Genomic DNA, 57,671 nt, shown 5'->3' on the forward strand with positions numbered 1-57,671 from the left:
ACTCTCGTTAAGGAACTCGGCAAAATGACCCCGTAACTTCGGGAGAAGGGGTGCCCCGGTAGAGTGAATAGCTCGAGGGGGCCGCAGTGAAAAGGCCCAAGCGACTGTTTAGCAAAAACACAGGTCTGTGCGAAGCCGCAAGGCGAAGTATACGGGCTGACGCCTGCCCGGTGCTGGAAGGTTAAGGGGAGCGGTTAGGAGGTAACTCCGAAGCTGTGAACCGAAGCCCCAGTAAACGGCGGCCGTAACTATAACGGTCCTAAGGTAGCGAAATTCCTTGTCAGGTAAATTCTGACCCGCACGAATGGCGTAACGACTTGGGCGCTGTCTCAACGAGAGATCCGGTGAAATTTTAATACCTGTGAAGATGCAGGTTACCCGCGACAAGACGGAAAGACCCCATGGAGCTTTACTGCAGCTTGATATTGGACTTTGATACGATTTGTACAGGATAGGTGGGAGCCTAGGAAGCCGGAGCGCCAGCTTCGGTGGAGGCGCCGTTGGGATACCACCCTGATCGTATCGGAGTTCTAACCTGGTACCGTAAGCCGGTGCGGGGACAGTGTCAGGCGGGCAGTTTGACTGGGGCGGTCGCCTCCTAAAGAGTAACGGAGGCGCCCCAAGGTTCCCTCAGAATGGTTGGAAATCATTCGCAGAGTGCAAAGGCAAAAGGGAGCTTGACTGCGAGACTGACAAGTCGAGCAGGGACGAAAGTCGGGCTTAGTGATCCGGTGGTACCGCATGGAAGGGCCATCGCTCAACGGATAAAAGCTACCCTGGGGATAACAGGCTTATCTCCCCCAAGAGTCCACATCGACGGGGAGGTTTGGCACCTCGATGTCGGCTCATCGCATCCTGGGGCTGAAGTAGGTCCCAAGGGTTGGGCTGTTCGCCCATTAAAGCGGTACGCGAGCTGGGTTCAGAACGTCGTGAGACAGTTCGGTCCCTATCTGTCGTGGGCGTAGGAAATTTGAGAGGAGCTGTCCTTAGTACGAGAGGACCGGGATGGACGCACCGCTGGTGCACCAGTTGTTCCGCCAGGAGCACAGCTGGGTAGCTAAGTGCGGACGGGATAAGCGCTGAAAGCATCTAAGCGTGAAGCCCCCCTCAAGATGAGATTTCCCAATTAGTAAGACCCCTTGAAGACGACGAGGTTGATAGGCCTGAGGTGGAAGTGCAGCAATGTATGGAGCTGACAGGTACTAATCGGTCGAGGGCTTATCCAAAAACAACTCCAAAAAGTGGCGTCAGGCTGAATAAGCCGATCCGAGCACTTGCGGAGACTAAAACGCAAATGAAGTTTCGTATCCAGTTTTCAAGGATTAAACCTTGAACCGTTTGGTGGCGATGGCGGAGGGGTTCCACGCGTTCCCATCCCGAACACGACCGTTAAGCCCTCCAGCGCCGATGGTACTTGGACCGAAGGGTCCTGGGAGAGTAGGACGCCGCCAAGCAAAGGGAAAGAGCACTACCGTTGACCGGTGGTGCTCTTTTAGTTTTACAATAAGTGCGGAGCTGCAGTTATTTCCGGAGAAACCGCCGTTTTTGGGGGATTAGTTGCCTGTATGCAGTTATTTTTGGCGATTCAGGTGAATTACGGTCTTTTGAGCAAATTTAACTGCAGATGTGCAACTATTGAGCCTGATTTGCCGAAAAGGTGAGAATTAACTGCACAGGCACAACTATTTCAGTAACTAGCTCTACTTCGTCAAGGGATGACAACAAAGAGCACTACCGTTGATCCGGTGGTGCTCTTTTAGTTTTACAATAAGTGTGGAGCTGCAGTTATTTCCGGAGAATCCGCCGTTTATGGGAGAATAGTTGTCTGTATGCAGTTATTTTCGGCGATGGTCGTGGAATGTGGCTGTTTGAGCGAATTTAGATGCATTGGTGCAACTATTGAGCCTGATTTGCCGAAAAGGTCTGAGAATTAACTGCACAGGCACAACTATTTCAGTAACTAACTTCTACTTCGTCAAGGGATGACAACAAAGAGCACTACCGTTCATCCGGTGGTGCTCTTTTGTTTGAACAATAAGTGCGGAGCTGCAGTTATTTCCGGAGAAACCGTCGTTTTTGGGGGATTAGTTGTCTGTATGCAGTTATTTTCGGCGATGGTCGTGGAATGCGGCCGTTTGAGCGAATTTAGATGCATTGGTGCAACTATTGAGCCTGATTTGCCGAAAAGGTGAGAATTAACTGCACAGGCACAACTATTTCAGTAACTAACTTCTACTTCGTCAAGGGATGACAACAAAGAGCACTGCCGGCTCAACGGCAGTGCTCTTTGGGCTTGAGAAGCTTATGGATGATAAGCTCTAACGGTGTTTCCGATCGCTTGCAATAAGCTTTTGCTGGAATCGGTCGTATCTTGGCTTATTTCCCAAATCATGATGCCTCCCAGGTTTTCCAGGGCGTATTGCGTTTTCTTCTGAATGGTCGGAATCCCATTATAGTAAGCTTGCATGCCGTTAATCATCGAAATGTCGGTATTATACGCATTGGGGTTCGCTTGTAAAATCGCGGCGTAGGAAGCCCAGGAAGGTCTGCCGTAAAAAGGAACGCCAAGCACAACTTTATCGGCCGGCATCTTTCGCGTATCCTTCCAGTACTTCCCGCTAAGCACCGCAAAATCGTAGGTGGAATGCCGATCCCCATCGCCGCCGTCATAAGCCATGACGTTAAACCAGTCTACGGCGCGGATAACGTTGTCGGTCTGGGCCGCCGAGTCCCAATAAATGACGCCTTCCGGTGTTACGCCGCTCAGGACCGCAGCGGTCAATAGCATATTTTCCTTCTTCAGCTCCGTGCTCAAGTAGACCATCAGATCCTCATACTGCTGCTTGCTCGGGCCGTCGTTTCTCGGATGCTCCCAATCGATATCCACGCCGTCGAATCCGTATTGCTTGGCCATCGAGATGATCGCGTTGCCGAACTTCTTGATCTTATCCGGCGTATTCGTCGCTGCCATGAAGGTGCTCTCCAAAGGAATGTCATTAAAGGACCAACCGCCTACTGCGAGCAGCGCCTTCACGTTGTTTGCATGGGCCGTCCGAATAATCTGACTGGCGGCGTCCGGATTACTCAGGGGAAGCAGGGAGCCGTCGCTGGTCGGGATGGCAAACGCATAATTAATATGCGTCAGGTTCTGATACTGGATGGTGTTAATTTTGCCGGGTTCCCAGCTGGGATAATAACCGACCACTTTAAAACCGCCCGGAATGGGATTTGTCGGATCTGTCAGGTCCGTTGGTGTGGTTGGATCTGTTGGATCAGTTGGGTCTGTCGGATCCGGGTTGCCCGCCACCAGCTCCCATACGGACGCGGTTCCGGGGACCTCCCCTTGGGTCCACCATTTCGCCTTATACAGCTGACCATTGTAAGTGACAATGTCTCCTCCTATATAGGCTTTTTCGCTGTTCCAGACGGGATAGGTGCCGTCGGACGATGGAACGTGCTCCCAGACATCCGATGCGCCCGGTGTATCGCCTTGCGTCCACCATTTTGCTTTGTAGTCCTGGCCATTATACGAGACCATGTCTCCACCCAGATAGACTTTCGTGCTGTCCCATGCCGGATAGGCGCTGGATAACTGGATCGAATCGGCATCCATTTCCACTGCGGCGTTGCCGCTTGTCGTCGGGGACGCTTTGACATCAACCGAAAGCGGAGCAAATAAGGTAATCAATAAGGCAAATACGGCTAAAAAGGCAAATCTTTTTCGAAGAGCTTGCATTCAAATTCCTCCCTCTCTCCAATAGGATCGATCAATAGTACAACCTGTTTTACCATCCTACTCTTACGATGAGACCTTTCGGATCGCCCACCTCCAGATAGGCGGCTTGTCCGTTGACGTCGTCATAACAGAAGCCGTAAGCTAATCCATCGATGCTGTGATCATGCCAGAATTTCGCGTAATAGTTCGCGGGCGCGGCTTGATAGTATTTCTCGGGTTGATTCCAGCTCCCGGGATCCGAGTAAACGTGACGGTTCAGCGCGGCACATACTTCAGCATTGCTGGCGCCGCCAACTCCAAGCAGAATGTCCTGGGTAGAAATATTGGAGTATCCCGCAAAATAGTTCTCATAAGCCCCTCCCTGCTTAAACGGCCCTTTCATGGGGCTGAGGATGCGGTAAGGAGCTTGCAGGGTACCTAGTGACTTGAATTCCTTGGGCACTTCATTTTGATATTTGGCAAACAATCCGGAACGGGTTTCCGATTCCAGTTCGCCGACGGTGCGATCGTAATTCCCTGCCCGGTTAACCAGACGGTGCTGAATCGGAAAACCAAACTGATCGACCCTTGTCGTATTTCCGTGATATCCGCCATCGTCAACGGTGAATTCGACAAAGTCAAAAATGATGTTCAGGTTGGGATCGGTTGGATTGTTGAGATCCGGACCGGCAAAGCCATCGTCAAAGGTTTTCATGTACAAGGGGCTGCCCACGCTAAGGAACAACCGGCCGGAAGTGATTTGGGGGAGATTGACCCAAGCGGCGTCGCTAGCCTTGTGATAGATGTTGGCATAATGGGCACCGTTTTTGGTTAAGTGTCCGGGGGCGTTGTTTAAATCCGAAGAAATCGGAATAAGTTGTCCGGACAAATTCAAATAGCTTCATTTGCCGTTGGCCGGATTGATGCCAAGCACTCCCCAATAGATTTGATGATCCGCATAAGCTCCACCCGTACCGTTCATAACCTTGAGACTAACACCGCCATCGGAAGGGGTGGGAATGGAGGAGGCCGGAATCGAATAAATCGAGCCGGACGTCGGCACCGAGCCGGGCTGGCCTGTATAGGTGAACGTTGTCGTGTCATAGGCAGGCAAGCCGTTATTATAAGTAAAGGAATATTCAATCCTGGCTTGAGCTGCTGAATTGACCGTTTGCTCGTATCGGCCAGCACCCGCGTTGTAGGTCATCCGTAGATTTTGCTGAATACCGGAATCCACCTTATAGTGGACATCCACCCATGTCGTGTTGACGTTTGACTTGAACCATAAAGTGACGTTATTGCCGGATACGTCCGCTCCCTGAGTGAATTCCGCAGCCGAAGCCGAGACATTTACGGACAGGGACATGAGAAACGCGATAATGAACAAGCTAAAGCCCCGCACCCATTTCGTTGTCATAAATCTACTCCTTTCTTGCACAATCGTTAGCTTAAGAACTCTACGAACACTGCCCCCTTTCCGGGATATTGTATATTTACCTCAAAAGCTAGAATTATAGGTAAAATATACATAATCTACTTTACTCTATATGTTAGATATTGCCAGTGACTTTTGATATATTTTCCATCCCTTGCTAAACAATGGGTTGATTTCGTAAGGAATCTAGGTCTAGCTGAGCGAATAAAGGGAGTAGGAGGATAGAGATTAAATTACAGGAGGTCCCTCATGAGCGAAATCATAAATGAAAGAAACACATCCGCTGGAACCTTGGGCATGTGCTGCCGGATCAATACTTGTGGATTCAAGTGCTAACCAAGGAAGAACTTCCGCTGCCGGAATAGCTCCATTTGCTGCGGGAGCCTGACGACATCCTGGAGCGGAATCGGCATCGTTTGGAACAAGTGTTTCCGTCTACCGACTGGGCATGTATACCATCGAACAAGTGCTGGCCAGAACGTTCTTTCATGAAGGCCTGCAGCTGGGAGCCATTCAAGCCATCAAGCATCGGCTTCACGCTTAAATAATGACCAGTCCCCCATCGGCGTACGAATTCCGTCACGCATAGTTCCCTCTATTTCATGTACAATAAGAAATGAATTTTCTGCTAGGATTTGCATGAGGTTTTAAAAGAATGAGACAGATGGAGGTAGCGGAGCGGAATGAAGCCGATATTGGAAGTGGCTGCATCATTTGACATTGCCGAAGAAGATGTAGAGTTGTACGGACGGTATAAATGCAAATTGGATCCTGGGATGCGGGACAAGCTAAGTGACCGGCCTGATGGAAAATTGGTGCTGGTGACGGCGATGAATCCAACGCCGGCCGGCGAAGGGAAAACGTTAACCACGATTGGTCTGGCGCAAGCGCTGAACGCCGTCGGGGCGCCGACGATCGCGGCGCTGCGGGAGCCGTCGCTGGGCCCGTGCTTTGGCATGAAGGGCGGTGCAACGGGCAGCAATCAAGCACAGTTGCTCCCTTCGGAGGACATTAACCTGCATTTTACCGGAGATCTGCATGCGATTACGTCGGCGCATAACCTGCTTTCTGCGATGATAGACAATCATATTTTCCAAGGGAACGCCCTGCAGATCGATACGAACCGGATCTTGTGGAAACGGGCGATGGACATGAACGACCGAAGTCTGCGACAGATCGTCGTGGGTCTTGGCGAAGGAAACGGGAGCGTGCACGAATCCGGGTTTATGATCACGACCGCTTCGGAAGTGATGGCGGTGCTGTGCCTCAGCGAGGATGCACGCGATCTTAAGGAGCGCCTGGGCCGCATGGTCGTGGCCAGAAATATGGGCGGCGAGGCGGTCACCGCTGCACAAATCGGCGCCGTAGACGCGATGACCGTATTGTTGAAAGAGGCGATCAAGCCGAACCTGGTGCAAACGGCCGAGGGAACCCCGGCGATTGTGCACGGCGGGCCGTTTGCCAATATCGCCCACGGGTGCAGCAGCGTCATCGGCACGAAGACCGCGCTGAAGCTGGCCGAGATCGTCGTGACCGAAGCCGGCTTCGGGGCCGACCTGGGCGCGGAGAAGTTCTTCGACATCAAATGCCGGCAGTCCGGCCTGAAGCCGGATGCGGCCGTGCTGGTCGTCACGGTGAAGGCGTTGAAATATAACGGCGGAGCGGCCAAGACGGAGCTGGACCAGCCGAATCCGGAAGCGCTGCGGGCCGGGCTGCCCAATATGAAGCGGCATCTGGAGAACCTCCGGAAGTTCGGCGTACCGGTGATGGTCGCGCTGAACCATTTTGCCGGCGATACGGAAGAAGAAATCTTACTCGTAAAAGAGGAATGCGCCCGATTGGGAGTACAAGTTGAGCTATCCGATGTGTGGGCCAAAGGCAGCGAGGGCGGAAAAGAAATGGCGACAACCCTGCTGGGCATCTTGCAACAGGATACGGCCCGTTATGCGCCGCTATACTCCGACGAGCTGGGCATCAAGGCGAAAATCGAGACGGTTGTAAGAGAGATCTACCGCGGGGACGGCATCAAGCTGAACGCTAAAGCTGCGGCTCGAATCGAGGAGCTTGAACGCCAGGGGTTCGGAAGCTTGCCGGTTTGCATGGCGAAGACGCCGTATTCGTTCTCCGACCAGGCGAATCTGTTAGGTGCTCCCGAGGGATTTACCGTACAGGTTAAGGATGTGACGTTGTCCGCGGGAGCCGGCTTTGTCGTGGCGCATACCGGCAATATCGTGACGATGCCCGGGCTGCCTAAGGTTCCGGCCGCGGAGCGGATTCATCTCGATGAGCACGGGGAAGTCGCCGGTTTGCTGTAAGTTGCGGGGCGATTGACACGCCTGGTGTTTTCTGACAAACTCTACGTAGAAATTCCGCCATGATCGCGGAGCGCATTCTATGAAAAGAGGTGGGTTTATGGACATCAGACCGCTAAGAGCCGATGAGTATGACGCCAGCCAGAATTTGTCCGAATACGCGTTTCAATACAAGTTATCGCCGGAAGAGCGGGAGCGGCGCCGGACTTCGTTTATCCCCGAACGTTTCTGGGGGGCGTTCGAGGACGGCGAACTGCTCGCCAAGCTGACGCTGCTGCCGCTGGAATTATACGTGCAGGGGCGCCCCTTCCGGATGGGAGGCATCGCCAGTGTAGCCACATGGCCGGAGAAACGGCGCGGCGGACTGGTCAGGGAGCTGTTGGCCGCCGCGCTGAGCCGCATGAATGAACAGGGACAGACCTTGTCCTGCCTGCATCCGTTTTCCATTGCTTTTTACCGTAAATTCGGCTGGGAAGTGTACACCGACTATAAGAAATATACGATCAACGTTGACAATTTCCCGGCAAAAGTACAGGTCGGCGGCACCGTCAAACGGGACGTCAAGGACATTGTGCTGCTAAACGGCGTGTATCATGCGTTCGCCAAGCGGTATAACGGAACCCTCGTCCGCGACGAGGATTGGTGGAAGCGGATGGTGCTCGGCGACGATGACGACCATACCGCTGTCTATTATTCCGAATCGGGAGCGCCGGAGGGGTACTTACTCTACAACATCAAAAATAGGGAACTCCTGGTCGACGAGTTTGTCTTCCTCAACGAAACGGCGCGTCAGGGCCTGTGGACATACTTGGCCAACCACGATTCGATGGTGACGCAGGCGGTTGTCGACCATGTGCCGGCGGACGACCTGCTGCCGTTCCTGCTGCGCGATCCGCGCTGCAAGCAGGAGACCGTGCCGTATTTCATGGCCCGGATCGTCAATGCGGCGGCGTTTGTCCGCGAATATCCTTTTACGGCTCAGGCTTCCGCCGGTGCAGTTCGCCTCAACCTGAAAATTCATGACGGATTTGCGGCATGGAACGATGGCCGATGGCAGCTTGAGGTATCCCCGGAGGGAGCGGGGCAACTGCTCCCTGGCGATGCGGCAAGTCCCGTTCTGGCCTGCGACATTCAAACGCTGACAGCCATGCTGCTGGGCTATAAACGGCCGCGGGAGATGTACGCCTGCGGTAAGTTAACCGGCCCTGAAGCCGACGCCGAAACGCTTGAACGGCTAATTCCCGCAGGCCAAACCGCTCTTCTTGACTTTTTCTAAAGAGGCTATCGGGCGTATCGCTGCTTTACATTTTGGTTGCGGAGTATTATTCTTTAAGAAAGTACTATAATTTTAGTATTAACTTTATGAATATTAAGCGGAGCGGAAAATATGACGATCGTAATGGTGCTTGGCTTGCTTTTGAAATACGGCCCGATGTCCGGGTATGAAATTCAGCAAAAAATGCAGTCGGCGCAAACGGATAAATGGGCATATGTTCAACCGGCATCCATTTACCATGCTTTGAAGAAGTTGGACAAAGATGAATTGGTGACATTGCAGACTCTGGAGCAAACCGGCAATCGCACCAAAGCAATCTATTCCATCACGGCTAAAGGAAAAGAAGAATTCCATAGCATGCTCATTAATTCTTTTAAGAAAGCATCTGTTGTATTTCCTACTCCGTTATATACGGTCCTCACTTTTATGGATGAAGCCCCTGTTCAGGAAATCATCAGTGCGCTCACGGTACAACAACAGGCTATACAGAACATCTATGATGAGATGTTGGAGGGACAACGGAAGAAAGAGGAGCTTTCTGAAGTTCCGAAAAATGTTATGTATATTTTTAAGAATATCTATGATCAATGCGAATTGCAGATGAAGTTTCTCGAAGAACTGAAGGAAGAGTTATTAAATGGCCCGTAACCGATATTTCGGTTACGGTTTTTTATGTCCCCGGCTTTACATGTTAAAAAAAAACGTGTAGAATACGTTTAGATCGATACTAAAATTTTAGTAAGAAATATTAATTAATCAATATTTAGTTTTGGGGGTTCGCGGTATGAATTCAACACCCGCAGCGGCATCAAAGAGCAAGGTGCTGACCGTAGTTATTATTGCTATTTTCACGGATATGTTGATGTATGGGCTCGTCGTTCCGTTTCTGCCGATTTATGCCGAATCGCTGGGAGCATCCCAATCGGAGATCGGTTTGCTGTTTGCGAGTTATGCCATCGCTTTGTTTGCCGGAACTCCGATTTTTGGGGCGTTGGCCGATCGGGTAGGCCGAAAAAAGCTATTGGTTTGCGGATTGCTGGGGCTTGCATTAACCACTACGGTGTTTGCGTTCGCTGCAAACTTCTGGGTTCTGGTGACGGCGCGTTTTCTGCAGGGGATATCCGCATCTATTCCTTGGACGGCGGGGTTAGCGCTGCTGGCGGAAACCTTTCCGCAAGAAGAACGCGGCAAGGCGATGGGAACGGCCATGTCGGGCCAAGCGGGAGGCGTATTGCTGGGGCCGCTGATCGGGGGGTGGCTTTTTGAATGGGGCGGCTACAAATTGCCGTTTTTTACGGCAACCGGAGTAGCGGCGTTAGCTGCATTGCTCAGTGTTTTATTATTAAAAAATGTGCAAGACGCAAGATCGGAAAGCTTCATTTCTCCTTTTAAGATATTACGCAGCAAACGCATGTTGACGATCGCCGGGGTAGCCGTCATCGGTTCATCGGTATTTGCCAGTATAGAACCAACGCTCCCCATTCACTTCAGCAAGGATTTGAATTTGAGTCCGGGGGTGATTGGCACGATGTTTATTGTCGTAACTTTATCCTATGGGCTCATGGCTCCAATGATCGGGGCATTTTCGACAAAGTTTGGCCATATAAAAACCATTATGGCGGGCATCGTCTTAGCTGCAATCATTTTGCCGCTAAATGCCTTTCCGACGCAGTTGTGGGTACAGGTAGTTACATTAGCGTTATTAGGGATAAGTCTTGGTTGCGTCTTGACTCCTTCAATGCCTAAGCTTGTTGAGATTTCCCAAAGTTTGGGGAATGTGTCGCAAGGAGTTACATTCGCGATTTACAATACGGCGTACTCCTTAGGTATGATGCTTGGTCCGTTGATTGCCAGCAGTTTGGCCGGACACTTTGGATTGGAAATAGCCTATCTGACTCTGGGTGTGATTTTTTTGATCTACCTTATTCCGTTAAATAAATTGAGAACCTGATGTTGGTTGTCAAAAGAAGTGAAGCGAATTTCCTTCCCCTTTTAAACGGACTGTTCCTATTCGAACGGTCCGTTTTAGGCTGGTGTACCATGTTTGGCGTGACATAGATTAAATTTTTCTGATCGATTCAGAAAAATTCCAACCTGAAATCACAAAATTGCCTCCTCAAAAACCACCTCTGTTTTCGCTAGACTTAAGGTATAAATTCGGATGCAGGAAAGGATTCAACCGCAATGAAGAGAGGAAAATGGTTGGCTGTTCTGCCGATTGCCGCCATGCTGATTTCTTTGTTGGGCGCTTATGGCGTGATCAATGCGGCGAATAACGAGGAGCGCAACGTTTCGGGCATGACCGAAGGCAGTCCGGATTCCCCCGCCACGCTAACCTTTTGGGCGCTGGGAAATACTCAATACGTGCCCCTGGCTCAAGAGTATATGGCGAAACATCCAAATCTTAAGATCAACATCAGCATCCTGACCGATAAATTCGCACACCATGACCGCATGGAGTCCGCCTTGTCCTCCGGATCGGGCGCACCGGACATCTTCATGCTGGATCAGGAGTTTATGGAGCGCTTCATAGGCGCACAAGACCAGTTTTATAACCTATATGATCTGGGTGCGAAAGGCACCGAACTGAATTACCTGTATTGGGCCTGGAAACAGGCAACATCGGCGGATGGTTCTTTCCAATTGGGCCTACCGGCCGGGATCCATCCGACCGTCATCTACTACCGGGCGGATTTCATGGAACAGGCCGGACTTCCAACCGATCCCGAGGAATTTAGCGCCGCGATCAACAAATGGGACAAATTTGCCGCGGTGGCGAAGCGATTCACGGAAGTAACCGGAATTCCGTTTGCTGATTCGGCGGACTTGGTGTACAACGGCCTTCGCGATCAATCAACGGACCGGATTTATTTCAACAAAGTCGACGGCACTTTTATCGGCGATACCAATCCGCAGGTGAGAAGGGCGTATGACTTTACGGTAAGAGGCATTCAGGAAGGGTGGATCGGCGGCTGGACATTGGGGTCTCCGGAATGGGAAAAGGCGATCCGCGAGGGGGAGGTTGGCCTCATCCTCGCCCCGACCTGGATGGAAGACACGATCCGCGGCGCCGAGGATACCGCCGGGAAGTGGCGGATTGCCCAAATTCCCGAAGGCTCCGGCAGTTGGGGAGGGCCTTTCCTGACCCTGCCGAAGGAAGGTAACCATCCGAAGGAAGCTTACGAATTCATCACTTGGCTGACAAACAAAGACAATCAGTTGAAATCGTATAAAGCGAACGGACTGTTGCCCTCGATCCCGGCGGTGTATAACGAACCGGCATTTCAAGCCGATCGAGACGAGTTTTTTGGAGGCCAGGCGATTTCGGAAGCTTACGCCAGATCGGCTCAACGCGTAAGACCGGTTTACTATGGACCGCGATTTGAGGTAGTCGATACGCAGATCAAGAATGCGCTCCGGAACGTACTCGAGAACAAGGCGAATCCGCAAAAGGAATGGGATCATGCCATGAAAATAGCCGGAAACGCGGCTTGAGCCAAGTTGACGCAAGGATACGACGAACAAGAATTCGCAAGGGGGCTTGCCCTCTTGCGAATTTCGCTTTGCTTGAAGAAGCAAGGGAATTTGGCGCGCCATGAAGAATAATAGAGTAGGAGACGCATAGGAGGAACGAAATGAAGCTTCGTCGAAAAATCTTGCTGGCCATTATTCTTCTTGTCTTTATTCCCGTCATCCTGATGGGTTCCCTCTCGTATTTCAACTTCTCGCGGGCCATGGAGAACAAATCGAACAATTTCTACTGGGTCTCCTTGCTCGAAACCGACCGTAAGCTGAAGTTTGCGCTAAGCGAAGTGACGACCGTTTCCAACTCGGCGATCGCACAGCCGTTGATTCAGAAGCTGGTGAAGCAACCGAATTTTTCCGTGACCTACGAGCAGAAGCAAGACATCAACAATCTGATCAACCACCCGATGATCACTTCATTCGGCCTGTATTCCAAAGATAAGCTGCAATATCAATACAATGAGGCGATGTCCTTCAAGGACCTGCGGCAGCAAAGCTGGTACGGGGCCATGGAAGCGGCCGAGGGCCGTCCGGTTTGGGTGGGTCCGGGGGAGAACGGCTCCGCGGCCACGGGGACGCCGGTTCTGATTCAAGCCCGCTTGATCAAGGACTACTACTCGCTGGAGGATATCGGGGCTTTAGTCATTTATGTTAAGCCCGACATTCTGGACCAGGTGTTCTGGGACGCCGCGACCTTAAAACAGGGGGATATCCTGCTCGTCAACAAGCTGGGAAATATCGTATTCGACAAATCCGGTTCGCATATCGGGGAACGTACGGAATTTCCTTTCCTGGATCAGGCGGAGCCGGAAGGGAAGGGGTATTATACGGCCAAATATCAGGGCGAAAAATCGCTGATCACCTATTTGCCTTCGCACAACAAGGATTGGTATCTAGTGGCCATCACGCCCAGCAAGTTGATCGCCTCGGAATCGATTTCTATCCGCAACATCGCGATCGTACTGGTGCTGTTCTCGCTGATTTCGGCTTTCCTGTTCGACCGTTTCTTCGTCCGCCGGCTGGTGCGCAGCATTATCGGCGCGGTCAACGGGATGAAGCGGGTGCAACAGGGGATTTTCGTGCCGATTACGTCCGCGGTGCGCAGCGAAGACGAAACGGATTTGCTGGTCGATGGCTTCAACCGGATGAGCACGCAAATTTCCGAGCTGATTGAACAGGTACAGACCGAGCAAGCGCGAAAAAAGGAATTCGAGCTTCAGGCGCTGGTCGCTCAAATCAATCCGCATTTTATTTACAACTCGCTGGAGTCGATCAATTCGCTGGCCGTCTTGCAGGGGAACAAGGAGATCAGCAAAATGGTGGTCTCGCTGGGCAAGCTGCTGCGGATCAGCATTAGCGAGAATCAGCAGTTGATCACGCTTTCGATGGAAATGGAGCATGTGCGGCATTATCTGGACATTCAGAAGTTCCGTTTCGAGGACCAGTTTGACTACCGTATCGAGATCCCCGAGTCGCTTAAATATTATTTGACGCAGAAGCTGATCGTGCAGCCGATCGTGGAAAATGCGCTGTACCATGCGATCGAACCGATGCAGGAAAAAGGGCTGATCTCGATCATGGCGAAGGAGGACGAGCGGGACATTATGATTGACGTCACGGATAACGGACCGGGCTTCAGCTCGGACACGCTGATGAATCTGTGGAGTAAAGACGGGGGCAATCAGAATTATCGGGGGACCGGCGTCGGGCTCAAAAATGTGCATGAACGGCTGCGCATCCGGTTTGGCGGCCGTTACGGCATCCTGATCTGCTCTTCTCCCGGGCAGGGCTCCACCATCCGCATCCGCATTCCGAAGCTCCTCCGCGAATCGACGGGAACGAAACGGTAAATACGGGCAAAGAAGGGGGCGGACGGCAATGAAAAAATGGTTTTTGAACTGGGGCTGGATCGCGGTTTATGCTGCGGTGTTGGCTGTTTCCGTATGGATCATCGGTGCCGATGGGCACGAGCCGATCGAGGAGAAACAGACCGAGAAGGTGACCTTGACCTTCCGCCACTTCTGGATCAAGGAGCATGATCGGCAGATGCTGGGTATCGTCGAGGATGTCGTTGCCGAATTTCAAGAGACCCATCCCAACGTCAAGGTGAATTTCGAGGGCATGGACCAGACCGTCCACCGCGAACAAAAGCTGAAGAGCGAAATGGTGACCGGGACGCCGCCCGATATGTTCGTGTTGTTCGGAGGCGCTGAAATCGAGCCTTACGTCCGTTCCAACCGGCTGATGGATTTGACCGATTTTGTGGAGAAGAACGGGCTGAAGCAGGAGTTTCAGGACCTGCATTTATGGACCTTCGATCATCATATTTACGGTTTGCCGATCGAAGGGAACGCCGAACCGCTGTTTTATAACAAGGAAATTTTCGGTGAATTGGGTTTGGCGCCGCCCCAGACACTCGAGGATTTGAACCGTGCCGTGCGCGTCTTGACGGACAATAGCATCACGCCGTTTGCGCTGGGGAATGAAGAACGCTGGCCGGCGGCCATCTTTGCCCATTATTTGATGGACCGGTACGCCGGTCCCGGGCTGATCGACGAGCTGGTGAAAGGCGACGAATCGTTGAGCTTCCAAAACCCTTATTACTGGAAAGCGTTCAAGCAATTCAAAGCATGGATCGACGAGAATGCGTTCTATGAGCCGGCCAACGACCTGTCGACCGAAGAAGCTATCGAGCGGTTCACCAGCGGCGAGGCTGCGATGTACCTGAACGGAAGCTGGGATATCAACCTGTTCCACAACGAGAAGGCGCCGGCCGGGTTTCAGAATCAGGTTGGCGTGATCCCGTTCCCTTCGCTGACGAAAGGGGGCAGCCGATCGATCGCCGGCGGCTATACGATCGGAATCGGCCTGTCCTCCAATCTGGAGGAGGCCAAATGGGAAGCGGCGCAGGAGCTGCTGAAGGCTTTTTATACCGAGGAAGTGCAGCGGCGCATCGTATACGAGGCTTTGCGGATTCCTTCCATGAAGATTATGTACGATTCGGAGAAGACGGGACCGGTCTTTGCGCAAATCGTGGACATGATGGAGAGAAGCAGCCAAAGCTTCGTCCCTTATGATAACGTGCTTCCTCCCGAGGTGAACAAGACCTTCCTCAAGGTGTTGGAGGAAATGATCGGCAAGCGGGCGACGCCCGAGGAGGCGCTGGAACAGATTCAACAAACGTCGGAGCAGTATTGGCGGCTGCGGCGAAGCTCATTGCCGGGTGAAACGGCTGGAGGTGCGGAACGGTGACAAAGGCAGAGAAGTACCGGGTTATTTTGGTCGACGATGAACCGGTGATTTTGCGGAGCTTGAGAGTGGCCGTGCCCTGGGAGGCGCTGGATTTGGAAATCGTCGGAGAGGCGCGGAGCGGCGAAGCGGCGCTGCAGCTCGTCCACGAGCTGTCGCCGCATATGATCATCAGCGACATACGCATGCCGGGAATGGACGGGATCACGTTGATGAAGGAAGTGCTGACGGAGAACGCGAACCGGTTATTTATTTTTGTCAGCGGCTATGGAGAGTTTGAATACGCACGCGAGGCGCTGCGAGAAGGCGCATTCGACTACCTGCTGAAACCGATCGACCATGACGAGCTGATCGAGATGATCCGGCGCGCCAAGAAAACTTTGGAGAAACAGATGGAGAACGACAAGCTGCTGCATTCGGTGCAGGTGCTGTCCATGCTGGCGCGGGAGCGCATGTTTGCCGAATTTATCGAAGGCAACCAGAGCCAAAGTCATCTGCAGCATATGCGCTGGCTGGAGAACAGCGAGCTGATGCAGGACTATTTCATGGCGGTGATCCAACTCGATCATTTCGTAAAGCTGAATGAGCAGTGGTCGCCGGAGGAGCGGCGGCTGTGGCTGTTTGCGATCCGCAACATTTTGGGAGAGTGGTCGATGGCGAACGGGGCGCTGACGATGTTCCCTTTTCATGGCGGGGAGTGGGTATTGCTGTTTCCGAGCACGCTCACGGACCGGAAGGAGGAGTTGGGGAGCGATGTGATCCGGCAGCTTCAGCTCTACACCAAGCTGTCCTGCTCGATTGGGTTCAGCCAACCGGCGGCAGGGCTGGAGCGTTTGAGCGAGGCTTACCAAAGTGCCACCCGGGCATTGTATCAGCGGTTTTACAGCGATCGGGCGGGCGTGTTCATCGATCATCCGAGCCGGGAGACCGGGGCTGAACGGGAGGCCAAATATCCGAAGCATCTCGAAGCGGTGCTCCTGGACAGCATCCGGACGTTGAACCGGGAGCGGTTGCTGTCCGCCCTGGACGAAACGAAGCGATATATTGAAGAGCAGGCCTTCTCGAAGGAGGCCGCCGAGCGGATCCTCGTGGAGCTGACGGTGGTGATGTTCCGGCAATACGAACAGATGAACCTCCTGTCGGAGTGGTCGCTGGAGGGCTTGCTGCAGGAACTGCAGTCCCTCGGGACACTGCACGAAATGATCGGGCTGCTCAAAGCGAACTTTGGCCGGTGGATCAGCGAAAGCCGGGAAAACCAATTCAGGGACAACGCGCAGACGGTGATCGCCAAGACGCAAGAGTACATTTTAGGCAACTACCATAAGGACCTTAGCATCGAGGAGGTTGCGGAGCGGGCCGACCTGAGCATCAGCCACTTTTGCCTGTTGTTCAAGCAGGTGACCGGCTATACGTTCCTCGAGTATTTGACGGAATGCCGGATCGAGAAAGCCAAGTATATTCTGAAAAACAGCCACGTCAAAGTGTACCAAGTGGCCCCGATGGTCGGTTACCAGGACCCGCGTTACTTTACGCAAGTGTTCAAAAAGGTGACCGGCATGACGCCAACGGAATTCCGGGAGGTTGAGGCGTAAGGGCTAGGCTGGCGGACAAAAAACCTGCATCATGTGCAGGTTTTTTGGTCTTATAAGGCCCGGCTCGTCGATGAAACCCCAGGAACCCGCGTGCCGGCCAGTTCCGGCAGGGACTTGCGCTCCGGCTCCGCGCCGCAGAGGCCGGGGCATTCGCGGAAAGCGAAATGGCGGCAACCCCGGCATTTGTCGGCGTCGAGGAGAGCCAGCGCATGGGACAAAGCTTCGCCGGTGTTTTCGAAGAAGTTCGCTTCGCCGATCGTCCCGTAGCAGCCGGTTTTCTCCATCAGCTTGCGCGGCTGCGCGCGGAGGCCGGATACCAGGACGGCGACGCCGGCTTTTTGCAGATGCTTCACCAGAGCGGAGAAATTCGCTTCCCCGGTCGTATCCATGAACGGTACCTTCCCCATCCGAATCAACACGACTCGCAGCAGACCGCCTTCGATTTGCGAAACGAACCGGTCAAACGCCTGCGAGGCTCCGAAAAACAGCGGCCCGTCAACGGTAAAAATCGAGACCTGCGGGCAATCGTGATCTTTGGTCACCATGTGCGGCTGTACCTTCTCCTTGCCGGAAGCCGGATCGGGCAGCACCTTGTCGACGGTGAGGAGTTCGCCCATCCGCTTGACGAACAGCACGACGGCAAGCACCAAGCCGACCTCAACCGCGGTCGTCAAGGTGGTGAATACCGTCAGCAGGAACGTCACCAGCAGGACGAGCGTATCGCCGCTCCGCGTCTTCAGCATATGAGCGAACGCCTTGCGCTCGCTCATGTTCCAGGCGACGACCATCAGGATCGGCGCCATGCTGGCGAGCGGAATGTCGGAGGCATAGGGCGCGAGCAGCGCCACGATCAGCAGCACGACGACGCCATGGATGATGCCGGAAAAAGGGGAGACGGCCCCGTTCTTGATGTTCGTCGCCGTCCGGGCGATCGCCCCGGTCGCCGGGATGCCGCCGAACAGCGGGGCGGCCAGGTTGGCGAGGCCTTGCCCGATCAGCTCGCGGTTGCTGTTGTGGCGGGTGCCGGTCATCCCGTCCGCCACCACCGCCGAGAGCAGCGATTCGATGCTGCCGAGCAAGGCGATGATCAGCGCCGGCTGCAGCATCGGCACGACGTTGTCCCAGGACAACGTCAGCGGGTGGATGCTCGGCAAGCCGCCGGGGATTACCCCGTACGCGGAGCCGATCGTCGTCACCTTGCCCGGAAACAGCCAGGCCGCAGCCAGCGTGGATATGAAGATGCCGACCAGCGAACCGGGGATTTTCGGCAGGAACTTCGGCGTCAGCAGCAGCGCGGCCAAGCAAATGGCTGCCGTCAGGAGGCTGTAGAGGTTCAAACTGTGAACATGCAGGACGATCTCCTTCATATTTTCATGAAAAAACTCATGCCGCTTCATGCCGGTCAGACCGAGAAAACTGCCGATCTGCCCGCTGAAGATCGTCACCGCGATGCCGGCGGTAAACCCGATCGTAACCGGCCGCGGGATGAATTTGATCAGCGTTCCGAGCCGGAGTAGCCCCATCAGCACCAAAAAAATCCCGGCCAAGAAGCCGGCGATCAGCAGATTTTCATATCCGTATTGCAGCACGATGGCGAGCAGAATCGGGATAAACGCCCCTGTGGGACCGCCGATCTGGAACCTTGATCCCCCCAGCAGCGAAATCAGAATTCCGGCGACGATCGTCGTGTACAGTCCGTACTCCGGCTTAACGCCGGACGCGATCGCGAAAGCCATCCCCAGCGGGATCGCCACAATGCCGACGATGCACCCCGAAATCAAATCTTTGCGTAAAGCTGCCGCGCTATAATTACTGAACCTTCCTGTCCACTTCATCCGTTAAACCCTTCTTTTCTTTAGAAATCTGCAGTTTCTGCAGCATGCTCCATCCCGATAAACAAAAAGATCCCCCGCAGCCCGGCGGGGAAACTGGGGGTTCCTTATGGTTGTTTGCGGATCCCTTGCAGCAAGGAAATCGATTCGACCAAATGGTTATCGAAGATTTGCCGGGCTACCGCGAGCAAATCCTTCAGCAGCGGATCTCGCAGCGAATATACCACCGTTGTGCCTTCCTTGACCGTGTTGACGAGATTTTTGGCGCGAAGAACGGCCAATTGCTGGGAGACGGCCGACCCTTCCGATCCGAGGCTCGCTTGCAGCTCATTGACGTTCCGCTCGCCTTCGCTCAGCACCTCCAAAATACGAATTCGCATCGGATGGGCGAGCGCTTTGAAAAATTCCGCTTTAAACTGTTGCAGGTTCGCGTCCATCGACTAAACTCCTTAAAATCTGAAATTTCATATCTCTGAATTTTTGCATATTCAACACTATAGCATAGCCTATGGAAGTGTATAGGGATAAATGTCACAGATGGAGGGGCCGAGGCAGGGGACCTTTTAACTTTTCCAATTGAGCTTTCCCATCCAAACATGATATAATAATGATAATCATTATCAACTATATGGGCGAGTTCTCTGATCGTACGGAGGCTGCCATTTTTACTATAGAAGGTCCCGCCTCCTATGACGGGATGCAGAGAGAAGAGGAGAGGAGACACGATGGAACATCTGTTGAAAGTGAAAGATTTGGCCATCTCGTTCAAAACCCGGGAGGGGGAGGTGCAAGCGATCCGGGGTGTCGATTTTCACGTCGATAAGGGCGAGACGCTGGCCATCGTTGGCGAATCCGGATCGGGCAAAAGCGTTACCTCCCAGGCCGTCATGCAGTTGGTGCCTCGGCCGCAGGGCATTTACAAGCGCGGGGAGATCTGGTTCGACGGGCAGGAGCTGATCGGCGAGACCGAGAAGCAAATGCAGCGGATTCGCGGCAAAGAGATCGGGATGATTTTTCAGGACCCGATGACTTCGCTAAATCCGACAATGAAGGTGGGCAAACAGATCACCGAGGTGCTTCATACCCACGAGCGGATGTCCAAAGACGCCGCGTATCGGCGGGCCGTGGAACTGCTGGACTTGGTCGGGATTCCGTCCCCCGAGCGCCGGTTTCACCAATACCCGCACGAGTTTAGCGGCGGGATGCGGCAGCGGGTGGTGATCGCCATCGCGTTGGCGGCGAATCCGAAGCTGCTGATTGCCGACGAGCCGACCACAGCGCTGGACGTGACAATCCAGGCGCAGATTCTGGAATTGATGAAGGAACTGCAGCGGAAGATCGGCACCGCGATTATTTTCATTACGCATGATCTTGGGGTTGTGGCCAAAATGGCCGATCGCGTGGCGGTGATGTACGCCGGGCAAATCGTCGAGACGGGGACGGTGGAGGAAATCTTCTACGATCCGCGGCATCCGTACACCTGGGGGCTGCTTGCCTCGATGCCAAGCCTCGAGGGCCACGGCGGCGGGAAGCTGTCGGCCATCCCCGGCACGCCGCCGGATTTGATCCGCCCGCCGAAGGGGGACGCCTTCGCGTTGCGGAGCCGGTATGCGATGCAGATCGACTTCGAGCAGGAACCGCCGCTGTACCAAGTATCGGATACGCATGCGGTGAAATCGTGGCTGCTGCATCCGCTGGCGCCGGCGGTTCAGCCGCCGGAAGCGGTAAGCCGGAAACGCCGCCAGTTGCCGGGTGTCTACGAGGTTCCGTTGCTGGTGGAGGCGTAACGTAATAGGGGAAAGGGACTATTTATCCATGGGGGGAAATCGAATGTTTGTGATGACAAGGACGATGATCGTTGAGAAAGGCAACAGCGACAAGGTGCTCGCGCGTTTTAGCGCGGAGAGCCCGATCGACCAAATGGAAGGTCTGGTGGACATCAGCGTGATGGTCAACCGGAAAAGCCGGGAGCAGGAGGAGGTCGTCGTTGTCATCCGCTGGGAATCGCAGGAGGCTTGGAAGAACTGGGAGAAGAGCGACGCGCATATCCAGGGGCATAAGAACAGCCAGGAACAGCAGCCGTCTGCGTTCATTCTCAGCACGACGGTCAATATGTACGATGCGCAGGTCGTGAAGAAGGGAAAGGCTTTTTTGAACGGCGTGTAACGTGATACACTTAATTCGAAGGGTTGGACGGATGATAGATTGCTAGATTCCGGCGATTTGCGATTACTTTAAGGCAAGGAGATTTGAAATGAAGCTGGTTTCATGGAACGTGAACGGACTACGGGCTTGCGTGGGCAAGGGGTTTATGGACTATTTCAAGGAGGCGGATGCCGATATTTTTTGCCTCCAGGAGACGAAGCTGCAGGAAGGGCAGATTGAGCTGGACCTCGGCGGCGATTACGAGCAGTACTGGAACTATGCGGAGAAAAAAGGCTACTCCGGCACCGCCGTCTTCACGCGGATCAAGCCGTTGTCCGTGCGCTACGGTATGGAGGAGGATTCCGAGCCGGAGGGCCGGATCATCACGCTGGAATTCGAGGAGTTCTACCTCGTTACGGTATATACGCCCAACGCGAAGCGCGACCTTTCCCGTCTGAACTACCGGATGGAGTGGGAGGACCGGTTCCGCGCGTACCTTACGGGTCTGGATGCGGTCAAGCCGGTGATCGTCTGCGGCGACCTGAACGTCGCTCACATGCCGATCGACATCAAGAACGCGAAGTCGAACGAGGGCAACTCCGGCTACACCTTGGAAGAACGCGGCAAAATGACCGTCCTGCTGGCGGCGGGGTTCACCGATACGTATCGGTACTTTTATCCGGACCGCGAAGGCATGTACAGCTGGTGGTCGTATATGCCCAAGATCCGCGAACGCAACATCGGCTGGCGGATCGATTACTTCCTCGCGTCCTCCCGGCTGGAGCCGCAGCTGCAGGATGCGGGGATCGACTGCCACATCCTGGGCAGCGACCATTGTCCGGTGTCGTTGACGGTGGAATGGTGATTTTATCTTGAGCTGCCGAACTGGCAGCTCTTTTTTAGTTACACGATCTCGAAAAATTGGTAGAATAAGAGAGTGTGATCATTAAGATGAGGAGTTTTTATGATGAAAAATAAGTGGTTGAGGTTGATGCTTGTCTGTATGATCGCATTGGGGTTGCAGGGGACAGCGGTTAAGGCCGAGCTATTCTCCGACTCAAATTCACCCAAGCAAAATACTCCCCGGATCAAGATCAACGGCCAATCTGTACAAGTAAATCCGCAACATCCAGCGACATTTCGGCAAAACCTGATCTATGTACCGGTCGATTTTTTCGAACATCCGTCGCTCCAACTGAGTGTGTTTGCGTTTCAAGTGCAAGACGGCATTCATGCGGACCTACTCAACTCCAAAACAAAAATTACGTTAAACACGTCCCAGGCTTCGTACACTTACGGGAACTTTAAGACAAGCGACTCCTTTGGCATCGGCGAGACGAAGACAGCGAGTTGGGAGGGAGAGGGCCCATATACCGACGGCAATAAGCTAATGGTTCCGTTAAAAGAGATCTCGGAACGAATGGGGATAAGTGTTAAATGGGATAAACAAAGTAAAACGGCCCTACTCATCACAGATGCTGAATATCAGAGTCAGCTGGATTCCGTGGAGGAATGGGAGGGATGGTTAGGACAAAGTCCAGTTGACGAGGACGATCCCTATAGCCCAGCCGTTACAGAGAAGGAACTAATTGAGTATATTACGGATCAAGGACTACACGTGGTTGATTATGAGATCGTATCCAAATACAAAGCGATAGTGTTGGAAATAGGGGAATCGGAAGCTTCTCTGTATACCTTGGAGCGGTTACGTAACGGAGGGATCGCATCGCGAGATGTTGAAATGGCATCGGGTACCGATGATGAAGGGTTCACAGTACTGCACGCTTATGGGTATATTGGCGTTACTGCGCATGAAAGCACGAAAATACACGATATCGAATATTTCGTTGTGACAACAAGTGACGGTGGTGGTAATGAGGTAAAGGAGAAGCGACTTTTTGAAGGTAAGCAGGGAGTTTTGGTCAAGCTCCCAAATGGAGATGCCAGTGGCACAGTTGACTTTTACGGCCAAAATGGCTTTGTACATCATACATACTTTTGGTGACATCGACTGCCACATCCTAGGCAGCGACCACTGCCCGGTGTCGTTGACGGTGGATGGTGATATAATATGGAGTAGACGAAGAACGTCCTTTTTGCCGCACGGGTTGCGGGGGAAGGGCGTTTTTTTATTTTGTGGACGAGAGGTGGCTGGGCGTATGGATTTTGAGCAAGCGCATCGGGCTTTTGTGGAGAAGCATTTGGCGGGGAGAACGGGAGAGCGCAAAGGGAGGCTGCAGCGTGGGCATCAATATGCGGAGAAGCTGCTGCTGAAAAACGTATGGTGGCCGTTGTTCGGAACGTTGGAGCATTTGCACCCGGAATATGAAATTCTCGATTGGAATCGGAAATCGCAGTTTCTCGACTTCGCTTATCTTCCGCCGTTCGGCCGTTTCGGCATCGAATGCGACGGTTTTCAAAGCCATGTGAAGGACATGGATCGGGAAAAATTCAGCTACGCGCTGAATCGCGACACATTTTTGACCGGTATGGGGTGGAAAATGATCCATTTCTCCTTCGACGATATCCAGTACCGTCCGGAGGTTTGCCGGATGCTGCTGAACTTGGCGGTAGGCCCCTATTTGCTCAAAAAAACTCCTGGCCCGGAGAGCATGGCTACGCCTGTTGAGAAGGAAGTGCTGCGCATCGCTTGGTATCTGGGCAATTCGGTTCGCCCTAAAGACATATCGGAGCATTGCGCCGTCAACTTCCGCACGGCTCGCAAATGGCTGAACGGTCTGGTCGACAAGGGGCTGCTGCATCCCGTGAAATCCGGCACCTATATTTGCCGATATGAGCTGACGGACAGGTATGCGGAGGGATTGGCGTGAGTCGAGTGTAAGGTAAGGGGGAATACTAGATTAGTTTGAGCTATGTGCGAAATCTGTATGAGGCAAGTGTAGGATCAGGGCGAATCCAGGTGCGAAATCAGCATGAGTTTAGGATGAGTACAGTGCGAGATTAGCATGAGTAAAGTGCAATCCAGCGCGGAATAGGAGCATGCTTAGTAGAAAATGTGTTGGTGGGGAGGGGAACTAGGAGAACTCAGAGGGCGGCCGTCATCCCGAAAATGTTGTACTTTGTACAACATTTTCGGACACTTTGAGGGGATTTAATAATAATGTTGCATTTTGTACAACATTTTCTCGTAGATTTCCCTAGTATGGGTAAAAATATTGTACTTTTTACAACATTTCTCCCCATTACCGAGTCTTAGCGTAGAAATGTTGTACGTTTTACAACATTTCTGCCAAGCAGGGAGTACTTTAGCTCAAAATTGCCATGAGGAGAAACTGTTAGGCTTCCCCAAAGCCCGCCCTAGCCCCACTCAACTCAATCCCACCCACCCAACTAACTCAACTACCTCAACTAACTCAGCTCACCCAACTCACTCAACTCACTTAGCTCACCCTACTCCCATCCCAAGACACGCCTAAGCCGCGAAAGTTGCTTCAAGCCACCCTAAGCCTCAACAAACCTTCAACAAAGCCGCTCCGAACCGCATCAAATCAGCCAAAGTTGCCCCAAACCGCCCCAAGACCGCATCAAACCCGCGTCAATCCTGCATCAAATCGCCCTCTCAAAATGAGTGATTACTCACTTGACACCCCGACCTCAAAAGAGTATCTTAATTTCATCAGGAATAATGAGTAAGTACTCACTATTTTTGCATTCTCCCCACAGAGGAGTGAACCAGAAATGAACAACAAACCGGATATTTGCCTCCGTACTCAAGAGGTAACTCGAGCTTTTAACGGCAAGGAGGTGCTGCACGGCATAAGCCTGGAGGTTCGGCGTAGCGAGATCTTCGGGCTGCTGGGGCCATCGGGTTCGGGCAAGACGACGTTCGTAAAATTGATCGCCGGAATCGACGAAGCGACCCGCGGGGAGGTCGAGGTGCTGGGCACGCGGATGCCGAAGTTGGCCATGATGAACCGTATCGGCTACATGGCCCAATCCGACGCGATGTATGCTGAACTGACGGGCAAGGAAAACCTGGAGTTCTTCGGGGCGTTGTTTGGCCTGCGCGGCCAAAAAATGAAGCAGCGCATCGATGAGGTCATGGCGCTGGTGGATCTGACGGATCATCTCAAACAGCCCGTCGGCGCCTATTCCGGCGGGATGAAGCGCCGTCTGTCGCTGGCGATCGCCCTGATGCACGAACCTGAGGTGCTGATTCTCGACGAACCCACCGTCGGTATCGACCCCGTCCTGCGCAAGTCGATATGGGACGAATTCGAGAGCCTTAGCCGCCAGGGCACGACAATCCTGGTGACGACCCACGTCATGGACGAGGCCGACAAGTGCCATCGGCTTGGCATGGTGCGTGACGGCAGGCTAATTGCCGTGGGTACGCCGGAAGCGCTTAAACGGGAAACCGGGAGCGTTACGATCGAAGAAGCTTTCCTGTATTACGGAGGTGTCCGCGCATGAGAATCCGGGCTTTGATCGTTCGCATTATCCGTCAATTCATTCACGATAAACGGACAATGGCTTTGTTGATCGTTGCTCCGCTGCTGGTCTTATCCATGATGTATCTCGTATTTAACGGCGACGCCTATCAGCCGAAAATCGGGACGGTGCAAATCCCTACCGCTCTTTCCGACCAATTGAGCAGCGGCGATGCCGAAGTGATCGCCTTTGATACGGAGGCCATGGCCCAATCGGCTTTGGCCGACCAAGAGATCGACGCGCTGATCCGCCTCGATCAAGGCGTACCGCATATCGTGCTGGAAGGCAGCGATCCTTCCAAGAACCGGGCGGTTATGCTGCTGATCCAAAAAACGCTGCAAGGCCAAGGCGCCCCAGGCGCCCCAGTCGCTTCAAGCGAGACGCCCCCGGCCCCTGACCAGGGCGGAAACTCCGCGGTTGACCCTGGCAGCGCGGCAGCGACAAGTCCGAACAGCGCTTCGGCTGGTCTGGAAGGCGCGGCGCAGCAACTACCGAAGTCGCAGGCACCGGTGTTCGAATATTTGCACGGAGGGGCGGACATGTCTTCCTTCGACAGCTTAAGTCCCGTGCTGATTGGTTTGTTTGCCTTCTTCTTCGTATTCCTGATCGCCGGCGTTTCTTTTCTAAGGGAGAGAACAAGCGGCACGTTGGAGCGGCTGCTCGCTACGCCGCTGCGCCGATGGGAAATCGTCGTCGGCTACATGGCGGGCTTCGGCATCTTTACGAGCCTGCAGGCGGTGCTGATCGCCGGATTTACCGTGTATGCGCTCGGCAGCCTGATGGTCGGCTCCTTCGGGTACGTGCTGCTGATCATGCTGCTGCTTTCGCTCGCTGCCCTTAGCTTCGGCACGCTCCTATCGGCGTTTGCGAATTCGGAATTTCAGATGATTCAGTTCATCCCGCTCGTCATCGTGCCGCAGGTGTTCTTTTCCGGGTTGTTTGACCTGGAGAGCATTTCGCCGTGGCTGCGCTGGATTACCCACATCACGCCGCTGAAATACGGTGCGGACGCGCTGCGCGGCATTATGATCCGAGGCGAGGGCTGGAGCGGGATTGCGTTGGACGTCTACGTGTTGGCAGGGCTGTCCATCGCATTCATGCTCGCCAATGTCCTCGCGTTGCGCAAGCACCGCAAAATATAGTACGCTGGACAAAGAACCTTAAGATGCGAAGGGAAAGGGGAGAGGCCTCTATGTCGGACGGGAAAGAGCAGTGGCTGGAGGACCTGATCCGGTTGACGGAAGAAGAGGACACGGAGAAGAAAACGGAGAAGCAGATCAAAATTTTGGAGGCGGCGACGGAGATTTTTGCCGAGAAAGGGTATGCCGCTACTTCCACCAGCGAAATCGCGCAAAAGGCCGGAGTGGCCGAAGGAACGATCTTCCGTCACTATAAGACGAAGAAAGATCTGCTTCTGTCCATCGCCGGACCGATCGTCATCAAGCTGGCTGCGCCGTTCTTGCTGCGGGACTTCGCCAAGATGATCGAGTTGCCCTATGAGCGGGCGGAGGATTTTTTTCGCGCGTTGGCTAAGGATCGCCTCAAATTTGTCCGTGAGAATATGCGGATCATCAAAATTTTGATCCATGAGGTGCCGTTCCAGCCGGAGCTGTTGGAGCAGGTGAAAAATTTGGCATCCGAGATCGTTTTTCGGCGGATCGAGAAGGTCATTCTGCATTTTCAGGAAAAGGGTCAAATCGTAGATGCGCCGCCCTGGCGGATTGCGCGAACCGGAGCCAGCATCGTGATCGGCATGATTCTGGTGCATGTGTTAATCCTGCCGGATTTTCCTTTCGACGAAGAAGAGGAGATCGAGCGTACGGTGGATCTGCTCATGTACGGCATCGCCGGCCGCTCTCGATAACGATCAAGGGTAATAACCCGCCTGGGCATTGCGCCCGGGCGGGTTTTTGCCGTCATCAGGGCTAACGGCCGGAGTATGGGGAGACGGTCTAACCCCGGTCTGCCCCGAAGTGATCCTGCCGGCCGTTCGGACCGACCAGTCCATAGAAAAGCAGGCTGGTCAATTCTTTGATTAAACGCTGGTTTTTTTCTTTATCCATAGACAGATCGATTTTCGTTCTAGCCTCGTTAAGAAGATTCAGGTAGAGCAAGAAGGTTTCGGCCGACACGTCCTTGTTGATGTACCCCTCCCGTTGTCCTCCCTCAAAGAAATCCATCATCTGGGGGAGATACCGCTTATAGATCTCTTCCGTCATGGCTAAGATTTCCGGACTGCTGGACATCATCGTCCTTAAAAATTCGGGATCGACCTTATTTGCAAAATCCGCCGTCTCGAAGATCATCTTCTCGATTTTCTCCAAAAAAGGCAGATCGCTGCGAAGCATGCGAAGTCGTTCCTCCCAAGCCTCCTCCAGCATTTCGGTTACGACTTTGGCGAATAGCTCGTCTTTCGTGCCGAAATAATTGTAAATCGTTACGGGCGAAACGCCGGCTTGCTTCGCGATTTCAGCTAGGCTGACTTTGTCTAGACCGTAAGCCGTAAACAACTCTACGGCGGCGCGTTTGACTTTCTCTCTCTTCAACTCCGTGCGGCGTTGATATCCATTCATCGACGTAATTCACCTCTATGCCAAGAATACGTTAAGTTTTGTATATTTTCAACTCAATTCATTCAAAACATCTTGACTTCCTTCATCAACCAATGTACATTGTGAATGAAATGAATATATATTATTCAAAACATTAAATGAGAGGTGTCCTTCAAAATGAGCATTCGCACGGAAGGATTGACGAAGAGATTTTCCAACGGGAAAGGGATTTTCGATCTGACCTTTTCCGTTAAAAAAGGAGAGGTCCTGGGGTATTTAGGGCCAAACGGTGCCGGTAAATCGACGACCATCCGCCATTTGATGGGTTTCTACAAGCCGGACCGAGGAAAGGCCACGATCGACGGCTTGGATTGCATGCGGCAGAGCGCGGAAGTGATGAAGAAGGTGGGTTATCTCCCCGGGGAAATCTCCTTCCCGGACGGCATGAACGGACTGCAAGTGCTTGAATTGCTGGGAGGGATGCGCGGGATGAAGGGGACGGGCCGGCGCGATCAATTGATCAAGCGGTTTCAGTTCGATGTGAAGACCCCCATCCGCAAAATGTCCAAAGGGATGAAGCAAAAGGTAGGCATCGTCGCGGCTTTTATGCATGATCCGGCCATTCTCATCCTGGACGAACCGACCTCCGGCCTGGATCCCTTAATGCAGCAAGTGTTCGTTGATCTGGTGCTCGAAGAGAAGGAACGCGGCAAAACCGTGCTGATGTCCTCCCACATGTTTGAGGAGATCGAACGGACCTGCGACCGTGTCGGCATTATCAAAGACGGAAAGCTCATTGCCGTCGAGGGAATCGAAACAATGAAGGCGGCGCAACGCAAGATTATCGCGGTTACGTTCCAATCGCAGGAAGATGCGGACGCCGTGAAGCGCAGCGGGCTCGACTGCGTCAAAGAGGAAGGTCCAAGGCTGCATTTGGCCGTCCAGGGCAACTATGAGCAATTGATCGCGGCATTGGCCGGCCGGGGAATTTCCAATATGGATATGGAGTCGCAAAAGCTTGAGGATATTTTTATGCACTTTTACGGTGCGAAGGAGGCCGCGCGATGAACCGGGCATTATTCGTTTCGACTTACCGCCGGAATTTGAAGCTATTCGTGGTTTTTTTGGCGATTACGATCTTTTATTTTCTCGCGACGATGGGGATGTATACCGGCGGCGAATCCGATCTGTTCGCTGCAATGCCGGAAGCGATGCGTAACGCCTTCGGGATGCAGGAAGGGATGGAGACGTTGACCGGATTCATGGCGACGGGATTTTACGGGGCGACCTTCATTATGTTTCTGATGATCTATTGCGTCGTCGTCGCGAACGGACTGATGTCGCATTTGGTGGACCGCGGGTCGATGGCCTATCTATTGGCGACGCCGGTTTCCAGAAGGAGGATCGCCGTGACGCAAGCCGGGGTCCTTATCGTTAATTTGTTCCTGATCTCCTTGCTGACCTCGGTAGCAGGTTTGGCATTAGCCCCGGTACTGGTGAACGATGCTAAGCTGGATACGTCCGCTTTCCTGCAAATCAATTTGCTCGGATTTTTGTTGTTTTTCGTCATCAGCGGTTACGCGTTCCTGTTCTCCTGCCTGCTGAACGACAGTAAACGTACGTTGGCGGCCTCCGGGTTGCTGTCCGTCTTCTTCTTCATCGCACAACTCGTGGCGAATATGAGCGGGGAGATGGAATGGTTGCGTGGATTGACGGTGTTGAGCGTTTTTGAGCCGATCCAAATCGCCACAAGCTCGTACGACGTCCTCCCGGCAGCTTTGGGTCTTGGGGCGGCGGGGCTGGTGCTGTATGGAGCGGCCGTCTGGATTTTTGCAAAAAGGGATTTGCCGTTATAAAAGAAAGGGATGTTGACTGTACTCCCTATAAGTTTATCGGATGCCTATAGTTATCTATGGGTATCTTTTTTTGTCCGTATTTTGGCTGACGCATATCGAGCTGATCGAAGGCGAGCATGTCGGATATTGGGAGCAGCGCGGCTACTCCAATGATGCGTGGGTGGGACTAGCTGATAGATCGTATAGTAAAAAGAAGCCGGATACTCCTTTCAGGGGGCCGGCTTTCATTGATTTCATCTATCCGTTCCTTCTTTTGAGGATTATCCCGTTGCATCAGGAAACAGCCTCACTCTCGATCCCCCCAATTCTGAACGAAGGGGATAATCGTGCAAAGGAGGTGTGAGAAGATACTATCCGCCCCATCATTGACAATGATAATCATTATCAATTATACTTCGGTTATCAAGTCGTTCCGTCTGGAAGGAGTGGAGGAGATTGAGCAAAATCATCATCGTATACGCGAGCTTGACCGGCAATACGGAGGAAATGGCCGAATTGATCGCCGAGGGCGTCCGCAGCACCGGAGCTACCGCGGATTTGAAAATGGTCGAGGACTGCAACGCCGTTCATCTGCTGGAATACGACGCCTGCCTGCTGGGGGCTTATACCTGGGGGGACGGGGAACTTCCCGACGAGTTCGCCGATTTCGTGGACGAAATGAAGGAGCTGAATCTGGCAGGTCTCCGGGCTGCCGTATTCGGCAGCGGAGATACCTCCTATCGTCTGTATTGCGCGGCCGTGGATGAGCTGGAGCAGCGGCTGCGGGAATTCGGGGCCGTCCTCGTTCAACCCTCTTTGAAGGTGGAATACGGTCCGAATCCGGAAGAGAAGGTGCTGTGCCGGGAATTCGGGGCAAGCTTCGCGCAAGGCCTGGGAGCGCTGCATCAGCCATGACGAGGCGGATCGTCGATTATGAACTCGAGGAGTGGCTGCGGTCGCTTGTGACGGCTCCGACCGGCCAGGCGGGGGTGGGCGGCCAAACGTGCGGCGGATCTCCGATCACCTGGCAGCAGCGCGTGCAATACGCCGTCGGTCACGCCATCAACGATTATTTCACGCTCATCCCGGCGGTCCGGCTGCATACGCCGTTCCAGGTGCTGCTGAACCGGCGTTGGCCGCGAAATCAAAGTGATTTTCCCGATCCTTTATTTTACTGGCAGGTCTACAACCGGATGGTCTCCGAGTTGACGCTGGTTACAGGGATGAGGATTTACGATTATCCCGTAGCCTTATATGAGAAGTGGGGAACGCCTGCGGCTGGGCTTGATTTGCACTTGTCCGTTATTTTTCAAACGGTATGGCAGCAACGGGGAACTCCCGAACGGGTAACGATACAGAAATTTCTGGTGGAGGAGAACGAGACGATCGCGCAAGCCTTTATCCATATGGTCAACGTGTTTTGGCACAGTGCGTTCGGTCGTCCGCCCGGCAACATCGAGGTGTATGCGTTGCTGGAAGGGCGGAGGCGGACGGTTTCCGGAGAGTCGATCAACCTGCAGGAGTCGATCGACTACATGCTGTTGTTGCGGGACACGTGGGAAAGCGAATGCCGCGCCCGGGAAAGGGAGGAATCGGACGGCGGCGATGCCGAGCGAACCGGCGGCGGCGAACCGTGGAGGCTTGGGGTATCGTAAAAATCATAAAGCTTGCTGGAGCGAAGCCCCGCGATGCGGGGTTGTTTTTGTGCGGGTAAACCATTTTTGGACCCGGCACTTTATGTTCCGGCCGCGGACGGCTACAATAACAGAAAAGAAAGAAAGCGACAAGGAGTGCGAGAGCAATGAACATCCAGGAACTAAGGGAACATCGCCAATACCCTGACAATATCGGACATGAAAATAACCGCGCCACCTTCGAACGCGACTATTCGCGATTGATCCATTCCCCGACTTTTCGCCGCCTGCAGGGGAAATCGCAAGTGTTTGGGGCCGGCACGGGCGATTATTATCGGACTCGGCTGACGCATTCGCTGGAGGTCGCGCAGATCGCTAGGGAAGCGGCGCGAAGCCTGCTGCGCGCTTATCCGGAGCTCGCGGCCGATCGAGCCGGACATCCGGGGTTGGTCATCGACCCGGAGGTGGTGGAATGCGCCGCGATATGCCATGATTTCGGGCATCCTCCGTTTGGCCACAAGGGCGAAGAAGTGCTCGATCAAATTTTGGAGAAGCTCATCGAGGAGAAGGTAAGATCGGCCCTGAAAGGGAAACATCCGTCGCCGGAGGAAGAGCGGCGCGCCCGGGAAGCGATCCGGCAAAAGTACGAGCATTTCGAAGGCAATGCCCACAATTTCCGCCTGATGATGTTCCTGGAGAAACGGGAAAACATCGATGGCTTAAATCTATCCGATGCGGTGCTGCTGGGCACGAACAAGTACCCTTATCCGGGAACGATCAACAAAAAGGGACTCTATCTGCATGAATGGGAGTATATCTCCTTCATTCGGGAGCGGTGGGGCATTCCGGAAGGGAAGAAGACGTTCGAAGCACAACTGATGGACCTGTGCGACGATATCGCCTATTCGGCCCATGATCTCGAGGACGGAATCAAGGCGGGGAAAATCGAGGTGCACGAGCATTTTCTCAAGGACTCGCATATCCAGCGGCTCATTGTCGAGAAGATCATGACGTTGGAGGATTCGTTTTGGGCGGGGTGGATGCCGGACAAAGTACAGGTCAAGGTGGCGGAAGTGCTGGACGCGTTCCTGTGCATTTGGAATGCCAAAATGCCGATCTGCGATCAAGACTATTCCCGAACGCGCCGGGAGGTCAAAGCGTATTGGGTCAGCCTGTTCGTCGGCAGCCTGGGCGTCGTCGACGACGGCGATTGGCAGAAGGTCACGTTCGTTAAGGAAGGGCAAGAGGATGAGGACATGCTGCGGACGGTGAGCGTACTGAAGAGCTTCGCCTGGGTCACGATGATCCGCGATCTGCGGGTGCAGCGGCTGCAGAAGCGCAGCGCTTGGATCATCAAGCGGCTGTGGGACGCCTTCGTCGATCCGGAGACGAGCAAATCGATCATCCCCGGCGACTGGCTGCGCAGGTTCGACCGCGATCAGGCCAAGGCCAAGCCGATCTGGACCTGGGAGCATATGATCATCGACTATATTGCCGGCATGACGGACGCCTACGCGGAAAAGATCTACAACGAGCTGTACGGGCTGAAGGTCGGTACGATTTACGATATGGATTAAATCCTTCTATAGGTTTATTCCCACTTGAAGAACCGAAGAGACAGGCTGGTGCATGTCACCGCAATACCAATCATCACGATAACGGGAACGAGAACCTGATCCATCGGCAAGCCCAGGGAAGCGGCTTTCAAAAGTTTAATTCCCTGTGTCAGCGGCAGGATGTCGGCGGCTTTTTGAAGGACAGCAGGCATGACCTCATATGGCAGCGTGGCCCCCGAAAAAATGAGCATCGGAAAGTACAACAGGCTGGCCAAAGCACCGGCTATTTTGGAATTGGGCGCGATTCCTCCCACCAACAGCCCGATACTGAACATCGACAGCATCACCAACAAGTAAGCGCCCAGAAACAAAACCCATGATCCGTGGAACCGATATCCGAACAAGACGGCCCCCGTCCCGTAAACAAGCAGGAGCGAAACTAAGGAGTACAGCGCATAAATGACAACCTGCACCGCTAGGATCAGAGCGGGACGGGTGGGGGTTACCTTGAACCGCTTTAATATTTTTCGGCTTCGGTAATCGGACACAACCAAAGGAAGGCCCATCACGCCCCCGGCGCAAATCGCGATGGTTGAGATCGCCCCGAAGGACTGCTCCAAGAAAGAATAACCCGCACCGCTGAAGGCCGGCTTATTTCCATAAATCGCCCCAAGGATCACAACGACGATTACCGGCATGCAGATGGCAAAGATCAACATGTCCAACCCGCGAAAGGACAGTTTGCTTTCCGTTAGTAGCAACGTTTTAAATGCTCGCATGTTCATCCTCCTCGTCGGTAAACCAAAGATAGGCGTCCTCTAAATTCTCGTAGGGACTTGCGGCAACCGCTTCTTGTACCGTCCCGTAAAAGATGCTTTGCCCGTTCTTCAAAATCATGATTTTGTCGCAGAGGGTTTCCACTTCGTCCATAAAATGAGAGGTTAACAGAATCGTGATCCCCTTCTCCTTCAATTCGGAGAGGCTTCTCCACACATCACGCCGAGCTTTGGGATCTAACCCGGTGGTCAATTCGTCCAAGAACACCACCTCGGGGTCCGGGATTAAGGCGAGGACGATAAACAAACGCTGTTTTTGTCCCCCGGATAGCTGACTGACATAACGATTTTGCTTGTCGGCTAATCCGAATTGTTTCAGAAGAGCACGGTAATCCAGAGAGGTTTTGTAGAGCGCGGCGGTGACTTCGCAAAGTTCAGACACTTTGATTTTGTCCTGATAGTGAGCCTCCTGGAATTGCACGCCAACGCGCTGGAACAGCTCTTTTCGATCCTGCACCGGGTCCATCCCCAGGATGGATACCTTTCCGCTGTCTCGTTTTGTTGTTCCCAAAATACATTCGATCGTGGTGCTTTTTCCCGCACCATTGGCGCCTAGCAACCCGAAGACTTCTCCACGACCCATCGAGATATCAATATTGTCTACGGCTTGAATAGGGTCGTAAAACTTGCATAGTTTCTCCACATGAACGGTTGTTTCCATGCAATAACTCTCCTCCTGTATTTTTTGTTGCATAAACACAGTAAAACACCAGAACAAAGTCTGGTGTCAATGTGGAGGGTTTGTCGCAAATTGTTGTCTCATCTTCGCTAGCTGCCCAAGCATCTTTTTCGCATTTTGCTCGGCGGAATGCAAAGAAGTGATCAATTTATCGCATACGGAAATGACATCATCGCTCTCTTCAGGCGTGTCGATGATTTGCCGCAGATTCACCTCGGGGTTTCGGGATAAAGCATTCAGCATCCGTAAAATCGCCGAGAGCGAGTAGTTCGCCATGCGCAAGGATCGAATGACTTTCAAACGTCGGAGGTCTTCTTCGGTGTAAACTCGGTAACCGTTTTGTTTTCGTTTGATTGTGAGCAGGCCGTTCATTTCCCAATTTCTTAAGGCATCCATGGAGATGTGTAAGACGTCGGCGGTTTGTTTCCTGGTGAACACCTTGGGACCTTGCTTCGAATGATCGCCTGATAACAATTGTTCGGCAATGGTTATAGCATCCTCAACATTGCTTTGTTCGGATTTGATGTGCTGCAAGTAGCGCTCCGCCTGGTCGCTCGCTTGATCTAATCGACCGGAGGCCGATGTTCGGATGATATTGATCGCTTCTTTTCTCAAACCGTTTTGGAGGATTTCAACTGCCAGCGCCATTCTGGCCAGTTTAAGTTGCTCCAAATGGAAATCGGTAAACATTCGATAGCCGTTCGCCATTCGTTCCGCCTTGGGGATGAACCCCCATTCTTCATAAAGCCGCACGGTATTGGGATGTATCCCTATTCGTTTTGCGATTTCGGACGTCTTGTACGTGCTTGTCGCCACGAATTACCACCCCCGAAGAGTTCTACAGCGGCGGGTTGGCATGACATTTCCGGCACACCGGGTAATACGACTCGTTGCCGCCGATTTGGATTTGCTCGCCAGTGTAGACGGGTTTGCCGTTCTCCACCCGCAGGTTCATCGTCGCCTTGCGCGCGCAGAACCAGCAGATCGTTTTCATTTCCTCAATTTTATCCGCATAAATGAGCAGCAGACGGCTGCCCTCGAACAGCTGGTTTTGGAAATCGTTCTTTAATCCGAAGGCCATCACGGGAATGTCCAGCTCGTCGACGATCCGGACCAACTGCTTGATGCTGTCCTCGCCGAGGAATTGACATTCGTCCACCAAAACGCAGTACAGGCGAGGCGTATGATTTTTGACGATTTCGTACAGGTTCGTATCCGGAAACACGGGGATGGCCTGCCGGCGCAGCCCGATCCGCGAGGAAACGAAGCCGACTTCGTCGCGATTATCGATCGCCGAGGTAAAGAGCAGCACCGGCTTGTTCTGTTCCTCATAATTGTGGGCAACCTTCAAAATTTCGATGGACTTGCCGCTGTTCATTGCTCCGTATTTGTAAAATAATTGTGCCAAACGATGACGTCCCTTTCTGTAGTTCATATCGCAATCATGATGCTCTTTATTCTAGCATATTTCGGCCTTATTGTTGGATAGGCAAGCGCGAAATTTGGAGAAAATCATCGGCCGGCGACGCGACGTCTACTCAGCCGTTGTTGTCAATTCCCGAACCCGTAATCTACTGTTTCACAAGCGTTTCGACGGCACGCCCCAGCGCCGCCGGCTCCGTCGTTGGCTCGAATCGTTCTACCACGTTTCCGCAGCGGTCGATCAGAAATTTCGTGAAGTTCCATTTGATCCCGTTGCCGGCATAGATCTCGGGGTGCTGTTCAAGCAGAAAGTTCTTCATCCAAAGCTCCTGTTCGTTATTCGGGTCAAACCCTTGAAACGGAGCCTGCTCGGTCAAATAGGCAAAAAGAGGGTGCGCGCGCTCGCCGCGAACTTCGATTTTTCCGAACAGCGGGAACGTAATGCCGAAGCCACCCCGGCAAGCTTGTTCGACTTCAACATGGTTACCGGGTTCTTTGCCGTTAAACTGGTTGCAAGGAAATGCGAGAATCTCGAATCCGTGCTCCCGCCAGGCGTCATACAGCGATTGCAAGCCGGCAAACTGCCTGGAGAAGCTGCATTGACTGGCGACATTGACGATCATAAGCACTTTCCCCCGGTATTCGGACAGACGAATCGTACGCCCCTGGATCCATTCGGCTTGAAAATCATAAATCGTCACGCGTGTTCCTCCTTCGTGCAGGGAATGGACAGCCTCCGGTTAAGGCAGGGCCTTTGCCATAAGCATACTGCTTGAAGAGGGGGAACGGAAATACTCGGATGCAATAAGCTCGATAGGAAGAACCAATGAGGACGAAGCTTACCCGCCCGGTCCGGCAGGTGTATAATGGAAATGGGCGAATGCCCAATGAAGGGAGAGGTGGAAATGTCCGTCCATACGGAGAAATCGCTGCCTAGAAAAAGCCTGAAGGAGCTGGGAATCTCGGCTCGGAGCGTGATCGGTTTTTTGGAATATTTGAAAGCGCATTCTATCGAATTGCATAGCTTGATGCTGGTGCGGCACGGGCATGTCGGGGTGGAAGGCTGGTGGGCGCCTTACGGGCCCGATCTGCCGCATATGTTGTTCTCGCTTAGCAAAAGCTTCACCTCCACCGCCATCGGTATGGCCGTTCAGGAGGGCAAGCTAAACGTGGACGATCCGGTCGTCTCCTTCTTTCCGGAGGACGTGCCGGAGGAGATATCGCCGAATTTGGCCGCGATGCAAATCAAGCATTTGCTGATGATGGGGACGGGGCACGCCTTCGACACGATGGAACCTCTTGACCGAGCAAAGGACGGGAACTGGGTCAGGGCGTTCTTGGAGCTGCCCGTTGAGCATGAGCCAGGGACGTTCTTCCTGTATAACACCGGAGCCACCTACATGTTGTCCGCCATTCTGCAAAAGGTTACCGGGGAAACGCTGCTGCAGTATTTGCAGCCGCGCCTGTTCGAGCCGCTCGGCATCGCGAATCCGACTTGGGAGAGCTGTCCGCTCGGCATCAACACCGGCGGATTCGGCCTTAAGGTGACGACCGAGGATATCGCCAAATTCGGCCAGCTGTACCTGCAGAAGGGCCTATGGCAAGGCAACCGGCTGCTGGAGGAAAGCTGGATCAACGCCGCAACCTCCAAGCAGATCTCCAACGGCGATGGCGGGGACAGCGACTGGGCGCAGGGCTACGGCTATCAATTCTGGCGCTGCCGTCACGGTGTATACCGGGGCGACGGGGCGTTCGGACAGTTCTGCATCGTGCTGCCGGAACAGAAGGCGGTGCTTGCCATGACATCGGGCACCAACGACCTGCAGGGGGTGCTGAATGGGGTATGGGAGCACCTGTTGGGCGCTTTTGCCCAAGGGGAAGAAGGCTTGGCCGAGGAAGATCGGGCGGCGGAGACCGAATTGCGCCATTTCCTGGAGGGTTTGTATTTGGAGCCGCCTCGGACCCAGCCGCATTCCGAGCGGGAAGCCGAGCTCGGCAGCGGAAAGGGGTGGCTGCTGGAACCCAACGAACTTGGCCTGCAAAGTACGAGAATCGATATTCACGGGGACACGGCCGTGCTGGACATCAAGGACAACCGCGGCGAGCACCGGGTCGAACTGGGGCGGCAGGCTTGGCGATTGGGGCGGACGACGTTATTCGAGGAGGAGGAGCAAATCGCGGCTTCCTTCACCTGGAAATCGGCGGACACGCTGCTGCTGAGCATCCAGCGGATCGAGACGCCGTTCCGTATCGCCGTCGAAATCGAACTGCTGGAACAAGGAATCGAAATCCGCAGTGCGGTCAACGTATCCTTCACGGAGCCGACTTCGGCCCCAATTCGTGGCCGGCTGGAGTAAAAGCTAGGGTCTTTACCTGGGGGGACGCTCGACGAGCAGCCGATTCACCAGCTCGCTCATGCCCTCCCAGGAATCCTTCATCAGGAAATGCTCCTGAATCGGGGCATTCCACGGGCGGGGGATGCCGATGGTCAACCTTCCGGCCTCCTTGGCGGGCACAAGATTATGGGGCCCGTCATCGATCAACAGGTCGAAATCCAGCAGCGTTTTCCGCTTGGCGACGAAGAAGTTCTCGAACGGGATAAACGGCATCCAGCGCTGCAGCCAATTCCACTTCTCCGGAACCGAAGACGGTCTGGCCGCCGTAACGATGATCACGTCGTGGTCCCGCGCGATCTTGCGCGCTTCTTCTATGGTATGTTCATCAAAAATTTCCAGCTCCTCATACAAGCCGGGGCGTCCGAAGAATAGATCTTCATTGCAATCGGGATGCCAAATTCCCGTCATGTCGAAGCTGATCATCTGATCCATGGTCAACGGGCGGTCGGGAAACTGCAAGTTGTGATAATGGATCGCCTTCGGCACGAGGTGGCAGAGGGTGTCGTCCATATCGATGGCTACGATGTTTTTGCGCATGTTTTGTATTCTCCCTCCTGGGTTTATTTTATTGGACTTCTTGGGAGGATACAAGACTTCTCTCCGCAGGACAAAATATCATGCAAAAAAACAAGTAGGTTCCCGCGCTTCTCTTTATACTGGTTTCGAAGGGGGGCTACACCATGAATTGGGTCAGCAAAATTCAGGAAGCTATCGATTATATCGAAGCCCGTTTGCTGGAGGATATCACGATGGAGTCAATCGGGGAGGCGATTCATTACGCTCCGTCCACGTTTCAAAACCTGTTCAGCGCCTTAACGGGCTATTCCGTGATGGAATACGTCCGTTTTCGCCGGCTGTCGTGCGCTGCGGACGAACTTGCGGCTGGCGGGCTATCGGTTACGGATACCGCTTTCAAGTACGGTTATGAAACCGTCGAGGCTTTTTCCAAGGCGTTCAAGCGGATGTTCGGATGCTCGCCATCCCGGTTTGCCTCCTCCGATGTCGATGGATCCAGATTCGCGCCCCTCTCGATCGATTTCAGTTTGCGGGGAGGTTTTTGCATGCGAAGAAACTTGTTACCGGGTTTATTGAAGGTGGATTGGTCGGATAAGGAACGTCAGAACGAATTCGTGGGCAGCGTTGTGTCGGCCTTGAACGCTTTGGGCGAGACCTTGGATTATGACGGAGTTTGCGCGGTTTCCGGCAGCGCCTTCCGCACGTCATTCTCCATGCCGTCGGTGGAAAAATGGAATCACGGCAACTATCACGTGATCCATGCTCCGATGATCATCGAACATACTTTCAAGATGCTGGGCTATCGGGTCACGCATCATATCCGGGGCGATTTCGATTCCGATCGGCAGCTGGTTATGGACAGCATCGACAGAGGGGTGCCCGTGATCACGCTGGAGGGCGTGATCGATTGCGCCGATGCTTGCGTCATTTCCGGTTATGACAACGACGGGAACGTGCTCCTTGGATACAACCCCTTTATGTTTTCCGAAGAAGATCATAAGGAGGATGCCGACGATACCGGTTATTTTCGGAAGTCCAATTGGCACGGCGGATTTTTCGCGCAGGGCAGTCACGGGCGGCTGCTGATCATTGAGGGAAAAACCGAAAAGCCGTCCAAGGAGGAAATGTTCTCGCAAACTCTGGCGCTGGCGAAGCGTCTGATTTTGGAGGAGAACGTCGCGCTGGGCCAATACAACGGGCTTGCCGCCCATAAGGCTTTTGCCAACGCGCTAATGACGTATGCCTGGGAGGACAATTTCGAGCCTTATCTCAATGTGATGTGCAATTACAAGCAATATCTCGACCGCCAGTATGCCGTTCCCTTCTTTTACGATAACGGCAGGGATGATCTGGCCCGGGAGTACGAAAAGATTGCCGAACTGTCGCGCTTGCTGGGGAGGCTGGTTCCGCAGGATTTTTCGGCGGAGGCGCTGTTTGGCGACCGGGAACGTTTGAAGCCCTATTGCGAAATTTTGCTGGAGATCGCCGAATTGGAGGAACGCGCGGCGAGACGGATGTAGGTTGTCAGTTGCCGCTTTCTTCAGCGGATGTTGTGGCGAGCCTCTGAGTAATCCGGATAGTTGACTCTAACGCTGATGATCAGCGCTATTTATGCGAATCCGGCGTTTTAAAAGTTCTAACGACGCTGACACACTCTAATACGGAAAAAATCCATGGTTTCAGTAGCAAATATGAGATATAAGCACTGTGATAAGCGTTAAAATCACAACACGATGATTTAGGCTTGCTTAAGCTCTGTGGCGAGGGTTAGATTTTGGAAGCGATCATTTTTAAGATCAGGCCCCGCCCAGGGCCGTACTGCCTCAGGAAAAAGGACCTCATCCGCACTTTGCAGTGGGAATAGACATGACGTCTTGTTCCATGACGTGCTTGCGCGACAAACCGCGGTCGTTCGGACCCTCGCCCATCGGCCAGAACGCCTTCGTGGCCAGCACGTAGGATTCGCGCGGGTAAGCCTTGAGCGCTTTGCCCACCAGTTCCTCCGCCGCGCCTTTCTCGTACACGTTGGCCGTATCGAAGAAGTTGATGCCCAAATCGTAAGCCGTCTTGATCGATTTCTCCGCATTTTCGCGTTCCACGTATCCCCCGTAGGTCAGCCAGCTTCCCAAGCTGATTTCGCTCACTTTGAGGCCGCTTCCGCCCAGTCTTCTATATTCCATATATCCTCATCCTCCCGGTATTTGTGTTGTAACCATTTTCATTCTATAAAAGTTCATATACAATTTAAAGACGTGAAAACTCATTCACTTATATCCATGATACTTGTTATACATAATATAGTTATATCCAAAAGGGGAGATTTGACGGATGCCCACCGTTCGTCGAGAAAACCTTGGATGTGCTCGGAGGAAAATGGGCGTGACGATGGAATATTCGCTCACCCCGATTTTGGGGGCATTGAGCCATGCTTAGACTAATCGGCAGAAGCATCCGCGATTTTCGCAAGTATTCCGCCAAGCTGCTGCTATTTCAACTGATTTATATGCTTGTTACGAGCGTCGTCATCCTTCCGGTCACATCGCTGTTGTTCCACCGCGTTCTCCGGGTGGTCGGCTCCGGTTCCTTGCTCAACGGGGAAGTGTACCGGATTGGGCTGAGCTATAAGGGCTTGGTGGGACTGACACTGATTGGGCTTGTCGCTTCCTTTACGCTGCTGATCCAATTGCTGGTGCTGATCGTTCTCATTCAGCAACGCATTTTCGGCAAGGAGATCGCCATCTCGGACGCGGTGTTGACGGTGCTGCGCAAGATGCCAAAGTTGCTTGGGTTCGGCGTGTTCCAACTGCTGCTGCTGTTGCTGCTCTTGATCCCATTTATCGACTCGCCGCTGTCGGCGTCTTTTTATGCGTTGTTTAACGTTCCGATCTTCTTGAATAATAAGGTGCTGGACGCTTCCTACATGATGACGGCCGCCTATGTCGTGCTTCTTGCGGGGTTATTGTATTCATTGCTTCGATGGATCTTCGTCCTGCATGGCATCGTGCTTGAGGATCTGAATTTGCGGCAGGCGGTTCGCGAAAGCCATGCCCTAACGCAAGGCCGGCGTTGGCGGCTGTTCGGCTCGCTGCTTCTCTTTAATGCCGCGATCCTTGCGGCAACCTCCGCAGCGGTGTCCGCACTCGGTCACATCCCTTCCTGGCTGAATCTCGATGTGCTCGCGCTCGTGTCCCAGCACTATTCGCTGACGGTTTCGACCGTGCTGGCCTATTTGTTGGAGCTTCTGCTGTTGCCGATCAACCTGTTCGTGCTGACGAGACTCTATTACGCGCTTAACCGTTCAAGGGGGATTCGGGCGAGGGATCGGCTTAACGTTAGACGCAGCAGATTAGGCCGTATCGAAAGTCGGATCGTCGCCTGGTGGAGGGAACTCAAGTGGAAGAGGGCCGCATATGTATCGGGCGCTGCCGTTTATATCGCCCTGGCGGTATTTATCGGCATGCGGGCGAATGATAGCCTGATATACGCAAAATGGAACGTACAAATCGCGGTGCATCGCGGGGATACGTCGAACGCCCCCGAGAATTCGCTGCCCGCCCTGCTCTCGGCGATCGACAAAGGCATTCAGGTTGCCGAGTTGGATGTGCAGATGACCCAGGACGGAGTTGCCGTATTAAACCACGATTCCGATCTGAGAAGAATGACGGGAGTGCGGAAGCGTATCGCCGATATGACCTTCGCGGAAGTGCAGCAGTTGTCCATCGGCTTGGACGAGAACGGTGATCCGATACGCATCCCGTCGCTGTACGACGTGCTCGCCGAGGCGCAGGGCCGCATTAAGCTGCTGCTGGACCTGAAGCCGAACGGCTCGGTCAGCGAGGCGCTGGCGGAGGAGGTCGTTCGTCTCATCAGGGAAGCCGGAGCCGAGGAAGAGGTGAGGGTGCAGTCGTTCGACGGCGAAGTACTGGGCCGGATCCGGGAACTGGCCCCCGAGATCAAAATCGGGAGAATTCTGTTTTTTGCGCTCGGGGACTTATCGAATCTCGACGTCGACTTCTATACGATCGAACAGATCATGCTAACCGATTTCTTTATAGATAAGGCCCATGCCAATGGCCGCGAGGTGTGGGTCTGGACCGTCAATACCAGACGGGATATGAAGGAAGTCCTCAAGTACCCGATCGATGGCGTGATCACCGATTCCCCCGAGACAGCGCAGTCGATGGTGGAAGTGGATTTGTAATTCGTTGAGGCCCCCCCACACCTTCGGCAAGCTATTTGCCGATCTACTCCCCCGTCGCGATCGGGTTCTCCTCGTAGCTAATCCAGTCGCTCCAGCTGCCGGCGTACAGCTTGACCTGCGGGTAGCCGAGGCGGTAGAGGGCGAGCACGTTCGGGCACGCGCTCACGCCGGAGCCGCAATAGACGATGGCCTCGCGGCCCTCGTCCAAGGCAGCGACAACCGGCGCTAGCTGCTCGCGCAGCTCGCCCTCGCTCTTCCAGGAGCCGCTGTCGTCCAGCACCTGCTTCCAGAACCGGTTGATCGCCCCCGGGATATGGCCGGCCTTGACGTCGAGCGGCTCCTGCACTCCGGCGTAGCGATCCGCGGCGCGCGAGTCCACCAGCACCACGCCGGGATCGCCCAGCGCCCGGCGCACGTCCTCCACGCCGGCCAGCATCTGCGGCCGGAGCGCGGGGGTGAAAGCGGCGGGGACGACGGTCCGCCGCTCGGCGGTCACGGGATAGCCGCCGGCCTGCCAGGCGGCGAATCCCTCGTCCATGACGCAGACGTCGTCATGGCCCAGCCAGCGCAGCAGCCACCATAGGCGGGAGGCGTTCATGCCTCCCTGGTCGTCGTAGGCGACCACTCTGGTGGCGTTGCCGATGCCGGCGCGTGCAAGGCGCGCGGCCAAAATGTCCGGGGCGGGCAGCGGGTGGCGCCCGCCGTGCGTGGTGACCGGTGCCGACAGATCCTGTTCAAGATCGAGATAAACGGCACCGGGAATATGCGCGGCGTTGTAAGCCGCCCGCCCGGCCTCCGGCCGACCAAGCTCGAAGCGGCAATCGACAATCACAAGATTCGGCTCATACATGCGGGCCAGCAGCCAGCGTTTGGATACGATCGGTTCCATATGGCGTACACATCCTCTGCATTCATCGTTTTCATATGGAACTATTATAAGCCTAAAGCTTAGATCGGGCGATATCGCTTTTTTCGATTGAGGAACGATCATAACTCCGCTATAATGAAGTGGTTTGCAACAAGATGAGGCGGCAAAAAATCGACGGAAAGCTGGGAATTCTGAAGCATATGCATACCGACACCAAGTCCATAGGCAAATATGAAATTTTATACGTGATCGGCATTATCGCCATCTCGTTTTCTTCGATTTTTATTCGCTGGTCTAGCGCCGAAGTCTCGGTGATCGCGATGTACCGGATGTATTTGACTAATCTATTGATGCTGCCGCTGCTGTGGAGCTATCGGGGAGAGATTGCGCACCTGACAACCAAGCAATGGGGGCGCCTTTTATTTTCCGGGCTTATGCTGGGGCTGCATTTCCTGCTTTGGATGGGATCGCTTCGCTTGACGACGGTAGCGAGCTCTACTGTCATTCTGACGCTGGAGCCGATTATCGTCATGTTGGGGTCATTTTTCCTGTTCGGGGCCAAAATCAATAAAGCGATGATCCTCGGCGTTGCGTTGGCGTTAATCGGCTCGATCGCCATCGGCTCCGGGGATTTCGCTTTGTCCGGCCAAGCCGTTACCGGGGACCTGCTCTCTTTGCTCGGGACGGTGGCGGTCGCGATCCATATCTTGGTCGGCAAGCAACTGCTGCAAACGATCAGCGCGTTCGTCTATAATTTCCTCGTGTTTGCGGTGGCGGGAACGTCGATGGCGGTCTATAACGCCGCCGCCGGTATCCGATTTACCGGTTATGCGCCGCGCGAATGGGGGATTTTCCTGCTGTTGGCGATTGTGCCGACGTTGTTCGGGCATTATTTGTTCAACTGGCTAATGAAGTATCTCAGCGCATCGGTCGTGTCGATGGCCGTCCTCGGCGAGCCGGTGTTTGCTTCGCTGCTGGCCTGGATGTTGCTGAAGGAAAGCTTGACTCCGCTGCAGTTGTCGGCGGGCGCGCTCATTTTATGCGGCGTGTGGATCTTCATTCGTTACGGCAAAGAAGCGCCAGACGCGGTGCCGGAAGGCGAGAAGGTACTGGCGGCGGGGCAAGAGGGAAAGGCAGGTTAGGGCTGGCTGTCTGAAAATTATTTTCGCAGTTCGAAAAATTGGCATTCCCGGCGCGGATGATAGGAAAGCTCGCTCACTCCGGCTTGGGTGATGATCGTATCGTCCGTGAAGCGGATGACGATGCTGCCGTTGTCGATCATGTGATCGTCACGGAAGACGCGGACGCGAAGCTTCCGGTCCAGCGCCTCCTGAAAATCCAAATCGGTAAACAGTTCTCTAAGGGTAGGCATATTACTAATCTCCTTATTGGCTAAAATAGGGACAATTTGCGGAATTCGGCTCTTGTTATTGTACCCGGAAGCCCGCGGGTTGAAAAGGGAACGGTTGGGGTACGGATACCCTCGTTGCCGATCGCTTTGCAGGATTATCCCGTTTGGTCAGTTCACGTAGAAACGGACAAATTCGGGAGAGGAGGACACGGCAAGAGGAAATGCAGGGGAGAAGAGAACACGGATGAGAAGGATAAGGGAGAGGAGAGTACGGAGACGGAGGAGCGGGAGGGCCAGATCGGCAGGGTCCTGGTCGACCCGTGCGTGCTCGCGTTCGCCCGTGTTCCCTTACCCCTTATCGAAAGGGATAATCGTGCAAAGGGACTGACGGACTGGCCCATGGCATCAAAGCGCGGTTTTATTAAAAAAATAGTCGGTCAGGAATCCATTTTCCCGATCGACTATTTTGCTTAATGTGGTGGGTTTTAGGACAAGTCCGGGACGCCCCAGCGCAGAATTAAGCCGGCATGGGTCAAGCCGCTGCCAAAGCCGTACAGCAGCACGCGGTCGCCGAACTTCAGACGGCCCGTATCGATGCCGGCCTGCAAAGCCAGCGGGATCGATGCGGAAGACGTATTGCCCATGTCCTGCACGCTTTGCAGCGTTTTGGCGAGCGGCAGGTCCGCTTTCTCGCAGATCGACTCGATCATACGCAAATTGGCGCTATGCGGCACGAACCAATCGATGTCCTCGCGAGTGAGTTCGGCTTGCTCCAGCAGCTGCTCGATTCCGGCGGAGACGGTGCGGACGGCCCATTTGAACACTTCGCGTCCGTTTTGCACGATTTTGCCTTTCCCTTCGAGCGGTTGCCCGTCCATCTGCTCCGCCAGTCCGGAACGGTAGACGTGGATGCCGCCGGCTCCGTTCGTTCCGAGAATAAACGATTCGAACCCGGGCTGCTCGGGATCGGCTTCGACAAGCACGGCCCCGGCCCCGTCGCCAAATAGAATGCAGGTGCTGCGGTCGGTGTAATCGGTGATTTTGGACATCGTTTCGCCGGCAACGATAAGGATTTTGCGATGCAGGCCGGTGCTGATCATGCCGTTCGCCAAGTGCAGGGCATAAGCGAAGCCGGCGCAGGTGGCGTTTAGATCGATGGCTCCGGCCCCTTCCATGCCAAAGTGCTGCTGAACCCGGCAGGATACGGTCGGAAAAGAAAAATCCGGCGTTGTCGTAGCGGCGATAATGAAGTCGACATCGTCCAGCGCGACCAGGTACGTGTCGCGAAGCCGCTCCGCGGCCCGGATGCAGAGGTGCGAGGTGAATTCATCCTCGGCGGCGAGATGCCGTTCCTTGATGCCCGTGCGCTGCACGATCCACTCGTCGCTCGTATCCACGAGGCGCTCCAGGTCCCCATTGGTCAGGATTTTATCGGGAACATAGGTTCCCAATGCGGTAATGCGGGCTTTGGAAAGGGATTTCTGTGGGGTCAACCGTATCACTCCTTTATATCGCTAAATTGGTATCAGGTGTTAGTACCAGGTGTTAAAAAGAGTATACCACGATTATTAATAACCTTCCAATGTTCTATACAAATCATGTACCGGGACAATGCTATAATAGTTCCAGAGGAAAGGAGTGTTCGAACGAACTTATGAAGACGTTGGTATTGGCGGAGAAGCCGTCGGTCGCCAGGGAAATCGCGCGAGTGATCGGCAGCCGAGATAAGCATAAGAGCCATTTTGAAGGGCCGAAGTACGTGGTCACCTGGGCGCTGGGCCATCTGGTCGGATTGGCCGAGCCGGAAGATTACGACGCGAAGTACGCTACATGGGCGTTGGAGGATTTGCCGATCCTGCCGGACAAAATGAAGCTGAAGGTGCTGCGCGAAAGCAGCCATCAGTTCAAGGCGGTGCAGCAGCTGATGCGGCGCCAGGATATCGGCGGGCTGATCGTGGCGACCGACGCCGCGCGCGAGGGCGAGCTGCTCGCCCGTTGGATTATGGATATGGTCAAATGGAACAAGCCGTTTCAGCGGCTGTGGATCTCGTCGCAAACGGACAAAGCGATCAAGGAAGGGTTCGCGGCGCTGAAGCCGGGCAGCCAATATGAACGCTTGTACCAATCGGCGCGCTGCCGGGCGGAGGCCGACTGGATGGTCGGGCTTAACGTAACCCGGGCGCTGACCACCAAATTCGGCGCGCCGCTTTCGGCCGGACGCGTGCAAACGCCGACGCTGGGCATGATCATGCAGCGCGAGAACGAAATCCTCCGCTTCCGTTCGGAGGAATATAACGTGCTGCGCGCCGATTTCGGCAAGTTCGAGGCGGTATGGCGAGGCGGGAACGGCGATGCCCGGATTTTTGAGGCGGAGCGGCTGAATGCGCTGAAACGGAAGCTTGAAGGAGCTTCCGGCAAAATCGTCAAGCTGGTCAAGCACGAAAAAACGGTGCCCCATCCGCTGGCTTACGATTTGACCGAGCTGCAGCGGGATGCCAACCGGCTGCTCGGTTTTTCGGCCAAGCAGACCTCGAACGTGCTGCAGCGGTTGTACGAGCAGCATAAGTTGGTCACTTATCCGCGGACGGATTCGCGTTACCTGACGTCGGACATGACGGATACCCTCAAGGAGCGGCTGACCAGCGTGGCCATCGGCCCTTATGCGCCGCTGGCCCGGCCGCTGCTGCGGGGTTCCCTGAAGTTGAGCAAGCGGATTGTCGACGACAGCAAGGTGACCGACCACCATGCGATCATCCCGACGGAGCAGACGGTGCTGCTGAACGCGCTGAGCGCGGACGAACGCAAGCTGTACGATTTGATCGTGCGGCGGTTCATCAGTTTGTTTTATCCGCCGGCACGGTTTGATCAAGTCAACGTGACGGTTGAAATCGCCGGCGAGACGCTGCACGCGAAGGGGACGACGATCAAGGACGCCGGTTGGCGGGCCGTCTACGACGGGCAGGCGTTGGAGGACGAAGCAGGCGGCGAGGACGATACGGAGAGTGAGCAGAGCGGTGCGGCGCTGCCGGAGCTGAACCAAGGCGAAGCGGTGAAGGTACAACGCTGCCGCGTCACGCCGGGGCGGACCCAGCCGCCGAAGCGATACACGGAAGCCGCCCTGCTGACCCAGATGGAGAAGCATGGGCTGGGTACGCCGGCAACGCGGGCGGACATCATCGAGAAGCTGGTCAGCTCCGATACGATCGAGCGGCAGGGGAACTACCTGCATCCGACCGGCAAAGGCAAGCAACTGATCGACCTGGCGCCGTCCGATTTGCGCACGCCGGAACTGACGGCCCGCTGGGAGGCGGAGCTGGAGCGGATCGCCCGCGGCCAAGGCCAGCCGGACCCGTTCCTGAGCGGCATACGCGAGATGGCGGTCAGCCTGGTGCAGGGCGTCAAACGCAGCGATGCGACGTACAAGCCGCATAATGTCTCGAACAGCCATTGCCCGGAATGCGGGACGCGGCTGCTCGAGAAGAAAACCGGGCGCGGCTTGATGCTGATCTGCCCAAGCGAGGACTGCGGCTATCGCCGTTCCGGCGAGAAGCGTCTGTCCAACCGCCGCTGCCCGCAATGCCACAAGAAGATGGAGCTCAAGGAAGGGAAAGCGGGAATGTATGTGCAATGCTTATCCTGCGGCATTACCGAGGTGCTGGGGAAAGACAAGGATAAGCATATGAACAAACGCGAGCAGCAGCGGCTCGTCAAGCAATATTCCCAGCAGCAGGAGTCCGGCGGGATCAATCTCGGCGAACTGCTGAAAGCGGCGCTGGAGAAAAAGGGCGACGACTAACTTGCCGGCCACGGCAGACGATCCCTGGCCCGCATAAATCGGCAGCCATTACGGGACGCTAGTACCGGAGGTGATAAAGGTGCCGCATCATAAAGCGCGGAAGACCGAAAACCAGCAGAACAAGTCGAGGCTGATGGAACCCACCGTGGCGGCCAAGCCGAAGAAGCAGGCCGATTACCCGCCCAATTTGAACGAAATTCCAAAGAACGAAACCTGATTGTTTTAGGCGTTTGCGGCTCCCCTCGCGGGGAGCTTTCTTTCTGCGCAGAAGCGATGATGTTGAAGAGATGCCGGCACTGCGCAGTTGAGGTATAATAGAGTAAGGAACTTCGACGTTCGAGCGTAAGAATCGAAAGGGGGCGGCGGGGACGAGAACGGGCTTGCTGGTATGGTTTCTGTTTATCAACGCGGTCGCTTATCTGGTCATGTCCGACGACAAAAGGCGGGCCAGGCAGAGGCGCGAACGGATTCCCGAGAAAACGCTGTTTTTGCTGGCGGCGCTGGGCGGCGCGCTTGGCATACTGGTGGCGATGAATGCGAAACGCCATAAAACGAAGCATTTCAGCTTCCGGGTGGGGATTCCGCTGCTGCTTCTTTTCAACGCCGTGCTTTATGGGTATTTTTTAATATAATAAACGCTTGGGACAAGTGAGGTGCTTTCCATGCTCTTCAATAAAATTCTTGCCGCGTACGACGGTTCGAAAGCGGCGAACAAAGCGTTGGACAAAGCGATCGAGTTGTGCAAATCGACGCCCGGGGCCAAGCTGGAGGTCCTGCATGTGTACGACTTCCCGCGGTTTTACATCGCCGAGGGATTTGCGCCGGTACCCGTTTCCATGAACAAGGATATTTACGAGCTGGCGGAGAGAACGGCGGAGGAAGCGAAGAGCCGGATTGAGGCTGCGGGCCTGGAGCCCAAAGTGGAGATGGATCAAGGGGCGCCGGCGGAGACGATTCTGGAGCACGCTCAGAAAAACGGGGCGGACCTGATCGTCATCGGCAGCCGCGGACTCGGCGGCATCCGCGAATTCGTGCTCGGCAGCGTCAGCCATAATGTCGTCCAGCATGCCCGGATTCCGGTGCTCGTCGTGAAATAAAGTTTGTTGCAAGAAGCCAGACCGAATCGATTCGGTCTGGCTTTTTTTGTGTGCGCAGGATTTGTTCGGTAAGGTCCGGTGCGATGTGTGCGGGACTGGTGTGTTCCTCCATATTTACGTCTAACGCTTGCCGGAATGCTTATTTGGGCGAAAAACACACAATTTCCGCTCTAACGCTGACCAGCGTGCTTATATAAGCGAAACCTGGCCTTGTTGGGGTGGAAATCGGGAAATAAGCTTTCCCTTAAGCGTTACAATTCGCAAGTCCCGGTTTTGCTGCAAATAGCGTTGAATACAAGCGTTAGAGCAATTTTGCGCTTCATCTGAGGCTTCGACAGTGCTCCAACGGTGCTCCAACAGTGCTCCAACAGTGCTCCAACGATGAACAGCGCTCCTACAGTGCTCCTACAGCGCTCCTACAGTGCTCCTACAGTGCTCCTACAGTGCTCCTACAGTGCTCCTACAGTACTCCTGCAGTACTCCTACAGTGCTCTTGCAGCACTTCTACAGAGCTTCTAAATTTGCGTCAAGGAAGATTGCTGTGAGGAAAACTGACGCTTGTCCGATGGGATCGGCGGGGTAACAAATAATTTTTGGGCGATTTTCGGGCGGGTGTGTAGGAAAGTGTAGTTTTATATAGTCTCGAAAGTAAGGTTATGTTCAAATGTTACGATTACTCACATCGACCCGATGTCGTAACGGGCGAAAGGGGCATCCGAACGCTGAAAGGAGGGCTGCCGTTGATCCGATTTCACCAGGTCGATAAGCACTTTGGTCATTTTCATGTGCTGAAGGGGATTGATTTGCAGGTTGAGGAAGGGGAAGTCGTGGTGGTCGTTGGTCCGTCCGGTTCGGGGAAAAGCACGATGCTGCGCTGCATCAACCGGCTCGAAACGATCACGAGCGGCGAACTGACGGTGGGCGGCCTCCCGGTCCACGACCGCAAAACGGACATTAACAAACTCCGCCGGGATATCGGGATGGTCTTCCAGCACTTCAATTTGTACCCGCACAAAAAGGTGATCGACAATATCACGCTGGCGCCGATCAAAGTCCTCGGCATCTCCAAGACGGAGGCGGAGCAAACGGCGATGTTTTATCTGGAGAAGGTGGGCATCGCCGACAAGGCGGCGGCGTACCCGTCCCAACTGTCGGGCGGACAGCAGCAGCGGGTGGCGATCGCCCGCGGGCTGGCGATGAAACCGAAGATCATGCTGTTTGACGAACCGACCTCGGCGCTCGATCCGGAGATGGTCGGCGAGGTGCTGGACGTCATGCGGACGCTCGCCCGCGAAGGCATGACGATGGTGGTGGTGACGCATGAAATGGGGTTTGCCCGGGAGGTGGCGGACCGGATCATTTTTATGGATCAAGGACAGATCGTCGAAGAGGCAGGGCCGGAGGAATTCTTCGCCCATCCGCGGGAAGAGCGGACGCGTACGTTCCTCAGCCGTTTGTTGAGCCACTGAAAGTTTCGGAAACCAAGGGGAGGAAAAGAGGATGAAGAAACGTTGGAGGTTATTCGGTATTGCAATTGCGGCGGTGTGCGCGTTGGCGGTGTTGGCGGGCTGCGCCAGTAACGGGGCGGGCGGCAATGCGGCCGGCAATGCCGCCGGCGACGGCGGAAATGCCGCTCCGGCGGCCGGGGAGAGCGGGACCGGGGCTTTGGATAAAATCAAGGATCGCGGCAAGCTGGTGGTCGGCGTGAAGTACGACACGAAGCTGTTCGGTCTGAAAGACCCGGCCAGCGGCAACGTTGAGGGATTCGACATCGACATCTCGAAGGCGATCGCAAAGCATATTCTCGGCGACGAAAACGCCTTGGAATTAAAGGAAGTGACCTCCAAGACGCGGATTCCGATGCTGAATAACGGGGAGATCGATATGATCGTGGCCACGATGACGATTACCGAGGAACGCAAGAAGGAGGTCGACTTCTCCGACGTGTATTTCCAGGCGGGGCAATCGCTGCTGGTGAAGAAGGGCAGCCCGATCACGGGCATCGAGAGCCTGACCGTCGATTCGACGGTGCTGGGCAGCAAGGGCTCGACTTCGGTAAAAAACATCCGCGATAAAGTGGAAGGCATTAAGGTGTTGGAATTTGACAACTACCAGGATGCGTTCAACGCGCTGAAGGCGGGCCAAGGCGATGCGCTGACGACGGACGATGCGATCCTGTACGGCATGGCTGCCCAGGATACGAATTACGAGGTGGTCGGCAAACCGTTCACTGACGAGCCTTACGGCATCGCCGTGCAAAAGGGCAATACCGACATCGTGCAGGCGATCAACGATACGTTGAAGGAGCTCCACGACAGCGGGGAGTACGACAAGCTTTACGAGAAATGGATCGGCAAGAAGCCGGGCGAATAATTCGTTATGGACTTTACGATTCTGACCGACTATTTCGACGTCTATATGGAAGGGTTCCGAGGAACGGTCCTTTCCAGCCTGCTGGCGCTGATCGGCAGCTTTTTGCTGGGGGCCTTGATCGCCGTGTTCCGCATCGCCCCCGTCCGGCCCCTGCGCTGGTTCGGGACGGGTTACGTGGAATTTATCCGCAATATTCCGCTGCTGCTCGTCGTATATATTTTTTACTACGGACCGTCCGCGCTCGGTTTCCCCCTTGACGGCTTTACGGCCGGAACGATCGGGCTGGCCGTGTATACGTCGTCGTTCATCGCCGAGGCGATCCGCGCCGGAATCCTGGCGATCCCGAAAGGGCAAACGGAGGCGGCTCGCTCGTCCGGGTTAAGTTACCCGCAGACGATGATCCACATTATCCTGCCGCAGGCGATCAAGCTGGTCATTCCGCCGCTGGGCAACCAGTTTATTAATTTGATCAAGAATTCGTCCGTATTGACGATCGTTGCCGGGCTGGATTTGATGTATTTTGCCGACATCGTGAACGTCGAGACGTACCGAACGTTCGACACTTACATTTTCGTGGCCTTGTTTTATTTGGCGCTGACTTTGCCTTTGAGTTATGGGGTGAGGGTGTGGGAGCGGAAGCTCGAGCGGAAGTATTGAGGAAGGAGGGGTTCGATGGATTTTGCGGGCGCGTACAGCGCGGAGAATTTAAGCTTTTTGGCGGATGGGCTATACGTGACCTTGATCGTCGCCGGGGTGTCGATCGTGTTGAGCTTCCTGATCGGCTGCGTGGTGGGTGTGATACGTTATACGCGGCTCCCCGTGTTGTCACCGATCATGCTGGTGGGCGTCGAGCTGATCCGCAATTTGCCGCTGCTCCTGATCATCTTCTTCATGCGGTTCGCCTTGCCGGAAGTCGGCATAAAGCTGGGGCTTGTGGCCGCGACGATTACGGGGCTCACGATCTTCGAGGCGGCGATGATCGCGGAAATCGTGCGGGGCGGACTCGCCTCGATCGACAAGGGGCAAATCGAAGCGGCCCGATCATCGGGACTCAGCTCCTTGCGGACGCTGTGGCACATCGTGCTCCCCCAAGGACTGCGGCGGATGGTGCCGCCGCTGGTCAGCCAGTTCATCTCGCTGCTTAAGGACACCTCGCTGGCGGTCGTCATCTCCTTGCCGGAACTGATGCATCACGCCGGGATCGTCATCGGACACGGCTACACTTACACGATTCCCATTCTGCTGCTGGTGGCGTTGATTTATTTTACCGTCAACTTTGTGCTTTCGGTCATCTCCAGACGATTGGAGGCCCGGCACGCTTAGGCATTGGCTAACATTGGAATGACATATAATGGAATGTATGGTATAGTCGCCCTTCCCGATGTGTGGTACGATTAGGAGCAATATAACACACGGGAGCCGGTGAACGGGGATGGGGAGCGTTCTTTTCAAGTCCTTTTATAGAAGATCCGCCTACGTTCAGATTGGAGTGGTGGCCATCGGGACGGCGTTGGCCGGGGAGTTGAAGATCAACCCGTTTGCTGGCGATATATTTCGGATCGGTTTGGGGAGCAGCGCGTTTTTGCTGTTTTTGCTGCTGCTGCGGCGATTGCCGTATCTCGTCACGGGCGCCATCGCCGGCGCGGTAGTGCTGCTGTTTCGCACGGGGCTGGATCAGGCGTTCGGCAACGGCTTGACCTTGGCCGAAAGCGTGACGAGACATTGTTCGGCGGCGGTGTATTACCTCGTGTTCGCATTCGGGATGAACGTGATCAAGCCGCGGTTGGACCGTTTCTATCCCTTGGCGCTGGGGGCGGTGACGGCGGTGATCGACCTGCTGTCCAACGAGGCGGAGCTGCTGACCCGGCTGCTGGTGACCGGCACGGCCACGTTCAAGCTGAACGAGTGGGCGTTTTTGATGGCGATCGCGATGCTGCGCACCTATTTCGTCACGGGCCTTTATAGCAGCATCTCCGTCAGCCGGATGCGGATCGTGCAGAAGGAGCAGAACCGGCGGATTGAGCAGATGCTGAGCTTTAGCTCCGGCCTGTACGGGGAAGTGTTTTACCTGAAAAAATCGATCGGTACGCTGGAGAAATTGACGCAAAGCAGTTACGAACTGTATCGTCGCTTGTCGGACGAAGGGCGGGAGGCGCACACGCGCCACGTGTTGGGCATCACGCAGCAAATCCATGAGGTGAAGAAGGATTCGCAGCGCATTTTGGCCGGGCTGATCAAGCTCACGGACCGGGAGGTCCCGGGCGATATGCCGTTATCGGGGCTGGTCCAGTATACCGTCAACAGCAATCAGCAGTATGCCGAAATGCTGGGGAAACGGATTGTTTTTACGCAGAAAATCACCTTGGATTACGTTACCGCGAACTATGTTCCCTTGCTTACGCTGCTGGGCAACCTGACGGCCAATGCGGTGGAGGCGATTCAAGGCCGGGGGCAAATTCATCTGGAGGTCCGCGAACAAGCGGGGTGGACCTTGTTGACGGTGAACGACAGCGGCAGCGGTTTCCCGCAGGACGAGCGGGAGCTGGTGTTCGAGCCGGGCTTTACGACCAAGTTCGATGAAGAGGGAGTCGCGGCGACGGGGATCGGCTTATCGCATGTGCGCGACATCGTCACCCGGTTTGATGGGGAAATCTCGCTCGGGACAGCACCGGGGCTGGGCGGAGCGATGGTCCAAATTCGCCTGCCGACGCCGAAATTGCGGAAGTCGGAGGCAACAGCGCAAATTTGATCAACCGATATCCGGGCGAAGCGGTACGAACCAAACGTTGAGGAGGGTGAAAGCGATGCCGCTCTCTTTTTGTATCGTAGACGATGATGCCAGTGCGCGAAAAATGCTGCAGCATATTATCCAAGACAACGGCCTTGGCGAGGTAACGGGGACGGCCAGCGGCGGAACGGAAGGCGTGCGGCTTATTTTGGGGGAATCGCCGGACATCGTGCTGATGGATCTGCTGATGCCCGACCAGGACGGAATCGAGGTGATCGATTCTTTGCGCGCCCAAGGCTGCGGCTCGCGGTTCGTGATGATTTCCCAGATCGAAAACCAGGATATGGTCGGGCGGGCGTATCGGAGCGGGATCGAATTTTTTATTCGCAAGCCGATCAACCGGATCGAAGTGGAGACGGTGCTCAGGAAGGTTAACGAACGGTATGCGATGGGCCGCTATTTGGATGAAATCAAATCGAGCCTAAAGAAGCTGGAGGATTTGCGCAGCGCGCCGTTAGCCGCGCCGGGCAACCGGACGGTCCGCGAAGCGATTCAGCCGATTCTGATGAATCTGGGGCTGATTGGGGAGAGCGGCAGCCGCGACATGATCGCAATCATGGAGATTTTGCTTGAGCGGGGAGGCGGAGCCGAAGGCAGCTTACCGCCCCTAAAGGAGCTGTATCGCCGGACCGCGGCCACGTACAAGACGGGACCCGAAGACATCGCCAAGGAGGTCAAGGCGATCGAGCAACGGCTGCGGCGGGCGTTGACGACGGGGTTGACGAATCTGGCTTCGCTCGGCCTGACGGATTACGGCAACCCCCGGTTTGAGTATTATGCTCCGCTCTATTTTGATTTCGAAGACGTGCGGTTGAGGATGAAGGAGATCGAAGAAGGGCGGGAGCCGAGTAACGGCAAGGGGAAAGTGAACATCAAGAAGTTCCTGCAGGTGTTGTTTATCGAATTGCAGGAGCAGTTGGGAGGAGCGCGATAAAGTCAGTCGCCGCAACCGCTCGCTGCGAATGATCGTAAAAACCTAGTCCGTTTGCCGTGCTAGGTTTTTTTGCTGTTCAAAAACGAACATTCGGATTTTACAATCATTTAATGTTCGGGTTTGAGTTGACATGTCGTGTACGCCATTGGTAAACTAGGAGAGGAGAGGCGGTTCGCCGCCGAACCTCATAATCTCGTATAATGCCGGGGATAAGGCCCGGAAGTTTCTACCCGAGAACCGTAAATTTTCGGACTACGAGCGAATACGTGGTGAAGGTAAGGCTACTCCGCACGGAAAAGCCTTCTTTTTATGAGCCTGGGCTTGCAAGCACCGGGCTTTGCGCTGCCGCCGGCACTTTTGCGCTGCCTGCGCGCCGGTTTCGTATTCCTCAGGGTCCGCGAATTTCGGGAAATCTTCGTTGTTTTCCAGGAAGTTCGGGGCCTTTTTCCGTATTCGGCTATCTATAAATCGCAAGGTTCAAAAAGTTAAGTTTGGAGGTTGAGGTATGACAGCACAAGTCGCCGTAATCATGGGCAGCAAATCGGATTGGGAAACGATGTCCCATGCCTGTACCGTATTGGAAGAATTGCAGATTCCTTACGAGAAAAATGTCGTATCCGCGCACCGCACCCCGGATTTGATGTTCGAATTTGCGGAGCGAGCCGCGGGCCGCGGACTCAAGGTCATCATCGCGGGAGCGGGCGGGGCCGCCCATCTACCGGGGATGGTCGCGGCAAAAACGACGCTGCCGGTCATCGGCGTTCCGGTCAAATCGGCCGCGCTGAACGGGCTCGATTCGCTGCTGTCGATCGTGCAGATGCCGGGCGGCATTCCGGTCGCGACGGTGGCCATCGGCAAGGCCGGAGCGATCAACGCCGGACTGCTCGCGGCGCAAATGCTGGGCGCGTTTGACCCCGCGGTCATGCGTCGGGTGCAGGAGCGCCGCGACCGGATTCAAGCCGAGGTGCTGGAGAGCGGCTCGGAGTTGGGGGCGGCGGAATGAGCGGCAAACCGTTCTCTGCGGATGGCGTAGGCCGCGGCGCTCCGGTCATCGAGCCGGGTGCGACGATCGGCGTGCTGGGCGGCGGGCAACTGGGCCGGATGATGGCGCTGGCCGGGAGCAATCTCGGCTACCGGTTCGTGGCGATGGACCCGACGCCGGATGCGCCTTGCGGCCAGGTGGCGGGGCAAATCGTGGCCCGCTACGACGACCAGGCCGCGGCGCGTGAATTGGCGGAGCGGGCCGATGTGATCACGTACGAATTCGAGAACGTAGACGCGGGCGTTGCCGCGCTGTTGGAGGA

Annotated in this window: 54 protein-coding genes, 2 rRNA genes, 1 pseudogene and 1 riboswitch (2 of these 58 running past the window's edge); of the genes and pseudogenes, 41 read left to right on the plus strand and 16 right to left on the minus strand. The window is 54.6% G+C overall.

Features of this window, described 5'->3' with window-relative positions; all coding sequences use genetic code 11:
* Together ACZF99_RS04000 and rrf are read left to right on the plus strand one after the other, a co-directional pair.
* Positions 1-1,226 (plus strand): 23S ribosomal RNA (locus tag ACZF99_RS04000) (it extends 1,835 nt beyond the left edge of the window).
* 111 nt (positions 1,227-1,337) lie between these two features.
* Positions 1,338-1,454, plus strand: a 5S ribosomal RNA gene (rrf, locus tag ACZF99_RS04005).
* An 848-nt stretch (positions 1,455-2,302) separates the two neighbouring features.
* On the opposite strand, the gene ACZF99_RS04010 is transcribed toward rrf, so the two are convergent.
* From ACZF99_RS04010 to ACZF99_RS04020, 3 genes are read right to left on the minus strand one after another with little or no spacing between them, the layout of a single operon-like run.
* Positions 2,303-3,736, minus strand: coding sequence for a glycosyl hydrolase family 18 protein (locus tag ACZF99_RS04010; protein ID WP_483609296.1), 1,434 nt, complete (start codon positions 3,734-3,736; stop codon positions 2,303-2,305).
* 49 nt (positions 3,737-3,785) lie between these two features.
* A complete protein-coding gene (locus ACZF99_RS04015) occupies positions 3,786-4,604 on the minus strand; it encodes a glycoside hydrolase family 64 protein (RefSeq protein WP_483609297.1) in 819 nt (272 codons plus the stop codon).
* Between the two features lie 12 nt (positions 4,605-4,616).
* Positions 4,617-5,132 (minus strand): hypothetical protein, encoded by a 516-nt coding sequence (locus ACZF99_RS04020; protein ID WP_483609298.1) that lies wholly within the window; start codon positions 5,130-5,132, stop codon positions 4,617-4,619.
* Between the two features lie 701 nt (positions 5,133-5,833).
* Between ACZF99_RS04020 and ACZF99_RS04025 the strand changes: the two genes are divergently transcribed.
* From ACZF99_RS04025 to ACZF99_RS04060, 8 genes are all read left to right on the plus strand, one after another.
* Complete coding sequence (locus tag ACZF99_RS04025) at positions 5,834-7,465, plus strand: formate--tetrahydrofolate ligase (protein WP_483609300.1); 1,632 nt, start codon at positions 5,834-5,836, stop codon at positions 7,463-7,465.
* A gap of 97 nt (positions 7,466-7,562) precedes the next feature.
* Positions 7,563-8,738 carry a GNAT family N-acetyltransferase gene (locus ACZF99_RS04030; RefSeq protein WP_483609302.1) on the plus strand — a complete coding sequence of 392 codons (1,176 nt, stop codon included), beginning with the start codon at positions 7,563-7,565 and terminating at the stop codon, positions 8,736-8,738.
* Between the two features lie 111 nt (positions 8,739-8,849).
* Positions 8,850-9,386 carry a PadR family transcriptional regulator gene (locus ACZF99_RS04035; RefSeq protein ID WP_483609304.1) on the plus strand — a complete coding sequence of 179 codons (537 nt, stop codon included), beginning with the start codon at positions 8,850-8,852 and terminating at the stop codon, positions 9,384-9,386.
* 136 nt (positions 9,387-9,522) lie between these two features.
* Positions 9,523-10,689, plus strand: coding sequence for an MFS transporter (locus tag ACZF99_RS04040; protein WP_483609306.1), 1,167 nt, complete (start codon positions 9,523-9,525; stop codon positions 10,687-10,689).
* Between the two features lie 233 nt (positions 10,690-10,922).
* The gene (locus tag ACZF99_RS04045) at positions 10,923-12,233 is read left to right on the plus strand and encodes an ABC transporter substrate-binding protein (protein ID WP_483609308.1); all 1,311 of its coding nucleotides are present in this window, start codon (positions 10,923-10,925) and stop codon (positions 12,231-12,233) included.
* Positions 12,234-12,373: 140 nt separating this feature from the next.
* On the plus strand, positions 12,374-14,113 hold the full coding sequence (locus ACZF99_RS04050; protein ID WP_483609310.1) for a cache domain-containing sensor histidine kinase: 1,740 nt from the start codon (positions 12,374-12,376) through the stop codon (positions 14,111-14,113).
* Positions 14,114-14,141: 28 nt separating this feature from the next.
* Complete coding sequence (locus tag ACZF99_RS04055; RefSeq protein ID WP_483609312.1) at positions 14,142-15,515, plus strand: ABC transporter substrate-binding protein; 1,374 nt, start codon at positions 14,142-14,144, stop codon at positions 15,513-15,515.
* The gene (locus ACZF99_RS04060) at positions 15,512-17,104 is read left to right on the plus strand and encodes a response regulator (protein ID WP_483609314.1); all 1,593 of its coding nucleotides are present in this window, start codon (positions 15,512-15,514) and stop codon (positions 17,102-17,104) included. The genes ACZF99_RS04055 and ACZF99_RS04060 overlap by 4 nt, the downstream gene beginning before the upstream one ends.
* A gap of 50 nt (positions 17,105-17,154) precedes the next feature.
* Here ACZF99_RS04060 and ACZF99_RS04065 read toward each other — a convergent pair whose 3' ends face one another.
* Positions 17,155-18,939: a SulP family inorganic anion transporter gene (locus tag ACZF99_RS04065; RefSeq protein WP_483609316.1), complete on the minus strand. Its 1,785-nt coding sequence runs from the start codon at positions 18,937-18,939 to the stop codon at positions 17,155-17,157.
* A 104-nt stretch (positions 18,940-19,043) separates the two neighbouring features.
* A complete protein-coding gene (locus ACZF99_RS04070) occupies positions 19,044-19,373 on the minus strand; it encodes an ArsR/SmtB family transcription factor (RefSeq protein WP_483609318.1) in 330 nt (109 codons plus the stop codon).
* A gap of 288 nt (positions 19,374-19,661) precedes the next feature.
* On the opposite strand from ACZF99_RS04070, the gene ACZF99_RS04075 reads away from it, so the two are divergent.
* The 8 genes from ACZF99_RS04075 to ACZF99_RS04110 all read left to right on the plus strand — a co-directional run bounded on the left by ACZF99_RS04075 (position 19,662) and on the right by ACZF99_RS04110 (position 27,397).
* Positions 19,662-20,723 (plus strand): ABC transporter ATP-binding protein, encoded by a 1,062-nt coding sequence (locus ACZF99_RS04075; RefSeq protein WP_483609320.1) that lies wholly within the window; start codon positions 19,662-19,664, stop codon positions 20,721-20,723.
* A gap of 43 nt (positions 20,724-20,766) precedes the next feature.
* The gene (locus tag ACZF99_RS04080) at positions 20,767-21,102 is read left to right on the plus strand and encodes an antibiotic biosynthesis monooxygenase (RefSeq protein WP_483609322.1); all 336 of its coding nucleotides are present in this window, start codon (positions 20,767-20,769) and stop codon (positions 21,100-21,102) included.
* A gap of 88 nt (positions 21,103-21,190) precedes the next feature.
* Positions 21,191-21,946, plus strand: a complete 756-nt coding sequence (locus ACZF99_RS04085; RefSeq protein ID WP_483609324.1) for an exodeoxyribonuclease III — start codon at positions 21,191-21,193, stop codon at positions 21,944-21,946.
* 102 nt (positions 21,947-22,048) lie between these two features.
* A complete protein-coding gene (locus ACZF99_RS04090) occupies positions 22,049-23,086 on the plus strand; it encodes a stalk domain-containing protein (protein ID WP_483609326.1) in 1,038 nt (345 codons plus the stop codon).
* A 154-nt stretch (positions 23,087-23,240) separates the two neighbouring features.
* Positions 23,241-23,912, plus strand: coding sequence for a hypothetical protein (locus ACZF99_RS04095; RefSeq protein ID WP_483609328.1), 672 nt, complete (start codon positions 23,241-23,243; stop codon positions 23,910-23,912).
* Between the two features lie 868 nt (positions 23,913-24,780).
* Positions 24,781-25,515 carry an ABC transporter ATP-binding protein gene (locus ACZF99_RS04100; protein ID WP_483609330.1) on the plus strand — a complete coding sequence of 245 codons (735 nt, stop codon included), beginning with the start codon at positions 24,781-24,783 and terminating at the stop codon, positions 25,513-25,515.
* A complete protein-coding gene (locus ACZF99_RS04105) occupies positions 25,512-26,675 on the plus strand; it encodes an ABC transporter permease (RefSeq protein WP_483609332.1) in 1,164 nt (387 codons plus the stop codon). Before ACZF99_RS04100 ends, ACZF99_RS04105 begins: the two co-directional genes overlap by 4 nt.
* Before the next feature lie 50 nt (positions 26,676-26,725).
* Positions 26,726-27,397 (plus strand): TetR/AcrR family transcriptional regulator, encoded by a 672-nt coding sequence (locus ACZF99_RS04110; RefSeq protein ID WP_483609334.1) that lies wholly within the window; start codon positions 26,726-26,728, stop codon positions 27,395-27,397.
* Between the two features lie 88 nt (positions 27,398-27,485).
* Here ACZF99_RS04110 and ACZF99_RS04115 read toward each other — a convergent pair whose 3' ends face one another.
* Entirely contained in the window at positions 27,486-28,106 is a 621-nt protein-coding gene (locus ACZF99_RS04115) for a TetR/AcrR family transcriptional regulator (RefSeq protein WP_483609336.1), read from the minus strand.
* A gap of 156 nt (positions 28,107-28,262) precedes the next feature.
* Here ACZF99_RS04115 and ACZF99_RS04120 point away from each other — a divergent pair, with 156 nt between their 5' ends.
* The 6 genes from ACZF99_RS04120 (at position 28,263) to ACZF99_RS04145 (ending at position 33,131) form a co-directional block, all read left to right on the plus strand.
* A complete protein-coding gene (locus tag ACZF99_RS04120; RefSeq protein ID WP_483609338.1) occupies positions 28,263-29,153 on the plus strand; it encodes an ABC transporter ATP-binding protein in 891 nt (296 codons plus the stop codon).
* Positions 29,150-29,941, plus strand: a complete 792-nt coding sequence (locus ACZF99_RS04125) for an ABC transporter permease subunit (protein WP_483609340.1) — start codon at positions 29,150-29,152, stop codon at positions 29,939-29,941. Before ACZF99_RS04120 ends, ACZF99_RS04125 begins: the two co-directional genes overlap by 4 nt.
* Before the next feature lie 70 nt (positions 29,942-30,011).
* Positions 30,012-30,284, plus strand: a complete 273-nt coding sequence (locus tag ACZF99_RS04130) for a hypothetical protein (protein WP_483609342.1) — start codon at positions 30,012-30,014, stop codon at positions 30,282-30,284.
* Positions 30,285-30,376: 92 nt separating this feature from the next.
* On the plus strand, positions 30,377-30,835 hold the full coding sequence (locus ACZF99_RS04135; protein WP_483609344.1) for a flavodoxin: 459 nt from the start codon (positions 30,377-30,379) through the stop codon (positions 30,833-30,835).
* On the plus strand, positions 30,832-31,575 hold the full coding sequence (locus ACZF99_RS04140; protein ID WP_483609346.1) for a hypothetical protein: 744 nt from the start codon (positions 30,832-30,834) through the stop codon (positions 31,573-31,575). Before ACZF99_RS04135 ends, ACZF99_RS04140 begins: the two co-directional genes overlap by 4 nt.
* Before the next feature lie 146 nt (positions 31,576-31,721).
* Positions 31,722-33,131, plus strand: coding sequence for a deoxyguanosinetriphosphate triphosphohydrolase family protein (locus ACZF99_RS04145; RefSeq protein WP_483609348.1), 1,410 nt, complete (start codon positions 31,722-31,724; stop codon positions 33,129-33,131).
* 14 nt (positions 33,132-33,145) lie between these two features.
* Here the strand turns inward: ACZF99_RS04145 and ACZF99_RS04150 are convergent, their stop codons facing one another.
* The 5 genes from ACZF99_RS04150 to ACZF99_RS04170 all read right to left on the minus strand — a co-directional run bounded on the left by ACZF99_RS04150 (position 33,146) and on the right by ACZF99_RS04170 (position 36,748).
* Positions 33,146-33,889, minus strand: a complete 744-nt coding sequence (locus ACZF99_RS04150; protein ID WP_483609350.1) for an ABC transporter permease — start codon at positions 33,887-33,889, stop codon at positions 33,146-33,148.
* Complete coding sequence (locus tag ACZF99_RS04155; protein WP_483609352.1) at positions 33,876-34,607, minus strand: ABC transporter ATP-binding protein; 732 nt, start codon at positions 34,605-34,607, stop codon at positions 33,876-33,878. Before ACZF99_RS04155 ends, ACZF99_RS04150 begins: the two co-directional genes overlap by 14 nt.
* A gap of 66 nt (positions 34,608-34,673) precedes the next feature.
* Positions 34,674-35,441 carry a MerR family transcriptional regulator gene (locus ACZF99_RS04160; RefSeq protein ID WP_483609354.1) on the minus strand — a complete coding sequence of 256 codons (768 nt, stop codon included), beginning with the start codon at positions 35,439-35,441 and terminating at the stop codon, positions 34,674-34,676.
* 22 nt (positions 35,442-35,463) lie between these two features.
* A complete protein-coding gene (locus ACZF99_RS04165; protein WP_483612525.1) occupies positions 35,464-36,033 on the minus strand; it encodes a thymidine kinase in 570 nt (189 codons plus the stop codon).
* A gap of 163 nt (positions 36,034-36,196) precedes the next feature.
* Positions 36,197-36,748, minus strand: coding sequence for a glutathione peroxidase (locus ACZF99_RS04170; protein ID WP_483609356.1), 552 nt, complete (start codon positions 36,746-36,748; stop codon positions 36,197-36,199).
* Positions 36,749-36,952: 204 nt separating this feature from the next.
* On the opposite strand from ACZF99_RS04170, the gene ACZF99_RS04175 reads away from it, so the two are divergent.
* The gene (locus ACZF99_RS04175) at positions 36,953-38,404 is read left to right on the plus strand and encodes a serine hydrolase domain-containing protein (protein ID WP_483609358.1); all 1,452 of its coding nucleotides are present in this window, start codon (positions 36,953-36,955) and stop codon (positions 38,402-38,404) included.
* Positions 38,405-38,416: 12 nt separating this feature from the next.
* Here ACZF99_RS04175 and ACZF99_RS04180 read toward each other — a convergent pair whose 3' ends face one another.
* A complete protein-coding gene (locus ACZF99_RS04180; RefSeq protein ID WP_483609360.1) occupies positions 38,417-38,980 on the minus strand; it encodes a 5' nucleotidase, NT5C type in 564 nt (187 codons plus the stop codon).
* A 143-nt stretch (positions 38,981-39,123) separates the two neighbouring features.
* Between ACZF99_RS04180 and ACZF99_RS04185 the strand changes: the two genes are divergently transcribed.
* Complete coding sequence (locus tag ACZF99_RS04185) at positions 39,124-40,479, plus strand: helix-turn-helix domain-containing protein (protein ID WP_483609362.1); 1,356 nt, start codon at positions 39,124-39,126, stop codon at positions 40,477-40,479.
* Between the two features lie 354 nt (positions 40,480-40,833).
* Here the strand turns inward: ACZF99_RS04185 and ACZF99_RS04190 are convergent.
* A pseudogene (locus ACZF99_RS04190) lies at positions 40,834-41,139 on the minus strand (aldo/keto reductase); the annotation flags it as partial.
* Positions 41,140-41,384: 245 nt separating this feature from the next.
* Here ACZF99_RS04190 and ACZF99_RS04195 point away from each other — a divergent pair.
* Entirely contained in the window at positions 41,385-43,160 is a 1,776-nt protein-coding gene (locus ACZF99_RS04195; RefSeq protein ID WP_483609364.1) for a glycerophosphoryl diester phosphodiesterase membrane domain-containing protein, read from the plus strand.
* Positions 43,161-43,203: 43 nt separating this feature from the next.
* Here the strand turns inward: ACZF99_RS04195 and ACZF99_RS04200 are convergent, their stop codons facing one another.
* Positions 43,204-44,049 (minus strand): sulfurtransferase, encoded by an 846-nt coding sequence (locus ACZF99_RS04200; protein ID WP_483609366.1) that lies wholly within the window; start codon positions 44,047-44,049, stop codon positions 43,204-43,206.
* Between the two features lie 179 nt (positions 44,050-44,228).
* Between ACZF99_RS04200 and ACZF99_RS04205 the strand changes: the two genes are divergently transcribed.
* Positions 44,229-45,170 (plus strand): DMT family transporter, encoded by a 942-nt coding sequence (locus ACZF99_RS04205; RefSeq protein WP_483612527.1) that lies wholly within the window; start codon positions 44,229-44,231, stop codon positions 45,168-45,170.
* A 17-nt stretch (positions 45,171-45,187) separates the two neighbouring features.
* Here ACZF99_RS04205 and ACZF99_RS04210 read toward each other — a convergent pair whose 3' ends face one another.
* Positions 45,188-45,400: a hypothetical protein gene (locus tag ACZF99_RS04210; RefSeq protein WP_178023551.1), complete on the minus strand. Its 213-nt coding sequence runs from the start codon at positions 45,398-45,400 to the stop codon at positions 45,188-45,190.
* A gap of 114 nt (positions 45,401-45,514) precedes the next feature.
* Between ACZF99_RS04210 and ACZF99_RS04215 the strand changes: the two genes are divergently transcribed.
* On the plus strand, positions 45,515-45,853 hold the full coding sequence (locus tag ACZF99_RS04215; RefSeq protein ID WP_483609368.1) for a hypothetical protein: 339 nt from the start codon (positions 45,515-45,517) through the stop codon (positions 45,851-45,853).
* A gap of 11 nt (positions 45,854-45,864) precedes the next feature.
* Here ACZF99_RS04215 and ACZF99_RS04220 read toward each other — a convergent pair whose 3' ends face one another.
* Positions 45,865-46,872, minus strand: coding sequence for a beta-ketoacyl-ACP synthase 3 (locus ACZF99_RS04220; RefSeq protein WP_483609370.1), 1,008 nt, complete (start codon positions 46,870-46,872; stop codon positions 45,865-45,867).
* Positions 46,873-47,033: 161 nt separating this feature from the next.
* Between ACZF99_RS04220 and ACZF99_RS04225 the strand changes: the two genes are divergently transcribed.
* The 12 genes from ACZF99_RS04225 to purK form a co-directional block, all read left to right on the plus strand.
* Positions 47,034-49,175: a DNA topoisomerase III gene (locus tag ACZF99_RS04225; protein WP_483609372.1), complete on the plus strand. Its 2,142-nt coding sequence runs from the start codon at positions 47,034-47,036 to the stop codon at positions 49,173-49,175.
* Positions 49,176-49,254: 79 nt separating this feature from the next.
* Positions 49,255-49,392: a hypothetical protein gene (locus ACZF99_RS04230; protein ID WP_187380118.1), complete on the plus strand. Its 138-nt coding sequence runs from the start codon at positions 49,255-49,257 to the stop codon at positions 49,390-49,392.
* 208 nt (positions 49,393-49,600) lie between these two features.
* Positions 49,601-49,807, plus strand: coding sequence for a DUF1294 domain-containing protein (locus tag ACZF99_RS04235; RefSeq protein ID WP_483612529.1), 207 nt, complete (start codon positions 49,601-49,603; stop codon positions 49,805-49,807).
* A 30-nt stretch (positions 49,808-49,837) separates the two neighbouring features.
* Positions 49,838-50,272, plus strand: a complete 435-nt coding sequence (locus ACZF99_RS04240) for a universal stress protein (protein WP_483609375.1) — start codon at positions 49,838-49,840, stop codon at positions 50,270-50,272.
* A gap of 740 nt (positions 50,273-51,012) precedes the next feature.
* Positions 51,013-51,741 (plus strand): amino acid ABC transporter ATP-binding protein, encoded by a 729-nt coding sequence (locus ACZF99_RS04245; RefSeq protein ID WP_483609377.1) that lies wholly within the window; start codon positions 51,013-51,015, stop codon positions 51,739-51,741.
* A 31-nt stretch (positions 51,742-51,772) separates the two neighbouring features.
* Positions 51,773-52,645 (plus strand): glutamate ABC transporter substrate-binding protein, encoded by an 873-nt coding sequence (locus ACZF99_RS04250; RefSeq protein ID WP_483609379.1) that lies wholly within the window; start codon positions 51,773-51,775, stop codon positions 52,643-52,645.
* 6 nt (positions 52,646-52,651) lie between these two features.
* Complete coding sequence (locus tag ACZF99_RS04255; RefSeq protein WP_483609381.1) at positions 52,652-53,302, plus strand: amino acid ABC transporter permease; 651 nt, start codon at positions 52,652-52,654, stop codon at positions 53,300-53,302.
* A 15-nt stretch (positions 53,303-53,317) separates the two neighbouring features.
* Positions 53,318-53,968: an amino acid ABC transporter permease gene (locus ACZF99_RS04260; RefSeq protein ID WP_483609383.1), complete on the plus strand. Its 651-nt coding sequence runs from the start codon at positions 53,318-53,320 to the stop codon at positions 53,966-53,968.
* A 109-nt stretch (positions 53,969-54,077) separates the two neighbouring features.
* A complete protein-coding gene (locus ACZF99_RS04265) occupies positions 54,078-55,394 on the plus strand; it encodes an ATP-binding protein (RefSeq protein ID WP_483609386.1) in 1,317 nt (438 codons plus the stop codon).
* A gap of 55 nt (positions 55,395-55,449) precedes the next feature.
* Positions 55,450-56,367, plus strand: a complete 918-nt coding sequence (locus tag ACZF99_RS04270; RefSeq protein ID WP_483609388.1) for a response regulator — start codon at positions 55,450-55,452, stop codon at positions 56,365-56,367.
* A 173-nt stretch (positions 56,368-56,540) separates the two neighbouring features.
* Positions 56,541-56,642, plus strand: a riboswitch (purine riboswitch).
* Between the two features lie 230 nt (positions 56,643-56,872).
* The gene (purE, locus tag ACZF99_RS04275) at positions 56,873-57,370 is read left to right on the plus strand and encodes a 5-(carboxyamino)imidazole ribonucleotide mutase (protein WP_483609390.1); all 498 of its coding nucleotides are present in this window, start codon (positions 56,873-56,875) and stop codon (positions 57,368-57,370) included.
* On the plus strand, positions 57,367-57,671 hold the 5' end (the start) of the coding sequence (purK, locus tag ACZF99_RS04280) for a 5-(carboxyamino)imidazole ribonucleotide synthase (protein ID WP_483609392.1). It continues 910 nt past the right edge of the window; the window shows 305 of its 1,215 coding nt (coding positions 1-305); its start codon is at positions 57,367-57,369; the stop codon falls past the right edge of the window. Before purE ends, purK begins: the two co-directional genes overlap by 4 nt.

Source organism: Paenibacillus sp. JL3B1040 (assembly GCF_057063165.1).

Excerpts from the sequence above, each read along its gene's own strand:
- ACZF99_RS04010 (WP_483609296.1), bottom strand. The coding sequence starts at position 3,736 with ATGCAAGCTCTTCGAAAAAGATTTGCCTTTTTAGCCGTATTTGCCTTA.
- ACZF99_RS04020 (WP_483609298.1), bottom strand. The coding sequence starts at position 5,132 with ATGACAACGAAATGGGTGCGGGGCTTTAGCTTGTTCATTATCGCGTTT.
- ACZF99_RS04025 (WP_483609300.1), top strand. The coding sequence starts at position 5,834 with ATGAAGCCGATATTGGAAGTGGCTGCATCATTTGACATTGCCGAAGAA.
- ACZF99_RS04030 (WP_483609302.1), top strand. The coding sequence starts at position 7,563 with ATGGACATCAGACCGCTAAGAGCCGATGAGTATGACGCCAGCCAGAAT.
- ACZF99_RS04035 (WP_483609304.1), top strand. The coding sequence starts at position 8,850 with ATGACGATCGTAATGGTGCTTGGCTTGCTTTTGAAATACGGCCCGATG.
- ACZF99_RS04040 (WP_483609306.1), top strand. The coding sequence starts at position 9,523 with ATGAATTCAACACCCGCAGCGGCATCAAAGAGCAAGGTGCTGACCGTA.
- ACZF99_RS04045 (WP_483609308.1), top strand. The coding sequence starts at position 10,923 with ATGAAGAGAGGAAAATGGTTGGCTGTTCTGCCGATTGCCGCCATGCTG.
- ACZF99_RS04050 (WP_483609310.1), top strand. The coding sequence starts at position 12,374 with ATGAAGCTTCGTCGAAAAATCTTGCTGGCCATTATTCTTCTTGTCTTT.
- ACZF99_RS04055 (WP_483609312.1), top strand. The coding sequence starts at position 14,142 with ATGAAAAAATGGTTTTTGAACTGGGGCTGGATCGCGGTTTATGCTGCG.
- ACZF99_RS04065 (WP_483609316.1), bottom strand. The coding sequence starts at position 18,939 with ATGAAGTGGACAGGAAGGTTCAGTAATTATAGCGCGGCAGCTTTACGC.
- ACZF99_RS04070 (WP_483609318.1), bottom strand. The coding sequence starts at position 19,373 with ATGGACGCGAACCTGCAACAGTTTAAAGCGGAATTTTTCAAAGCGCTC.
- ACZF99_RS04075 (WP_483609320.1), top strand. The coding sequence starts at position 19,662 with ATGGAACATCTGTTGAAAGTGAAAGATTTGGCCATCTCGTTCAAAACC.
- ACZF99_RS04080 (WP_483609322.1), top strand. The coding sequence starts at position 20,767 with ATGTTTGTGATGACAAGGACGATGATCGTTGAGAAAGGCAACAGCGAC.
- ACZF99_RS04085 (WP_483609324.1), top strand. The coding sequence starts at position 21,191 with ATGAAGCTGGTTTCATGGAACGTGAACGGACTACGGGCTTGCGTGGGC.
- ACZF99_RS04090 (WP_483609326.1), top strand. The coding sequence starts at position 22,049 with ATGAAAAATAAGTGGTTGAGGTTGATGCTTGTCTGTATGATCGCATTG.
- ACZF99_RS04095 (WP_483609328.1), top strand. The coding sequence starts at position 23,241 with ATGGATTTTGAGCAAGCGCATCGGGCTTTTGTGGAGAAGCATTTGGCG.
- ACZF99_RS04100 (WP_483609330.1), top strand. The coding sequence starts at position 24,781 with ATGAACAACAAACCGGATATTTGCCTCCGTACTCAAGAGGTAACTCGA.
- ACZF99_RS04105 (WP_483609332.1), top strand. The coding sequence starts at position 25,512 with ATGAGAATCCGGGCTTTGATCGTTCGCATTATCCGTCAATTCATTCAC.
- ACZF99_RS04110 (WP_483609334.1), top strand. The coding sequence starts at position 26,726 with ATGTCGGACGGGAAAGAGCAGTGGCTGGAGGACCTGATCCGGTTGACG.
- ACZF99_RS04115 (WP_483609336.1), bottom strand. The coding sequence starts at position 28,106 with ATGAATGGATATCAACGCCGCACGGAGTTGAAGAGAGAGAAAGTCAAA.
- ACZF99_RS04120 (WP_483609338.1), top strand. The coding sequence starts at position 28,263 with ATGAGCATTCGCACGGAAGGATTGACGAAGAGATTTTCCAACGGGAAA.
- ACZF99_RS04125 (WP_483609340.1), top strand. The coding sequence starts at position 29,150 with ATGAACCGGGCATTATTCGTTTCGACTTACCGCCGGAATTTGAAGCTA.
- ACZF99_RS04140 (WP_483609346.1), top strand. The coding sequence starts at position 30,832 with ATGACGAGGCGGATCGTCGATTATGAACTCGAGGAGTGGCTGCGGTCG.
- ACZF99_RS04145 (WP_483609348.1), top strand. The coding sequence starts at position 31,722 with ATGAACATCCAGGAACTAAGGGAACATCGCCAATACCCTGACAATATC.
- ACZF99_RS04150 (WP_483609350.1), bottom strand. The coding sequence starts at position 33,889 with ATGCGAGCATTTAAAACGTTGCTACTAACGGAAAGCAAACTGTCCTTT.
- ACZF99_RS04155 (WP_483609352.1), bottom strand. The coding sequence starts at position 34,607 with ATGGAAACAACCGTTCATGTGGAGAAACTATGCAAGTTTTACGACCCT.
- ACZF99_RS04175 (WP_483609358.1), top strand. The coding sequence starts at position 36,953 with ATGTCCGTCCATACGGAGAAATCGCTGCCTAGAAAAAGCCTGAAGGAG.
- ACZF99_RS04180 (WP_483609360.1), bottom strand. The coding sequence starts at position 38,980 with ATGCGCAAAAACATCGTAGCCATCGATATGGACGACACCCTCTGCCAC.
- ACZF99_RS04185 (WP_483609362.1), top strand. The coding sequence starts at position 39,124 with ATGAATTGGGTCAGCAAAATTCAGGAAGCTATCGATTATATCGAAGCC.
- ACZF99_RS04195 (WP_483609364.1), top strand. The coding sequence starts at position 41,385 with ATGCTTAGACTAATCGGCAGAAGCATCCGCGATTTTCGCAAGTATTCC.
- ACZF99_RS04200 (WP_483609366.1), bottom strand. The coding sequence starts at position 44,049 with ATGGAACCGATCGTATCCAAACGCTGGCTGCTGGCCCGCATGTATGAG.
- ACZF99_RS04205 (WP_483612527.1), top strand. The coding sequence starts at position 44,229 with ATGCATACCGACACCAAGTCCATAGGCAAATATGAAATTTTATACGTG.
- ACZF99_RS04210 (WP_178023551.1), bottom strand. The coding sequence starts at position 45,400 with ATGCCTACCCTTAGAGAACTGTTTACCGATTTGGATTTTCAGGAGGCG.
- ACZF99_RS04225 (WP_483609372.1), top strand. The coding sequence starts at position 47,034 with ATGAAGACGTTGGTATTGGCGGAGAAGCCGTCGGTCGCCAGGGAAATC.
- ACZF99_RS04235 (WP_483612529.1), top strand. The coding sequence starts at position 49,601 with ATGTCCGACGACAAAAGGCGGGCCAGGCAGAGGCGCGAACGGATTCCC.
- ACZF99_RS04240 (WP_483609375.1), top strand. The coding sequence starts at position 49,838 with ATGCTCTTCAATAAAATTCTTGCCGCGTACGACGGTTCGAAAGCGGCG.
- ACZF99_RS04250 (WP_483609379.1), top strand. The coding sequence starts at position 51,773 with ATGAAGAAACGTTGGAGGTTATTCGGTATTGCAATTGCGGCGGTGTGC.
- ACZF99_RS04255 (WP_483609381.1), top strand. The coding sequence starts at position 52,652 with ATGGACTTTACGATTCTGACCGACTATTTCGACGTCTATATGGAAGGG.
- ACZF99_RS04260 (WP_483609383.1), top strand. The coding sequence starts at position 53,318 with ATGGATTTTGCGGGCGCGTACAGCGCGGAGAATTTAAGCTTTTTGGCG.
- ACZF99_RS04265 (WP_483609386.1), top strand. The coding sequence starts at position 54,078 with ATGGGGAGCGTTCTTTTCAAGTCCTTTTATAGAAGATCCGCCTACGTT.
- ACZF99_RS04270 (WP_483609388.1), top strand. The coding sequence starts at position 55,450 with ATGCCGCTCTCTTTTTGTATCGTAGACGATGATGCCAGTGCGCGAAAA.
- purE (WP_483609390.1), top strand. The coding sequence starts at position 56,873 with ATGACAGCACAAGTCGCCGTAATCATGGGCAGCAAATCGGATTGGGAA.